Here is a 46323-nt window from a genome sequence, read left to right as displayed (position 1 = left end):
ATGTCAGCCATCGCAATCGCAACCACTGTCATCTTCTGGATCAATCAATGTATCCTGAGTCTAGCAAACGCGGTCCTGCGACAGAACCGGATGTGCGAGCCAAAATTGGCCTGATCAAGACGGAAACCTTATGCCGGAGTGAAAATCGCGGTTGCCGGATTGCATGTATAGGCTGCCACATGCTGACTTGCACTATCGGCGAGTTCCAGTACGGATTTCAGGATGGTTTCAACCTCAAAATCGGTGGCAAGAAAACTGAAGTTCAGGCGCACGAAGCCGGGCTTCTCGATCTCTCGGCCCGCAAGAATTGCCGCGCGCATTTGCTCTGAACCATCATGGTCTATATCCAGCACGCGGTGCACATAAGGACCGGCACAGGCACAGCCGCCGCGTGCCTGAATGCCAAAACAATCCGACAGCAGCCGCGTCACGAGTTGTTGATGAACATAGCCACCTTTGCCATCCCGTAACCGGAATGAAAAAATCGGAAGCCGGTCGCAGGTGAGATTTCCGAGCAATTCGATGTTGGGGTGCATACCCCAGGCCTGCATTGCCTTCTGGCAATTCTCATGGTTTCGGCGGGTGATGTAATCCTGGCCGATCTCGGCCTTGACCAGAAAGCAAAGTGCAGCGCGAATGTCGCCTATGACATTCGGAGTGCCGGCTTCTTCGCGGGCCTCGACATTGCGGGAATAGTCGTGGGCAGTGGGTGATACAAACCGCACCGTGCCGCCACCTGGCATCGTGGGCCTTTCGGACCGCACCACGTCATGGCGCAGGATCAGCACGCCCGATGCCTGGGGGCCGCCGACAAACTTGTGCGGAGACAGCACCACCGCATCAATCAATGCGTCCGGCTCCGGGCACAGATCAATTGGGAGGTATGGCGCGCCACCGGCATAGTCCCAGACCACTGTCGCGCCAGACGCCTTGAGAACGCGGCTGACTTCGGTCACATCGGTCATGATCCCCGAGACGTTGGAGGCGGCAGAGAATGCGCCGATGACGGGCCGCCCCTCAACGCTTGCCAGCGTCTTGCGCAGTGTCGGCATGCACGGTCCGCCGGTTTCGGCTTCCGGTACTTCGATCACCTCGGCCCCGCTTTCGCGCCAGGGCAGGATATTCGAGTGGTGCTCGTAGGGGCCGATCAGAACCACTGGTGATTTGCCCTGCGCGACCATATCGGTCAGCCCCAAAAGATGCACAAGCCGGTTGATGCCTGCGGTTGCGCCCGATCCGGTAAAGATCACTGCGTGATCCCTGGACGCATTGCATTCTGCCCGAATAATGTCCCGGGCTTGCCGGCGCAGGCGGGTCATCATGCCGCCGACATAAGACGCTTCAGTGTGGCTGTTGGCATAAAACGGCAGCAGCTCGGTGAGCACGAATTCTTCAATCTGGCGCAGCGCACGGCCTGAGGCGACGTAATCAGCATAGATCAACGGTTTCCTGCCCAACGGTCCGTCAATCATCGCATTGTGCCCGATCAGGCCTTCGGTCAGGCTTGCCACCATGTGGTCTGTTCGGATGCTGGACCGAAAACGGTTAAAAAGGCTCTCGTCAAGCGGCTTGTTCATCACGGCACTCTCGTTTGATTGTGTCGAGCAGTTTAGGCGTTTAAAGGTGAAAATATTCACTTGATTTTGCAGATTATATAAGAATATTGGGTCATATGATCGAACTTGATGCCTTAGATCGCAAAATTCTTGCCGTCCTCCAAAAGGACGGGGCGCTTTCGCAGCGTGACGTGGCCGCAGCCGTCGGGCTTTCGCAAAATGCGTGCTGGCGGCGGACCAAGCGCCTGACGGAACTTGGCGTGATCGAAGGGTTCCATGCCCGTCTGAATGCCGACCTGGTAGGTCTGAATTTGACCGTGTTCATGATGATCCGCACCCGTCAGCACAGCGAAGGCTGGATGCGGGAATTTCGCAAACACCTCGCCGGCATTCCGGAAATTGTCGACGTGCACAGGATCGGCGGCGATTGGGACTATCTGATCAAGGTCGTCACAACCTCGATGTCGGGATATGACCGGGTTTACAAAAAGCTGACCGCGAAGGTCGATCTGGAAACGGTGACGGGACTGTTCTCGATGGAAACGATCCTGAAAGATCAGCCACTGCATCTGCCTTGAAACTCATGGACAACTCAACCGGCGATCCCCCCGAGCTTTCTTGAGAGGCTGGTCTGGGCATCGAAGGTCGCGGCAATCCGTAGATTGCTGCTGAAAAGCTTCATTTGTCGGTTAGGGAGATGAATTGCGGGCGAGGACATAACCAAACTGAATGCCCCTAGTATGAATTGTCATTTGACGTAATAGGCTCGCTTCGTATCTTTGACCCATGCGGTGTCTTTGAGGTGCGTTCCTTTCAGGCCCGAAACCCTGAAAATGCCGAGGCTGTCCCATTTTCACGATTCACAGATCCATTGAACCGCAGACCAGCATCGCGCTGAACTGCATCGGCGCGGGCCCTGCGGTTTTCCTGCTGCATGGCATCGGTGGACACCGCGGCCAATGGGCAACCCAGGTGGAGGCGCTCTCGACGGAGTTTGCCACCTTTGCTTGGGACGCGCGCGGCTACGGGCAGAGCCACGGACCGCAAGTGACGTCGATGCGCGATTTCGCCGAAGACCTGTTGCGCGTGCTTGACAGCCTGGAGCTGGACCGGGTGATCGCTGTTGGCCATTCCATGGGCGGACGCATCCTGATGGAAGTCTGCGCGCTCAACCCTGATCGTCTGGGGGCGATTGTGCTTTCGGGTGCGCAGGCCAGTTTTCTGACGCATCTCGATGCCGCGCAGCGCCATGACTATGTTCTCAGCCGCCAATCGCTTTTCGTTGATGGCGAGGTTTCACCGGAAGCTGCTCGCCGTGTGGCGCGACAAGTCCTGCCTCAGGACGCGACAGACGCGATGATTGCCCGTCTCGTCTCCGACTTCGGTCATCTCGGACGTGACGGGTATCTTGCGGCGCTGTATGCCTCTGCGGGCTGGGACCGAAGCGACATCCTGAGCGGGTTGAAGATGCCGGTGGCCGTCATGGGCGGCGCCCTGGATACTGTTTGTCCGCCCGCAGAATGCAACAGGATTGCCGGGCTGGTGCGGCAGGGGCCCGCAACCATTCTCGATGGCATTGGTCATATGCCGCAGATCGAGGCGCCCGGGAGGGTGACTGAATATCTGTCCGGCTTCATCAAAAAACATGCGCATCTGGCGAGCCGGATCGATACACAGGCACTTGCCGGAGAGACCATATGACTGACACATCGCTTGCTTCCATGTCCGCAGTCGAAATGGTCCGCGGCTTCTCCACAAAGACACTGAGCCCGAAAGAGGCTCTTGGCGCGGTGCTGGACCGGCTCGACCAGGTTGAACCGATGATCAATGCATTCGTCCATGTGGACCGTGAAGGAGCGATGAGGGCTGCAGATGCCGCCGAGGCACGCTATCAAGCAGGGGCACCGCTGGGTCCGCTGGATGGTGTGCCGGTGTCGGTAAAGGACATGCTGCTGACCAAAGGCATGCCAACCCGCAAGGGGTCGCTGACCACCGATCCGGACGCGCCGCAGGATGTTGATGCGCCCGCAGTGGCCCGTGCCCGCGCCGCCGGAGCGGTGCTCTATGGCAAGTCCACGACAACCGAGTTTGGTGGCAGCCCCTATTCCAGCAGCCCGCTGACCGGAGATACGCATTCACCCTGGAACTTGAAATATGGCTGTGCAGGCTCCTCGATGGGGGCGGCAGCACATCTGGCTGCAGGCGTCGGGACGCTGGCCATCGGCAACGATGCTTCCGGGTCAATCCGGATGCCTGCCAGCTTTGGCGGCGTCTATGGCATCAAGCCGACCTTCGGCATGATCGCCAACTGGCCGCCCAGCTCGGCAGGTATTCTGGGCCACACCGGGCCAATGGGCTGGACGGTAGAGGATACCACGCTGTTGCTGCGTGTGCTGGCCGGGCCGGATGTGCGCGATCCCTATGGATTGCCCCGGCAGGATGCTGTTCTGGCAGCCGATCCGAAAGCTGGCGTGGCGGGGCTGCGCATCGCCTATAGCCCCGGTCTGGGGCTGGTGGATCCCGATGCGGATGTGCGGGCCGCCACGGATGCCGCAGCGAAGAGTTTTGCCGATATGGGAGCCGAGGTCGAACTGGTGGACCCGGATTTTTCCGGTCTGTTCGACGCCTACAACTGCCTGCGCATCTGCAACCGGGCAGCCAGCTACCGCGCCAGCGGGGCAGGGAATGCGCGCGAAAAGATGGACGAACTGGTGGCACGGGTGCTGGATCAGGCCAAGGCTTATGATGCGGATGATCTGATCGCCGCGATGCGTCACCGTGAAACGCTGGTCTCGCGGATGAAGGCCTTCCATGAAACCTACGATATTCTGCTGACGCCCACCGTGGCGGTTGCCCCTTTCCCGCTCGGGACCGGACCGCAGCCGCAGGATGATCACTGGTTCCAGATCGAAGGGCGCATCTGGTCGCCCTATACTTTTGCCTTCAACATGACCCATCAGCCTGCCGCCTCGATCCCTTGCGGTCTGACCGGATCCGACAGCAAAGAGGCTGCGGGCCTGCCCATCGGGCTGCAGATTGTTGCCGCACCCTTCCGCGACGATCTTGTGCTGCGGGCGTCGCAAGCCTTCGAGGCAAGCAGGCCGTGGCATCATCCGGTACTGGAACCTGCGTCATGAGGATTGCACTCGCCGGTCTTCAGCATGAGACCAATACATTCGCCCCGGGTCTGACCGAAGCTGAAGATTTCCTCGCGCCCGGCGGCTGGCCGAAGCAAAGCCGGGGCGACGAGATCAGGACGGTGCTGGCGGGGACTTCGGTTCCGATGGCGGGGGCCTTGCGGGTTCTAAATGAAACTGACGTCACGGCGACACCGTTGCTGTGGACCATGGCCCTGCCATCGGGCCGAGTGCGCCACGCAGCCTTCGAGGCCCTGGCAGACGAGATCGCCGGACGGCTGCAGGATCAGCTGCCGGTGGACGGCCTGTTTCTGGAGCTTCACGGCGCCATGGCGACGACGGAGGATGACGATGCCGAAGGCGCGCTTCTCGAAAAACTGCGGGCACTGGTGGGCCCGGACCTGCCGATCGTCGTGGCGCTTGATCTGCACACCAACCTGTCCGCGCGCATGGTCGCGGCGGCAGACCAGATGTTTGCCTATCTGACCTATCCTCATATCGACATGGCCGATACCGGCGCGCGGGCGATGCAACGGCTGCTGGAATTCGTACAAGGAGCGCCCCGTCCGGCCAAGGCGTTCCGACAGATGCCTTATCTGCTGCCGCTGGTCGCGCAGGGCACGGGCTCGTCGCCTGTCGATGGGCTATACCGCACCGCCGCGGCCCGGTCCGGTGTTGACACGATGATCACCCTTGGCTTTCCGCTTGCCGATGTACCCGACGCTGGCCCTGCCCTGGTGGTCTATGCCGAAAATCAGGATGTCGCCGATGCGGCTGCGGACGAAACACTGCAACAATGGACGCAAGCCGAACCGCATTTTCAAGCCCGCCTTTGCACGGCAGCTCAGGGAGTGGCTCAGGCGATGCAGAGCGGCAAGCCCCCGGTTGTCATCGCCGACGTTCAGGACAATCCGGGCGGCGGAGGCAGCAACGACACCACTGGTCTGCTGCGCGCATTGATCGAGGCGAAGGCCACAGGCGCGCTTATGGTGCATATTGCTGATGGCGCGGCGGCGAAGTCGGCGGTCGATGCCGGTGTCGGCGCTGTTCTGGATATCGACGTGGGTGGCCGAACCGACCCCGGAACCGGCGCCCCTGTCCCGGGGCCGTGGCGCGTTGCTGCCGTCGGTGACGGGCAGTTTACCGGTGTCGGCCCGATGTATGCAGGCGCCAGCATCGAGATGGGGCCAGTGGCGTTGCTCGAGCAACAGGGCGTGCGGGTCATCGTGGCGGAAAAGCGCATGCAGGCATCTGAACCTGCGCTGATCCATCATCTCGGCCTCGACCCCGCAGAACTGCCAATTCTGTGCGTCAAAAGCTCCGTCCACTTTCGCGGTGCCTACGAGAAAATGGCAAGCCAGATCATCCTCGTCGCGGCCCCCGGGCGTGTGACGATGGATCTTGCCTCACTGAAATACACCAGGTCCCGGCGCAGGCCGGCGAGTGCATGAACCGATCAACCAAAGCCAACCAAAAGGGGAATAAAATGAACCTGATCGACAAACGAAACCAGCTCATCACGGCAGCCGCCGCGCTTGTGCTTTCTGCGGGCAGTGCGCTGGCAGGCCCCGCCGACAGCAGCCTGACCATCGGTATCGGCGAAGAACCACCCGGCTTTGACGGCTATATCTCCACCGCGCGCGACGGTGTGATGATGACCCGGCACCTGTTCGACATGCTGGTCTATCGAAACCCGGAAACCTTCGAATACGAGCCGCTTCTGTCCACTTCGTGGACCCGGATCGACGACCTGACATGGGAATTCAAGCTGCGCGAGGGAGTCACCTTCCATGACGGCTCCGCCTTCGACGCAGAAGACGTGGTCTGGACCCTGACAACTTACGCGGACCCCGAAACCGGCGCTCGTAGCCAGGCTTCTGTCAACTGGATCGACAAGGTTGAGGCGGTCGATCCGATGACCGTGCGCATCGTGTCCAAGACACCTTTCCCGGCTGCGATGGAGTTCATCGCGGGCTCCCTGCCGATCTACCCTTCCGACTATGCCCAAGAGGTCGGCTTGCAGGCGTTTGGCCAGGCTCCCATTGGCACCGGCCCATACAAATACGCTTCGGGCGACAGCGGCCAGTTCACGCTGGAAGCCTATGACGGTTACTATGCCGATGGTGGCAAGGGCACGCCGGCCATCGAAACCCTGAACGTGCGGATCATCCCGGATACGGCAACGCGGATCGCCGAAGTCATCGGCGGCAACGTCGACTGGATCTGGAACGTGCCGGAAGACCAGGTGGCACAGCTTGACGGTCTGCCGAGTGTGACGGCCGAGCTGGGATCGACGATGCGGATCGCAATGGTTGGCATGGATGCGGCCAAGCGAGCCAATCCCGAAAGCCCGATGGCTGACCTGAAGGTTCGCCAGGCCATCAACCATGCCATCGACCGCAACGCCATCGTCTCCAACCTTGTCGGTGGTGACGGCGAAGTGATCAACGTGCCCTGCTATCCAATGCAGTTCGGCTGCGACACCTCGGCTGCTGTGACCTATGACTACGACCCGGAAAAAGCCAAGGCCCTGCTGGCCGAAGCGGGATATCCGGATGGGTTCAAGGTCAAGATGTCGAGCTACCGTGACCGTTCACGGGCAGAGGCCGTGCAGAGCTATCTTGCCGCTGTCGGCATTGAGGCCGATCTCGAGATGGTTCAGGCGCGCGCATCGTTTTCGGCCTGGCGCGAGGGTGACGTGGACATCTGGTATGGCGACTGGGGCTCGTTCTCGATCGCCGATGCTTCCGCGTCACTCGGTAACTTCTTCAACGGCAGCACAAATGATGGCGCGCGCGACCAGGCCGTGATGGATCTGGTTGCCAAGGCTGGAAGCTCCGTGGATGAGGACGACCGGAAAGCTGCCTATTCCGAAGCTATCAAGGCGATTACAGAGAAGGCATACTGGGTGCCGATGCACACCATCGTGATGGGCTATGCCTATACCACGGGGCTTGAGTTCACGCCCAATGTCGACGAACTGCCGCGGTTCTTCCTGGCCTCCTGGGCAGACTGACCGACATCTGATCTGCAGGCGGGCATGTCCCGCCTGCAGAGACGCCTTTTCTATGAAACGCCCCTGCGGCGCCAAGCATGACGGACCAGCTTGATGGCCAGACTGATACTAAGACGCAGCGCGTTGGCCCTCTTTGTGGTCTTTGCGATTTCCATTATCTGCTTTCTGCTGAGCCATGTCGCCGTGGATCCGGCCGCAGGCGTGGCGGGCGACAGCGCGACCGATGAGGATCTGGCGGCAATCCGCGTGCAATACGGTTTCGATCAGCCTTTGATCGTCCAGTATGGCGATTATCTGGCCGGAGTTGTACGCGGCGATCTGGGAAATTCCTATCTCTCGGGCGAACCGGTTTCCAAGCTTATCACCGAACGGATACCGGCAACCGCGCTGCTGGCCTGCTTGTCCATAGGCTTTGCCCTTGCGCTGGCGGTGCCGCTTGGCGTGCTGGCGGCCTTGCGCCCGAACTCATGGCTCGACCGGCTGGCGCTGACCCTGGCAGTGGTGGGGCAGGCGGTGCCGAACTTCTGGGCCGGTCTGCTCTTGATCCTGCTCTTCGGGGTCAAACTGGGCTGGCTGCCGATCTCGGGGTCCGCCACGCTGGCGCATTTCGTGCTGCCTGCGATCACACTGGGGTCTTTCGCGATGCCTGCACTCATGCGCCTGATCCGGGCGGGCATGATCGAGGTGCTGGAAGCCGACTATATCCGCACCGCCCGCGCCATGGGACTTTCCAAACGCAAGATCCTGTTTCGCTATGCCCTGCGCAATGCCATCCTGCCGGTGATCTCTCTGACCGCGGTTCAGTTCGGTTTCATGCTGGGCGGATCGATCATCGTGGAATCGGTCTTTGCGATCCAGGGGGTGGGTTATCTTGCATGGCAGTCGATGAGCCGCTCGGACATGCCGGTGATTCAGGCAATCGTGCTGTTCATTTCACTGGTCTATATCCTGCTCACATTGTTTGCCGACCTGCTCAATGCTGTGCTTGATCCTCGCATCCGGGAGCATGCCTGATGCTTGATCCCGTCACACAAATAAAGCCGCCGCGTATATCCCCGATCCTCAGACACGGTGGTTTTGCCATCGGTGGTGGTGTGCTTCTACTGCTGGTGCTGATCGCGATTTTTGCACCGCTGCTGGCTCCCCATGATCCCTTCGTGCAGTCATTGGGTGAGCGGATGAAACCGCCATTCTGGCATGACGGCATGGGTCCCGGCCACTGGCTTGGCACAGACCAGCTGGGCCGCGATTATCTCAGTCGTCTGATCTATGGCACGCAGATCTCTCTCGTCATCGGCTTTGGGGCGGTGCTTATCTCGGGCTTCATCGGCATCTCGCTCGGGATTGCGGCGGGATATTTCGGCGGGTGGGTGGATACCTGCATCAATGCAGTGATCACCACGCGTCTGTCGCTCCCGGTGGTTCTGGTGGCGCTGGCAATTGTCGCCGTGGTCGGCGGATCGCTGACAGTCGTGTTGCTGGTGATAGGCCTGCTGCTCTGGGATCAGTTTGCCGTGGTGGCACGCACGGCCACGCAGCAACTGCGCAATGCGGAGTATGTCTCCGCCGCGCGGGCCATGGGCACCACCCACATGCATGTCATGATCCGCGAGATCCTGCCCAATATTCGTGCTTCGCTGATCGTGGTGGCGACGGTCGAGATGGCCAACGCGGTGCTGATCGAGGCGGCGCTGTCCTTTCTCGGTCTCGGGGTACAGGCGCCGCTGCCGTCCTGGGGGCTGATGCTGTCGGAAGCCAAGAACTTCATGTTCTTCAACCCCTGGCTCATCACCTTGCCGGGGCTTTGCCTGTTTGCACTGGCGCTTTCCATTAACCTTCTGGGCGACGGCCTGCGCGACATTCAGGGGGAAAAGCGATGAGCGCCTTGCTGAAGCTGCGCAACCTGTCCGTTACCATTGCAGGCAACGAAATCGTGCACGGTATAGACCTCAATGTGGCGCGCGGTGAAACGCTGGCGCTGGTCGGAGAAAGTGGATCGGGAAAGTCGATGACGGCGATGGCGCTGATGGGCATCTCGCCTCCGGGTGCTGTTGTGAGGGCCGATGAAATCTCCTTTGACAGCGGCAAGAGCCCGGCGGCTCTGCGCGGCGACCGGCTGTCGATGGTGTTTCAGGAGCCGATGACCGCGCTGAACCCTGTTTTTACCATCGCGGATCAGTTGATGACGGTCTATCGGCAGCACACTGGCAGCGGGTCCGCAGAGGCCCGTGATCGGGCGCTTCACCTGCTTGACCGGGTCGGACTGCCCGACCCCGTCGCGCAGATGCGCAAGTTTCCCCATCAACTGTCGGGCGGTCAGCGCCAGCGCGTGCTGATTGCCATGGCTTTGATGTGCGGCCCGGACCTTCTGATCGCCGACGAGCCGACGACTGCGCTTGATGTCACGACACAGATCAAGCTGCTCGATCTGCTGGGTGATTTACAGGCTGAGCTTGGGCTGGGAATGCTCTTCATCACTCACGATCTTGGTGTGGTCGAACGTGTTTCCCACCGGGTTGCAGTCATGCAGGAGGGTCGCATTGTCGAAACCGGCAATACGCAACAGGTGTTGCGTACACCTGCGCATGCTTATACCCGCAAGCTGATCGACAGCCTGCCAAGGCCCAGGACCCCGCCGGCCCGCGCCGCTGCTGCAACCGTGTTGCAGGCGCGAGGCGTGGGACGCACCTACACCAGCAGCAGTTGGGGCAAAGCCCGGTCTTTTCGGGCGCTTGATGAGGTCTCGCTTGATCTCGAAGAGGGTGAAATCCTTGGCATTGTCGGCGAAAGCGGCTGCGGCAAGAGTACGCTTGCGCGTATCCTCATCGGGCTTGATCGCCCCGACACGGGCAGCGTGGAGATTGCCGGCGAGGCCGCGACTTCTCTGCCGCAGCGGAGCCTGGCCAAGTTGATCCAGCCGGTGTTCCAGGATCCTTTCGGATCGCTCAATCCGCGCTGGACCATCGGCAGCATCCTTGAACTGCCTTTGAAACTGCACACCGATCTGGACGCTTCGGCGCGGCGGGCGCGAGTGGCTAATCTGTTGCATTCCGTGGATCTACCTGCCGCCAGCGCCGAGGTCACACCGCGCGCCTTGTCCGGCGGGCAGCGGCAGCGGGTCGCGATTGCACGGGCGCTGGCGGTAGAGCCGCGGGTGATCGTCTGTGATGAACCGACCTCGGCGCTTGATGTGTCCGTTCAGGCGCAGATCCTGGCCTTGCTGCGCGACCTGCGCCGCGACCGGGGGCTTTCGCTGATCTTCATCAGCCATGATCTGGCGGTGATCGAAAATCTGTGCGACCGGGTGATGGTCATGCACCGGGGCGAGGTGGTTGAAGAGGGTGCGGCTGACAGTATCTTTGCCAACCCCCGCCACCCACACACACAAGCATTGAAAGACGCGATCCTGCGGGTTGAACCCTTGCAGCTAGACGGTCTGGCGACCGGGGAGAATTGACGATGGATATGGGGTTGAAGGGGCGCAAGGCGCTGTTGAGCGGCGCAAGCAAGGGAATGGGGCGCGCTTGCGCACTGGCCCTGTCGCGCGAAGGTGTCGATGTCACCTTGGTGGCGCGTGGTCTGGAAGCGTTGAACCAAACTGCGGATGCGATCCGCGCCGAAACCGGCGGTAAAGTGCAGACGGTCGCAGCCGACATCACGACCGACGCGGGGCGTGCCGCAGCACTCGAAGCCTGTCCGGAGCCGGATATTTTGCTGAACAATGCAGGAGGCAAGAAGCCGGGCGATTTCCGCGACTGGGACCGGGACGAATGGATCTCTGCGCTCGATCTGATGATGCTGGCGCCGATCCAGATGATGCGACTGACTTTCGACGGGATGGTCGAACGCGGTTTCGGCCGGATCGTCAACATCGCTGCGCGCGGAGTGAAGATCCCGCAGGTGGAGTTGGGCCTGTCCAACGGCGCACGCACCGGGTTGGTCGGGTTTTCCGCCGGACTTGCGCGGGAGGGCGTGGCCCGCAACGTGACGATCAATACCATCCTGCCGGGCATTATCGACAGCGAAGCGCAGCGCCAGCATGTCCAGTCGCTGGTCACCGAAGGTGGCCCGAGCTTTGACGAGATATGGAATGCGCGCGCAGCCAAGAGCCCGGCCAGACGCTATGGTCGCCCCGACGAGATTGGCGCACTCTTCGCGTTCCTGGCCTCCGACCATGCCGGGCTGATGACCGGGCAGTCGATCCTGATGGATGGCGGGGATTATCCCGGCACGCTCTGATCACGTCACCAATACCCACCGCCGGAGGTCTCCCCGATGATGACAGAACGACAGATCACGGCGTTTCGCCAGGTCATGCGACTCGGATCGGTCACCGCCGCGGCGAAGGCGCTGTCGGTCAGCCAGCCGGCGATCAGCCGTGTGATCTCGGAACTGGAAATGGACCTCGGCTTTTCCCTCTTTGAACGGCGTGCCGGCAAGCTTTTTCCGACCCCGGATGCTCATTGTCTGGCGAGCGAAGTGGAGCGGATGTTCTATGGTCTTGGCAGGCTGGATCAGTTTGCCCGCGAGATGCGCGGGCTGCAGCACTCCACCCTTGCCATCGCCTCTCTGCCGATGGTCAGCTTCCGGATCGTCCCGCGGGCGCTCTCGCAATTCCTGAAAACGCACAATGGCATCCGCGTGACCCACAATGTGCACAACTCACCCCGCATTGTCGATCTGGTCGCCGCCGGGCAGGCGGATCTGGGCGTGGCGCAACTGGCGCCGGGGCGCACCGACGTCCTGCGCCTGGCATCCTGGAGAACCTATTGCGTCGTCGTGCTGCCAGCGGAGCATCCTCTTGCGGAGCGCGAAGTCCTGGGGCCCAAGGACCTCAAGGACATCCCTCTTGTGGTGCTGTCGTCGCAGACCGTGACCGCCGGATATGTAACCGAACGTTTCGACCGGGCAGGGATCACGCCGAATGTGGCGGTGGAAAGCCAGCCATCCTACAGCGCCTGTGGTCTTGTGGCGGAAGGAGCCGGGCTTTCGATCATCGACCCTTTCACGCCCGCGATTTTTCCCGACACGGTGTTGCGGTCCGTTCGCTTTGAACCAGCCATCCCGTTTGATGTGCATCTACTGGCCCATGCCGACAAGGCGTTGTCGCGTTCGGCGCAGATGTTTGCGGATACTTTCCAGGAAGTGATGGATGGGATGGAGATTGCGACCCGCATCAATCCGCAAGTTTAAGTATACCGCATAGGGTCATTGCCGATTGGTATTGGGCAAGGTGCCCCCCGGCATTGTAGACAAGATGCGGAACAGGCCACCGAAACCGCTCGGGTCCGGGGGGCACTATGGAGGACTATCTGATGGCACATATTCAACCTCGCGGCTCGTTCGTCGCCCTCGTTACCCCGATGAACAATGACGGTTCGATCGACTTTGAAGGGTTCCGTACGCTTCTCAACTGGCATCATGAGAATGGCACCGAAGCCGTGCTGATCATGGGATCGACCGGCGAGGTCTCGATGCTGTCGCCGGAAGAACGCAAGGCGATCATCACCGAAACGGCGAAGATGAAACCGGGCAACATGCTGATGTATTATGGCATTACCGGCAACAATACGCAGACGACGATCGATTATGCCCGCTATGCCAAGGCCGAAGGCGCTGACGGAGCGATCCTTGCCGCTCCCGCCTATATCTGCGCGGACAATGACGCCATTACCGATTATGCGATGGAAGTGCTCGACAGCACCGATCTGGCCATGGGATTTTACAACAATCCACCGCGGGTGAAGACCGATCTGCACTGGAGTGATCTGCTGAAACTGGCCAAGCACCCGAACATGGTTGTGCTGAAGGAATCGACCACGCGCGTCGGTCAGGTGGCGCAGGTCTGTGCCGCCAAACCCGACATGGCAATCATGTGCTGCTGCTCGCCCAATCTCGGTCTGGTCGTGCCGACCATGGCGCTGGGAGGCCACGGCACCGCGAATATGACCGGCAACATCATCCCGCAGGAAATGGCGGTGATCTCCAAACCCTGGGAGACCGGTGAAGACGCTTTCAATCATCGCGCGGCCTGGCTGGACAACCTGCCAATGCTGCATTTCGCCTATTCCGCCATCAACCCGGTTGCGGTGAAGACCCTGATGCGGGTTCTCGGCATGCCGTCAGGCCCGCTGCGCAAACCGCTAAAGCCGCTGGATGGCGCCAGGCTGCAGGCCGGCGTCGAGGCATTTCGGCGTCTCGGATTGCCGGAGCGTTACGGCTTCGAGGTCAATTTCGCTGCCGCGGCCGAGTAACCTTGAGGTCCGGGAACAAGATAAGCCTCTGTCATTGGGGCGCCTTCCTGTGCAGCGACAAGGCCGGGTTTGTCACGGCGCAAAACCTGTTGATTGACGGCGGCGGATATCCGGGAACCTACTGACGGCGCCAAGACAGCAAGGCAATGACACACGACATGAAGATCATCGTCATAGGCGCGGGCGTTGTCGGTGTGACAACCGCCTGGTATCTGACCGAGCTGGGGCATGAAGTGACAGTTATCGAGCGGCTGTCGGCGCCGGCAGGCGAGGCGAGTTTCGGCAATGCCGGCGGCATATGCCCGAGTTTCGCCGGTCCCTGGGCCGCGCCGGGCATGCCGTTGAAGGCGCTGAGATGGCTCTTCGATGACTTTCCGCCGCTCAAGATACGGCCGCGTTTCGATCTTGCGCAATGGCGCTGGCTTGCCGCTTTTGTCGCAAATTGCAATGCACGGAGCTTTGCCGAAAACAAGGCGCGCATGCAGCGTGTCGCCCATTACAGCCGGCATTGCCTGACTGAGCTCAGCGCCCAGACAGGCATCGCATTCGATCTGTCGGATAAAGGCGTGTTGCAGGTGTTTCAGACCGAGGAAGAGGCCGAGGGCGGGCGTCGTTCGGCCAAGGTTCTCGCGGAGCTTGGTATTGCCCACCGCTTTGTCGAGGCGAGTGAACTCGCCGGAATCGAACCCGCACTGAAGGATTCCAATGCCAGCTTTGCAGCAGGTCTGCACTTGCCTGATGACGGTACCGGAGACAGCCATATCTTCACGCGTTCGCTCGCCGCCCTTTTGGTGAAAAAGGGGTGCCGTTTCGAGTTCGATACGATAGTCAGTGCGATTGAGACCGATGCAAACCGCATCATCGGCCTGCGCACCCATGCGGGGAAATTATCCGCTGATGCCTTCGTTGTTGCAGCCGGTGCATTTGCCCCCGCCTTGTTAAAGCCACTCGGCATTAATTTGCCAGTCTATCCGGTCAAGGGCTATTCCATCACTTGCCCAATCCACACGGATGCCGGAGCTCCGCTGTCCTCGGTCATGGATGAGCATTCCAAGGTCATGGTCACTCGTCTCGGCAACCGCCTGCGGGCAGCGGGCGTCGCCGAGATTGCCGGTTATGACCGCGCGCTCCGGCCGGAGGCGCGCCTCGGTCTCATCGATCGGGTCAGAAATCTGTTCCCGGCAGCCTGCGATTATGCCGCTGCCGAATTCTGGTGCGGCTTCCGGCCGATGACACCTGCCGGACCTGCAATCGTCGGGCCGACGGAATTTTCCAATCTGTATCTCAATGCCGGTCATGGCTCGAACGGTTGGACGCAGGCTTGTGGAACAGCACGTATCCTTGCTGATATGATATCGGGCCGCACCCCGGATATAGAGCCGTAAGGTCAGCCTGTCAGAATCAGAGGTCCCTCAAGATCAAGGAAACGATTTCATCGAGGGGGTGATGTCTGACATCAGCCATCCAAAACCCGCTGGAGGCGGAACGCTGTCACCCGCAGGGCCCGAGAGGTAGCGAGAACGGGGTCCAGTGAGCAGGGAAAGCTGCGGGGCATTCTTTGGTTGGCTCTGGATTCTCTGACAACGCCCGCTGCGGTTCAACTGTATCGCATGATCTTCCGTTCCGCTAAAACGACAAGCAGAAACAAGACAATGGCCATCGATGACGACAACACAATTGCCGCATATAATTGGCCCGAGCGATAGTTGAATGTTGCCTGGATAATAAGAGCGCCGATGCCTTTGTCGGAGCCGATCCACTCACCGACGATTGCGCCTATCACCGATGTCGTGGCTGCAATCCGCAGCGATGAGAACAGCATCGGAAGCGATCGCGGCAGTCTCAAGCGCCAGAATGTCTCCCATCGCGTCGCCGAGAGAATACGTAACAATTCCTGCTCGTTTTGGCTTGCAGAACCAAGTCCACGGATCATGTTGACCAAGGTAGGAAAGAAGCAGATTACCGCGGCAATTATGATCTTCGGCGTCATGCCCAAGCCAAAAATCAGCACGATTATCGGAGCCAAGGCGAGGATGGGGATCGTGTTGAAGAACAAGATGACGGGAAAATAGGCGGCCTGCACAATCCGCGCATACACAAATAGCACGGCGACCAAAACCGCCATGGAATTGCCGATGAGGAATCCGGCAACGCTTTCAACCGCGGTTGGCCAAAGATTGGAAAGCAGCAAAGGCCACTGTTTTTGAAAGACACCTGCGATGGCGGTCGGCGTCGGAACAATGTAGGCAGGAATTCCAGCCCACGGCACGAGAAACTGCCAGATCACCAGGATCGACAGACCGCCGAGAACTGACAAAGTCACAGAAGCGCTTTGGGACAATGGACGTTCGATCATGATGCCGCCTCGAGTGCTACGCGCATTTCCGCCATGGCAGAGATGATTTTCGGATCTTCCCGGCTGCAGCTGTTGTCTGCGTTTTTGGCGTCCCGAAGATCCGTGATGCTGAGGACGCGACCAGGATTGGAAGCCATCACCATGACGCGTTCACCAAGATAAACAGCCTCCATGATGGAGTGAGTAACAAACAGAATTGTGGTGCCGGTGCGCCGCCAGATGGACAGCAACTCACTGTTGAGGCGGTCACGGGTGATTTCATCCAGAGCGCCGAATGGTTCGTCCATCAACAACAGTTTAGGCTCTTCAATCAAAGCCCTTGCTATGGCAACCCGCTGTCGTTGACCGCCGGACAATTGGCTTGGGAAACGATCGCCCAAGCCTTCCAGCCCCAGCATGACGAGCAAGGCATCGGTTTTTTCGGTCGAGACCACCCGCTTGTTGGCGCCGCCGACAACGGCTGGCAACTCTATGTTCTGCCTTACGCTGCGCCATGGCAACAGAGTTGAATCCTGAAAGACAAAGCCGATCTGTCTCGTCATCCGTGCCTGTCGAGGGCTGGTGCCGAGAACCGCAATCGATCCGCTTAGTGGTTCAAGAAGATCAGCAACAACACGCAGAAGTGTGGATTTTCCACAACCTGACGGCCCCAGTATTGTCAGGAACTCCCCGGCCGTGACCGTTAGGTCAAGGCCGGAGACGACAGTAATATCGGTATCAGCATTTCGATAGCCGATGTCCAGCTTCTCGCAATCGATCGCAACACTCATATGAGCTATTTGACCGGTGCACCAAGCTTCGGACGGTCCGAAGCGGTCATTTCAAGAATTGCAGGGGTGTAGACATCTTCAAGCTCGGGCCGCCCGTCAGGGTATTGTTTGATCATGTCATAGAGCGCGATTTGCTCCTCAAGGGACGCAGGATCAAAGGTCCCCCAGCCATCTTTCGCCGTCGATTCGTCAAAACTCAAGCGAAGCACAAGATCAATTGTCTTGAGCTCCCATTCAAGGTCCATGTTCGGAAAGGCGGCAACAGCTTTCTTGACGGCTTCCTCGGGGTTTTCGTGTGTCCATCCCCAACCTTTGGCGGCTGCTCCAATGAACTTGGCCAAAATATCCGCATTTTTCTCAACCGCTTCGTCCGTGGCAAAATATACATTCGCATAGGATGCCAGTCCCAGGTCGCTCAACAGCAGATCAACCCGGTCATCGCCGACCACACTCAATGACTGCGTGTTCGTGATCCAGCCGCCAATTGCATCCACCTCGCCACGGATCAAGGGTGCCTTGTCGAAGCCGACATTGACAATATCCAACTCGTCGAGCGGAATGCCGTTCTTGGCGGCAATGGCGTCCATTACAAAACGTGCGGTCGGCTGAACCCCGATTTTCATGCCCCGCAGATCTTCGACAGATCGAAGCGGCTTGTCCGGCTTGGATGTCAAGGCATACGGCCCGGTTCGAAACCCGCATGCGATTATTTTCACCGGAACGCCGCTAGCGCGGGCATTGAAAAGCTGAGGTGTTTCGGAGAATTGACCAAGAGCCGCAGCCCCGGAAATAACCGGAGGGACCGTTGCGGAATTCGGACCACCCGGGCTGAACTCCACTTCCAGGCCGGCATCGGCAAAATAACCGTTTTCGGCGGCGATGATATCCCCAATCTGTCCGTTGGACATCAGCCAGTCATATTTCACAATGACCTTTGCTGCGGCGTGCGCATCCTCCGGCAGAATGAGCTGGATTCCGGTCCCGAACGCAGCAACTCCCACTGCGGAAGTCTTGAGGAAAGTTCTTCTATTGATCCGGTTTGTGCGGTTTCTCATTGAATTTGTACCCCTTTTTCCAATGGTTGATAGCATTTCCTGCTTCTGAGCGATTTGTTGTCACCGCTCTTGATCGGTCTTGTGATAATCATCGGGCCCGCCGGTGTTCCAGGCGTAAAGCTCCCACAGCGTGCCATCGGGATCGGTGAAATACGCACAATGCGCGTTCCACTCATAGCTGGCCGGTGCGCCGCAAAAATGGACCCCACGCTCACTTAGCTCTTTGTAAAGTTCATCGACGGAGGCCGGGCTTTCAAGCTCGACGGCGACGCATGCCTTGTGCGCATGCTTGGGAGAGCGAGTGTTGGAAACACCGGTATGGCGATTGATGTGATCTATTTCCCAAGCCGCCAGTGTAACTCCGTGAGCGTGGAAGTCGGCGAACCCTTCCGCTCGTCTGCGAAGTTCAAAATCAAGCTTTTCGGTATAAAACTCGACTGTGCGCTCCACGTTCTCGACCAATATGCAGATATCGGTGATCTTTTTGAGTTTATCCAGAATCATGGTCTCAATCCCGCGTCTTTGAGTTTTCTGATGACTTGCCAGGCATTGCGCCGGCGCGTTCTCCGGCTCCCCTTATATGCTCGCGCATACTGATCCTTGCTGCCTGGGCGTCGCCTCTCTCCAACGCCTCGTAAATTCGCCTGTGTTCGGCGACGTTGATTTCCACAAGTTCAGGAAGCGGGTTCGTAAAGCGTGCAATATAGATCGAGCGTCGTATCTGCTCGCAGATGAAGCACACGAAGGTATAAATGTAATCGTTTCCGGTCCCTCGGGCGATCTCGCGGTGGAATTCCAGATCCGCGTCGATGCTGCCCTTTTCCCAGCGTTCTTCACCAGCCATTCGCTCAAGCGACTGCTTCACCCGATGGAGAGTGTCGATGCTCCGCCGTTCTGCGGCCAGACCCGCTGCTTCGGTCTCCAGAATTCCACGCAGTTCGAACAGGCGCTCCATTGAGCCATCGGCCTTGAGAGCTTCGCTATCGAGCCGTATTGCGGATCGGCGCTCCGGCTCCATCACAAATGCGCCGATACCTTGCCGCGCCAGCACGATTCCGTCGGCCCGTAGTTGTGAAACCGCCTCCCGCACGACATTGCGGCTCACGCCCAACATATCGGCGAGGCTATGCTCTGACGGAAGCTGCTCTCCCGGCCGCAGGTTTCCGGCCGCGATTTCCCGGGTTATATAGGATGCGACCTTGCTCGGCAGGTGCTCCACAGCACCCAGCTTGGTTGATACTTGCCTCATTGGAGCAAACCTTCTTCATTGAGCATGCAGCCGGGGTTCATAAGGTTTCGCGGATCAAAAATCTTCTTGACCTTATGCATCAGTAATTTGTGGGTGGGGTCAGTTGACAAGGCAAACCTTTCGCGTTTGGTTCGACCGAGCCCGTGCTCTGCGCTGATTGACCCGCCAAACTCATCCACAATCCGATAGATATCTGCCTCGATCTTGCGGCCGGTCTCGCGCATCTCGTTCTCGCTGAGATCAAGCGAAGGCAGAGCATTGAAATGCACATTGCCATCTCCCGCGTGGCCATAGCTTTGAGATATCCACGCAGGAAAACGCGTCGCGAGCATGTCACGCAACGCCTCAACCAGGCCTGCAACCTGGGGAAGCCTGACCGATATGTCACTGCGGACATGAAAGCCCCGGCGGGCTTGTCCCTCGACAAGACCTTCGCGGATTTTCCAGAATGATCGTGCTTGCTCATGGCTATTTGCCAAGACCGCGTCGATGACGAGTCCGCGATCCATGGAGTCTGACAGAAACCGCTCAAGCAAATCACGAAGATTAACGTACCTGCTGGCAGACGTCTCCAGCAGGATGTGGACCGGGAGGTCCCTGTTGAGCGGACTGCGCAGAGCTGGATGGATTTGCATTGCCAGTGGCAAGCATTCCGCCCCGATCATTTCAAAACCGGTAAGCAAATCTCCGCATGCGCGACGCGCTGCTTCGTAAAAATCGCAGGCATCCCGATAGGACCCGACGCCGATATAAGCGGTCTCCACCTTTTCGGGCGCCGGATACAACTTGAGGCAGGCAGCCGTAACAATCCCGATCGTTCCTTCGGCCCCGATAAACAACTGTTTCAAATCAAAGCCCCGGTTATCCTTGCGCAGGCCGCCAAGCCCGTTCCACAAGCTGCCGTCAGGAAGCACGACTTCCAGCCCCAAAACCAGCTCCCGCATCATTCCGTAGCGCAATACGTTCACGCCGCCGGCGTTGGCGGCGACATTGCCACCTATCTGACAGCTCCCTTCCGAACCCAACGAGAGCGGGAATATCAGTTGTCTTGCCTCTGCCGCCTCCTTGACGGTTCGCAGCAGACACCCTGCATCAACATTCATCGAGAAGTTCTTCTCATCAATCTCGCGAACCTGGTTAAGCAGTTCCAGATTGATGACAACACAAGCCGTTTTGGCGTTTACGGATCCAGAGACCAAGCCTGTATTGCCGCCCTGCGGGATAACGGGAATTGCATTATTAAAACAGTAAGCCACTGTTTTCTGGACTTCAGCAATGCTTCGCGGCCTCACAATCGCGAGCGCAATCCCGTGATGATCCCTGGACCAGTCCGTCAGATATCGGCTGTCCGGCTCAAGTGGTGTTAACACGCTCACCGGACCGAGCGCGTCCTTCATCGAGCCAATGATTTCGGCCTGGTTTGCGATGCTTTGCGTTTGCGGTCTCGTGCTCACTTGTCATCCGATAATCAATTGCAGCCTGTTGGCGAAAGCAACGCTAACAAATGTTTAGTTGTCCTACAAGTGGACATGTTAAGATTGCGTCGCTGAAATTGCGACGCACGTATTTTCGGAGACGGGGTAACGGATATGAATTCCCGGCAGGTTTCGTGTGTTTCTCCTACCCTGGGGCGACGGGAGAGTGGATTGAACTCGACCAGTGAGAAGGCTCATGATCGGTTTTCGACATATGCGAAATCTGCGGAAATTCACTGCGGTCCATGTTTGCGTGCGCAGTCATTTTACCCAAGGGCATCACCAGTCCAGCCGGGAAGGTTGCAAACGCAAACCCGCCAGGGCGTTGAGTGAAGGGCGTCAGTCCGCAAGTTGAATCGTGCGGGTACCGGTCTTTGTTCGGCTGGCGTTGGGTTGTCCGGCAACGCTCCCCCGCTCATTTGCCCCGGTCGTAAATTGCCTTCGTCCCGGGTGGCGGAGTTGCGCCGAAGCTTCCCCGGCCGATCACGCTATCGCGTCCGCCGTGGCGATCGACGAGGGCGACCTGTGCCTGTTTCGCCCGCCTGTCGACCTCCTCGGGATCCAGACGCGCGCGGAGCCTGCGTTCGCCTTCTGCCAGCACCCCTGAAACCGATGGGTCAGACGCGCGATTGTGACGTTCCTCGGGGTCGGTGGGCAGGTGGAACAACTGCGCCGGGTATCCGACATAATGAACATACTTCCAGTCTCCAAAGCGGAGCATGTAGGCCCCGCTAGGAGAGCCGCCGCCGTGGAACTGCGACAAGACCTCTGACGGAGGCTCTGCCCGGTCTTGCGCCAGCGCAAGCAGGCTGGTTCCGGCTGGACCTGAACCGTTAACATTCAGGGCATCGCGCACTGTGGCGTCAAGATCGGTCAGGCTTACGGGTGCAGGGATCCGGCGCGCGGGAACATCGGGCCCGGCCAGGATCAGCGGTATGCCCGCAGACTCCTCATAGAGCGTCGACTTGCCCCATAGATCGCGCTTCCCCAGTGCCTCACCATGGTCGGACATGTAGATCACACGGGTGTTCTCCGAAAGGCCTGCTGCATCGAGCGCGTCCAGCACGCGGCCCACATTGGCGTCCATGAAGCTGGTCAGTGCGAAATAGGCTGCTACCGCCTTTCGTCGAGTTTCATCGTCAAACCCGTCATCCCAGTTCAGGCTCTTGCGCATGCCTGCGAACCAGGGATGCTCGCGCTCTTCCTGCGTGGCAACAGCCGGCAGGGGCATGTCGTCGGGATTATAGAGGGCGGCGAATTCTTCCGGTGCGGTCAATGGAAAATGCGGGGCGACAAAGGAGACGAACATGAGCCAGCGTCCATCGTCGGCCTTGTCTTTGGTCCGCAGGGCGAGCTCGGCGCAGGCGGTCTCGGCGATGGACCGGTCATAGTGGGTTGTGGAGGTCTCGCCGATGCCCACACCCGCGGCCAGAGAACGTCCTTTGGAAAGCTGGGGCAGTGGATTGCGAACGGAGCCCAGAATATCCCCGCGCGCCTCGACGACATGCATCGGCAACAGGCTTCGCTTGAAACCGGTGGCTACGTTCTCCGAGCGGTAATGCAGTTTTCCGATGGAGGTCGTGTTTACCCCTGCTGCAGTCGCGGCATGGGCCCAGCCTTCAGGGGTGCCCTCGTAAGGATGGGCATTGTCCCAGGCGCCTATCTCGTGGACGTCCCGTCCGGTTGCAATGGCGGCACGGGCGGGCACACAGAGTGGCGAGGGTGAATAGGCCGAAGTGAAACAAGTCCCGCGACTGGCCAGCCGGTCAATGTTGGGCGTTCGAACCAACGGATGCCCAAGAAAGCTCAGGGCATCGGGAGCGTGCTGGTCGGCCATAAGGATAAGCAGGTTCATTGTGTCGTTCATCGGTCGGAGCCTTTTTGAGCAGTGCGTCGGGTAAAGAAGCGCACGCCATCGTTTCCGACAGGGCCGGGGCACCGGGCAAGGCGCGGCGAGGCGTTGTTAAGGCGAAGCGGCACCGTAGGAAGGCCCGGATCGCCAGCCAGGAAGGGCGAGCCGCTTTTGCGCGTTTCCGCAACGGCTTCCGGGAGACTGCGAACCCGCGCAGCCGGGACGCCCGCGCAGTTAAGCCGTTCCTCCCATTCTTCGGCGCTGTGGGCTGCAAGTGCTTCTTCCAGCAACTCGCCAAGAACGGAGGCATGTTTGCGTCGCGCGTCATCGTCAGCAAAGCGCGGATCTTGCATCAACCCGGAGATGCCCAGAACCTCCAGCAGTGCTGTGAATTGATGCGCCTCGTTGGCGCCGATGGCCAGCGTCCCATTCGCGGTTTCGAAACATCCCGACGCAGGCATGCCGCTGCCGGCTGCATTGCCTTTCGCAGCCGGTTGGGATCCTGTAGCCAAATGGTCCGCGATGACGGATCCCATCATGGCCTGCGCGGTTTCCTGCATCGAGATTTGCAGATTTTGCCCGCCCTGCGTGCCTTGGGCACGCGCGTAGAGCGCCGATGTGATCGAGAAGGCCATCATCATGCCGCTTGCGTAATCCACGATTGGCGCCCCGCTTTTCAGGGGCCCCGTGTCCTTTGTGCCCGAGAGCGCCATTAGCCCGCTGGCGGCCTGGATGACGTTGTCATAGGCGGGCCAGTCAGCGCGCCGGTCCTCGGGCGCATAGCCGCTCAGGCTGCAATGTATCAGATCGGGGCGACGAGCCAGCAGGGTGGGCGTGCTAAGTCCCATTCGGTCCATCACGCCGGGACGGAAATTGTCCACTAGAACATCGGCATCGGCCAGCAGATCGAGGAATTCAGCTCGTCCCTCGGCCTGGTTCAGATCCAGAAAGAGGCAGGTTTTGTTGCCCCCCTGAGCCTGGAAACCGGTGCCCATCCCTGCTGCGCGGAGCGCGGCATCCGATCCACTCCTGTGGCGCAGTGAATCGCCTCCCAAAGGTTCTATGCGGATGACCTCTGCGCCCAAGGTGGCCAGAAGATAAGTGGCATAGGGCCCGGCGATCACATGGGTCAGGTCGAGCACATGAAGGCCTTCGAGAGGGCGTAGTGCCTGCATGATTTGGCTCCTGTGGTTTTTTCGCCGTCAATGGCACGGGCAATATTGCCGTGCAGTCAGAGGCATGATAGGTCATCAGGTAAGAGTAGTCCAGAATAGACTACTAAAACTGAAAGTCCGGGAGAGTAAGGCTTGATGCCCGGGGAGGTCTACCTGCATGACGATCAGCCTTTGGGATTCCGCGCTGTTTCGCGACATGGTGTCGACCGCTCAGATGCGTGCGGTGTTCTGTGATGAATCTCGAATTCGCGCTTGGCTGGAAGTACTGTCCGCCCAGGCCGAAATTCAGGGTATGGCCGGGATTATCCCGAGCGAGAGCGCTGCCGAGATCGTCGCGGCGGCCACTTGCCTGCAACTCGATCCCGAAGAAACAGTCAAGGAAATCGCCGAAGAGGCCGCCCGTGTTGGCCGGCCCGTTCTGCCGCTGGTCCGTCGCCTTTCTGCGGCGTGTCCGGGGCAGGCGGGTGAATGGGTCCATTTTCACGGCACGACGCAGGACATCCTCGATACCGGGGCGGCTCTGCAGCAGGCGCGAGCCATGGCGCTGGTGCAGGCCGAGCTGATTGGGGTGACGGCAGCACTTTGTGATTTGGCGGAGCTCCATGCCACCACGGCCATGGCGGGCCGGACCAACGGGCGCCATGCGCGGCCAGTTACCTTCGGCTTCAAGGTGGCCGGCTGGGCAGTGGAGCTTTGGCGGGCCTCCGAGCGTCTGTCGGAAATCTCCGAGCGGGCGCTCTGCGGCCAGTTCGGTGGCGCCGTGGGAAGCTTTGCACCGCCTGCGCCGGGCGGTCCCAGGGAGCGGAGCGCGCTGATGATGGCTTTGGGGCTTTCCGAGCCCGGCATCGCTTGGCAAGCGGCGCGTGACCGTCCTGCGGAACTGGTTTCGGGACTGGCGTTGCTCTGTGCCGCGCTGGGGCGTCTGGGTTCCGATATCGGGCGAATGTCTGCTGAAGAAATGGGTGAACTGGACATAGTCGATCCCGATGGGGCGTCCGGCCTCTCAAGCGCGATGCCGCACAAGCGCAATCCCCGGGATCTCGAAATCCTCGGCGCGGTTGCTACCATGTCAGCGGGGCTGCCCTCCATCATGCTGAACGCGATGAGTCGACAGGTGGATGAGCGTCATGGCGCGGGATGGATCCCGGAATGGGAGGTTGTGCCACAGGCATTCTTGCTTGCTTCAGGCGGGCTGGCCGCCGCGCAGCGGGTTCTGTCGCATCTTGTGGTGAATGCAGAGCGGATGCGGCAGAATTTGGAGCGCGGGCACCTTGGTGTCGAGGCGGATCGGCTCATGACCTCACTCGCTCCGGTGATCGGCGAGCGTGCGGCGCATGATCTGGTGCAGGCGGCCTGTGCCGATGAGGCGGTGCGCCGATCGCCGAAGTTGCTGCTGACCGCAGTCCAGGCTTGCGCGGCGGACAGGGGAATTGAGCTGGGCGATGTCCCAAATCCTGAAGCAGGGCCCCCGCAGACAGGACTCGCGGAGCAGGAGTGTCTGAATGTTCTGCGCTGCCTGCGGCAGACAATGATGAAAGCCGACCATGTCTGATCCGGTAATTCTTTCCGTCCATCCGCGTACAGTCGATGTTTCCCCGAAAACGAGCTGGAGTTTTGTGGAGATTGCCACTGACGACGGTCTGGTTGGCACCGGCGAAGCGACGGTAAACGGAAGTGCTGACGACTTGAAAAAGGCGGCGTGGGCGATGCAGGACATCCTCAAAGGTCGCCCGGCGTCACAGATCACGGTTGCTGCCGCTACGGCAGCGGGGTCGCTTGACGGGTTTACCGGGCGCGCCATGTCCTGTGCGTCCGAGCAGGCGCTTTGGGATATTGCGGCGCAACGCGCCGGTCGTCCGCTATACGATCTGCTGGGTGGTGCGGTGCGCCAGCGGATTCCGATGTATGCAAACATCAACCGCGCTCCACGCGAGCGCACCCCACAGGCGTTTGCCCAGGCAGCGCGCAAGGCAGTCGACGCAGGTTATCGATACATCAAGATGGCGCCGTTCGACGAGGTCGATGTCAGGCAGGATCCTGCGGGATGCGTGACCTCGATGCAGCCGGGACTCGATCGGCTCGCGGCGGTTCAGCAGATCATCGGTGGCGAAGCACAGCTTATGGTCGATGCGCACTGGCGCTTCGACGCGGCGTCGGCCATGCGGCTGATTGCAGCTGCCGCGGAGCTGGGGTTGGTCTGGGTGGAATGCCCGATCCCGGAAACCGCCGCGGCGATCGAGACGATTCGTCGCCTTCGGGCGGAGGCGAACCGTCGCGGCATGTGGCTGGCCGGCTGCGAACGCGAAACCTCGTTGGCGAATCTGTTGCCCTACCTTCAGGGCGGTTGCTACGACGTCGTCATGCCGGATGTGAAGTATGTCGGCGGCGTGACGGCCCTTCTGGCTTCCGTACGCCTTGCTGCCGCCTTCGGGGCCCGTGTCGCTCCGCACAATCCGACGGGGCCCGTCTGTCACATGGCCAGCCTGCATGTCAGCGCTGCCGCGCCACAGGACGGATTTCTGATGCTTGAACATCAACTGGGTGAAAGCCCGCTGTTCTTTGATGCGGTCACGGGGAGTGTGCCCGCTGCGACCGGCCTGTCACAGGGGACTTGCGATCTGCCGTCCGGGCCGGGTCTGGGCGTAGCACTACGGGAGGAGTTTTGTAGATGACAGCTTCTAAAACCAACGCTGATATGATAGTAGTACAATTATGACTACCAAAATTGAAAGCGAATCCGTTTCTGCAGGCAGGTGGCACCTCGGAAGGCGCGCGCGGGACATCCTGTCTGGCGCAGTGGTGACCTTGTTTGCAGTGGTGATCTATCTCCAGGCAGGCGGTCTGCCCAAAGGTGCTGCCAGCTTTCCCCGAGGTATCGCGATCGTTCTGGGGCTCAGCGGGTTGCTGCTTATTCTTCGCAGTTTGCGCATGGCGCGAACCGGCAAGGCCGAGGTCTCCGGTTATTCCTGGAAATTGTTCGCGATCGCGGTTCCGCTCTGGTGTGCAACCGTCTGGCTGATCCGTCCGCTCGATTTCTTTATCGTTGCGCCAGTCTTCATGGCGATCCTGTCCTGGGTCATGTCAGGCGTACCGCGCACGGCAGTCGGCGTGCTGCGTGCCGTAGCGTTCGGAATCGTAATGAGCGCGGGAATATGGGCGGTCTTCGTCCAGGTGCTCGGGGTGTCGCTGCCGTGACGTGAACGGTCTTATCAACAATCAACGAAGGGAGAGAGAATATGACTGGTATACTTCAGAAAATGACAAGGCGCGCATTCAGTGCCGGATTGGGAGCCGCCGCGTTGGGTGCGGTGAGCTTTGCCGCCCCTGCCACCGCGCAGGATTACTCGGACTATCCATCCAAGCCTATCACAGTGGTGGTTGGCTGGAACGCCGGGGGTGGATCCGACATTTTCGCCCGTGTCGTCGCGAAATATTCGGAGAAATATCTTGGCGAGCGTTTCGTCATCGTCAACAAGCCCGGTGGCGGCGGACAGGTTGCGCTCAACGAACTGGTGAGCCGGACCGAACCCGACGGCTATACGCTGGCCGTGGCCATCGCGCCCAACATGATCTACCAGCCGCAATTGCGTCCTGAAGGTCAGGAGGGCTACCAGTTTGACGATCTTGTCCAGATCGGTACGCCGGTGCGCGTTCCTTCTGGCTTCATGGTGCGAAACGACAGCCCATTCCAGACTTTTGACGATCTGGTCAAATACGCCAAGGAGCATCCGGGAGAAGTCCTGGTTGGAATGAATGGCGCCCGCTCGGGCGGCAACGGTCTGCTTCTGATGGTCGAGAAAGCTGCCGGTATTGATCTCACCGAGGTCAGCTACCAGGGCGGGTCCCAGCAGTTGAAGGCGGTTCTTGGGGCTGAGGTCCAGGTGCTCAACACCAATGCGATGCATCAGGTCTCCCATAAAGATCAGTTGCGCCCGTTGGGCTTTGCTGGCCAGAAGCGATATCCGCTCGCCGAGGACGCCCCCACGTTTCTTGAGCAGGGCTACGACATCATCGACTATGTCACCCGCGGTCTCGTTGCGCCTCCAGGCACGCCCGAGCCCATCGTCGAGCATCTGCGCGCAGGCATGATCGAGATGGCAAAGGATCCCGAATTCAAGGACGATCTTGCAAACAACGGACTGGCGCTGGACTTCATGACAGCCGAGGACGTCAAGGCCTATGTCGACAGCTTCATCAAGAACCAGTCATGGGTTTTCGACATCTTCAGGCAACAGGGCTGAGGGACGGCTTTGATGGGAGATTTTCTGCCGGAAGGACTTCCCGCGTTGATGGCCGGGCTTCTGACTTTTCAGAAGCTTGGCCTCATCGTACTCGGTGTCGCTGTCGGCTTGATCGGCGGCGCACTTCCGGGGATCAGCGCCTCGGTCGCGATCGCGCTGGTTCTGCCGTTGACGTTCACGCTTGATCCAACCTCGGCGCTGATCTTGCTGGGGGCCATCTATATGGCGGCGGAATACGGTGGTTCGGTCTCAGCCATCCTTATCAACACACCAGGCACTCCCGCGGCGATCTGTACGGCACTTGATGGCCATCCAATGGCAGTCGAGGGCCGCGCCCGGGAAGCGCTTTATGTGGCCGTGATAGCCTCCTCCATCGGCGGGCTTTTCGGGGTTGCCATCCTGCTGCTGTTCACGCCACCGCTTGCGGCCTTTTCTCTGGTATTCGGCGCACCCGAGATGTTCTGGCTGGCTGTGGCGGGGCTTGCCGTAGTCTGCAACCTGGCCGCCGACAATTTCCTCAAGGGCGTGATTGCTGCCGGCATCGGCCTCTGGATAGCAACCATCGGCCAGGATCCTGCGACGGGTTTTTATCGCTACACGTTTGGCAGCTACGATCTGGAGGGCGGGGTCGAACTGGTCCCTGCGCTGCTCGGCTTTTTCGCCGTTGCGCAGATGCTGACGCTTTTGGGTACAAAGGAAGGAACCATAGCAAAGGTCGTTTCGCAAGCTGGTGCATTGCGAAAGGCCATCGCACTTCCTTTCAATCAGCCGTTCCTTGTGCTCAGATCGAGCCTGATCGGCGTCATCGTTGGCATCCTGCCGGGGGCAGGGGCTTCAATCGCGAGCTTTGTCTCTTATGGGGAGGCGAAGCGCTTCTCCCGCAATTCCGAGAAATTTGGCAAAGGCGCGGCGGAGGGCATTTTCGCCTCCGAATCCGCCAACAACGCAATGGTGGGCGGATCGCTCGTGCCGCTTTTGGCGCTCGGCATCCCCGGCTCGGCAAGCGCGGCAATTCTCTTCGGCGCGCTGACGATGAACGGCCTCGTACCGGGGCCGCAACTCTTCGCAGAGCGGGGCGATATCGCCTATAGCTTCATCCTGAGTTTCATCCCCATCGTGCTGGTCATGTTGCTTATGGGCCTGTTCTCCTCGCGCATCTACGCCGCAGTGCTGCGGGTCAAGGTCAACATGATCGTTCCGGCAGTACTGGTCCTGGCGATCATTGGCTCCTATGCGGTCCGAAACAGCCTGTTTGATGTCTGGATCACGGGTATCTGCGGGTTGGGCGGGTTCTTCTTGATGCGCTTCGGCTTTTCGCTGCCACCGCTGATCTTGGGCATGGTGCTGGGACCTCTTGCGGAAGACAATTTTCGCCGCGCCCTGGTGCTTTCCAGCGTCAGCGATTCCACGATGGAATACTTCGTGACGCGACCGATCAGCCTCGTGCTGATGGTGGTAACATTGCTGATGGTCGTCTCGGCGTTCTGGCAGGAAATCCGGCGCCGCCGCAGCATCAGGGACAACGCGGTGACGATGGAGAGTTCTGATGGATGACTCGCTGTCAATCGCTCGACTGGAAGCTTTCGTCTTTCGCGCCCCGATTGCCGAACCCAGGAAAAATGCGTTCGGCGCCCAGACGGACCGCCCCGCCGTCTTGATCCGGCTTGTCGATACCGATGGTGTGGAGGGCTGGGGCGAAGTCTTCTGCAATTGGCCCTCCGTCGCCGCCGAACACCGGGCGCGTCTGACCCATTCACTCTTCCGGCCTCTCGTCGAACACCGGCGGTTTGCTGATCCTGCCGCAATGTTCCGCGAGTTGACGCAGCGCACCGCGCGCATGCGGCTGCAATCGGATGAGCGAGGTCCATTCGATCAGACCATCGCGGGTATCGACATTGCCGCGTGGGATCTTCTGGCACGCCGCAAGGCCCAGCCACTGTGGCGGGTCCTGGCTGCGGATGATGCAGCCAAGGGCGCACCGGCGGGGTTGGAAGTATATGCCAGCGGACTTGCCCCGGCCACTGCGGAGTTTCTGGCGGAAGCCGCAAGTGCCAAAGGGTTTAAAGCGGTGAAGCTCAAGGTGGGCTTTTCCCTCAAAGAGGACATTGACTGCCTCAATCGACTTCGCCGCCGGCATGGGGCCGACTTTGGTCTGATGGCCGATTCAAATCAGGCATGGAGCGTGGATGAGGCCGTCAAGTGGCTCGATGCGGCCGAGGGGGTGGGCCTCCAATTCATGGAAGAGCCCATTGCCGCTGATTCTCCCTTCACGGACTGGAGAGAGCTTAGCCGTCGCAGCGCCACCCCACTGGCCACAGGAGAGAACCTGCGGGGCGAGGAAATGTTTCAGGGCGTGATCGAACAAGGCGGCGTCCGCGTAATCCAGCCCGATGTCATAAAATGGGGTGGATTCAGCCTTCTGCGCGGAGTGATCTGCCGCGGCCGCGCTGCCGGTGCGCAGATAGCGCCGCACTACCTTGCAGGCGGTATCGGGCTGTTGGCCACCGCGCATCTGATGGCCGCCTGCGCGCCCGATGGACGGCTGGAGGTCGATGTGAGTGACAATCCCCTGCGCGACGGCATGACTGCCGCGCCGCCCGATTTGCGGGACGGCAGACTTTACTTGCCCGAGGGGCCGGGCCTGGGCGCAGTGCCGGAACTGGCGTCGCTGAAGGCATACAGAGTGGCGGCTTGACATGGTATGCTGACCTTTCTTGAGGCCTATGACGCCGTTCCTTTCGCCGGCATGCCAGGCTGGACCGTAGCTGCGGTGATAGGCATATATGTTTTTTCCTTTTTCGTTCGCGGCGCTGCGGGATTCGGTTCAGCGATGCCCGCGGTGCTGCTGTCCTCCTGGCTGATGCCTGCGCATCACGCGGTCATCCTGGCGCTGCTGGCGGGGCTCGTCTCTCAGGCGCAGTTTCTGGCACAAGGCGTCCGGGGCGCGGACTGGGTGGTGGCTCGCTCGGTGGTGTTTTCGCTGATGATCAGCATCACCGCAGGTGTGCTGCTTTTCGAACGGCTCGACGCTGACTGGTTGTTGCTCTTGCTGGGGCTGATCTGTATGGCGCTCGTCACTGTCGTCCGGCCACCAATGGTGGACAGGTTTGTTACCGTGTGGGGACCGGGCGCCGGGATTGTCGCCGGCGCGATATCAGGTTTTGTCGGCACCGTGGTGGGGGCAGGCGGGATGTATCTCCTGGTCGTATACCTCCGCCACGTGTGCACGCTGCCGGCCCGTTTGCGGGCAACCAATATCGTGGTCAGCGCCGTGTTTTTGGCATGGCGCGCATTTGTCGCGGCACTGGCAGGTCTCATCTCCCTGCAGTTTCTCTCAGAGGTCGTGTTACTGGTTCCCGCGATCGTGTTTGGGGGCTGGCTCGGAGGGCGCTGGTTCCGTAGTCTCGACCCGGTGAGGTTCGCACAGTTTCTGCAGGTGATTCTTTCGATCGCTTCCCTCGGACTTGTCGTCAGGGGCGGACTGCGCATACTTTCGAACGCCGGATAGGGTATTCGCTCGCAATCGGTCGAATGTCCAATACCTGAGGAATCTATGAATGGCGAGAAAAGGCAAACCTGTCGTTAGCAAGGCTGCGCGCCCCGAGGACGCGGCTTCGGGTGATCTCGTCTTCATGCTCGAACGGCTGAACTTCACCGACGTCGAAGCCAAGGCCTATGTGGCGCTTTCCTCCAATAGTCCGGCCACAGCCTATCAGATTGCCCAGATGACGGGCCTGCCCAGACCCAATGTCTACAACGCTGTGGGCGGGCTGGTTGCCAAAGGCGCGTTGCAGCAGATCTCGGACAGCCCGGTGCGCTACATCCCGCGCGACCCTGGTGAATTCTTCACCAATATTTCGCGATCAACGTTCGAACTTTGCGAGGATGTCGTTACCGAACTGCGTGACATCACGGTCGATGACGGAACCGATTACGTGGCGACGTATATCGGCCAGGTCGCCGTGGATGCAAAAGTTAGCAAGATGGTCTCGTCCGCCTATGCACGTATCTATATCAAGTCTTCGTCCCGCCTTTTGTTGCCCTATTGCGATGTGCTGCTGGAGGCCGCCGCGCGGGGCGTCGTCATTTATATCGTCGCCGCAGATCCAGGCATTTCAGAGCTGCCAGGGCACGACAATATCGTCATCATCCCGCATGAGGGAACGGGCGTGGCAACAGGAACGGCTGTGCACCACCTCCTGACTGTCTCCGCAGATTCGGACGGTATGCTGATCGCCGCATTCAATGGCGAACCGACCGCCTCCTATACCCGAAACGATGCGATCGTTTACACGATTCATACAATGATCCTGCACGAGATCTACCTGGCGGAAATTTACAAGGCTCTGGGTCCGGATCTCGAGCAACGTTTTGGTGCAAATCTTGCAGGGTTACGGCGCATCTACAGGCCCGAGAATTTGGAAAACCGCGTGCTGGAGAGATCTCGAAGACAGTGGAAGACAAAACCCTCTTGAGCGAGGTTCTGTTGCGAATTTCTCGCTACTCAGGGACCAATTTCGTCTCTCGGTGCTTTCGGGGACGGCAATGTTCAAACACCGCCAATTCGACCCAGACGGACAAGGTAATTCCAGCCCCGCCCGATAATCTTCAAGTAGGTGAAGTCCCTCTGCCGCATCTCGTTGATGGCGGTGGTTTTGTCCTTGAACTCATTGGCAGGCGTTTCGAATCCACCTGACGATAATCCATCAGTGGAAACAGGCTTTACTCAAGGGAACGTGCGGCGTGTCCGTGCGCGATAGGGGCAACCCGCCGTTCAACCGTGGTCCAGGCGGGCTGAAACATCACACCACTTTGACGGTGAGCGGGGCAAGTCCCGCAATATTGGCCACCATGACATCGCCCTTGACGATTGGCCCCACACCCGAGGGTGTGCCGGACATGATGACATCACCAGGCTGAAGTTCAAAATACTCAGAAAGGTAGGAAATCATCTCGGGAACCTTCCAGATCATCTGGTTGAGATCACCCTCCTGCCGAACTTTGCCATTGACCTGTAGCTCCACGCGTCCGTTGGAGGGGTGACCGACCTGGGCAACGGTTTGCAATGGTCCAATTGGTCCGGAGCGTTCGAAAGCCTTTCCTATTTCCCACGGGCGCCCCTTGTTCTTGGCGTCTGTCTGGAGGTCGCGCCGCGTCATGTCGAGGCAAGGCGCATAACCGTAGACGTGATCAAGCGCCTCAGCCACAGGAATATTTGTTCCGCCGGTCTTCAGTGCGACGGCCATTTCGATTTCGTAGTGCACGTCCGACGTTTTTGTCGGGTAGAGAAAATCTCCCGAACTGTCCAGATTGTCCGGGTTCTTCTGGAAAAAGAACGGTGGATCGCGGTCCGGATCGTCACCCATCTCGATGGAATGGGCGGCATAATTCCGGCCAATGCAATAGACGCGCCTGACGGGAAACTCCCCGCCACCCTGTACAGGAATTGTCGGAACTTTCGGTGCAGGTATCACGTAATCGGGCATTGAAGTCTCCCAGCTGAAATGCGTTGTCGCAATCGACATATTGCACAGATCGGAGAAAATCAATCTCAACCAATATGGATTATATGGTTGCGATTTTCGAACCAATTTGTAGTTTGGTGCCGATTGATTGGAGAAATGGTCAGCCAATGCGGAGGTCTGAATGCTCAACAGAGACGGTTTTGTTGCGGACCGCGAGGCAGCGGTCGCCGACTTGCGTGACTACATCACGTCAAGCGGTCTGAAGCCCGGCGAGAGACTGCCGGCCGAAAGAACGCTGACTGCTGAATTGGGCGTGACACGAAATACGTTGCGCAAGGCGCTCGCGGCTCTGGAGCGTGATGGCACGATTTGGCGGCATGTCGGCAAGGGTACGTTTGTCGCCGCAACCGCCGATGATCTTGACAAGATGACCCAATCGCCTGCCGAGCTTGGACAACAGCTTACGCCTTTTCGGATGATGCGGGCGCGGTTGGCGATTGAGCCTGCGATTGCGCGGGAAGCCGCAATTAATGCTTCCGGTGATGTGCTCGCGCGGCTAAGCGCCACAATACAGCGCATGCGCGGGGCGACGAGTTGGCAGCAGTACGAAGCCGAGGACGATGTGTTTCACCGTGAAGTCGCCGAAGCGAGTGACAATCTGTTGCTGCTTTCGGTGTTTGATCAACTCAACATGGTTCGGCGCGCCGTTGCCTGGGGGGCGGTCACGAGGGACTCGGCCCAGCCACCGGCGGATCACGGAAGTTTCGCCGAACACGAAGAGATCGTGCTGGCGATCACCAGCCGGGATCAGGCTGGCGCCCATGAGGCAATGCGCAAGCATTTGCGTTCGGTGGCCGAGCGGCTTTTTGGTGAAATATGAGCCGGAAAAGGGTTGGTCGGGCGACTTCGGCCTGAAATCAAATGTTCCGGGAGGGGCATGTGCCCCTGCACTTTGGCAGGAGAACCGATGAAACAGTTGTTGATGCTGCAGGCAACACCGCTTGAAATCGGCATGGCAGCCATCAGCGGGCTGGTCGGCGTGTTTTGGTGGCCGCGGGCGTGGTGGGATATTTCAGGCTGTCACTCGCGGTCTGGCAGCGGGTTGTCATCTTCGGCTCAGGCGTTGCATTGATGGATCAGGGAATTGAGTCAAATCTGTCAGGTGCGGCAGGCATCGCCATTGTCTGGGTCACCGGTTCAATCGCACTCAAGCGTGCGGCTCCGATAATTGGTTCTATGAGGAAAAATGACGATGGCATTTGAAGCCAGAAAATTCCGCCGCGTGGTCACCGGACATGATGCAAACGGTGTCGCCAAAGTGATACGCGACGATACCGCCTCATGTATCCTCCAGCGCCCGACACGGCCCGGCGTGACGCTGACCAATTTCGGGCAGCACAGCCAGTCGCCGGCACCGATGGAGAGCCATGATGATCCGGTCGAAGGCCCGCTGGTTCTGCATCCGCCAAAAAACGGTGCAGTTTTCCGGATGATGCAGTTTGATCCCGAAGATCCTGAGGTCATCGCCAACATTGACGGCAAGAAGGCATTCGCGGCGATGGGCGCCGGCGCAAATGTAGTCGAGAACGCCCGCCACCCCTATATGCACCGTACGGATTCGCTGGATTATTCCATCGTGCTGCAAGGCGAGATCTGGATGCTGATGGATGAGGAGGACGTACTGCTGAAGCAGGGCGATGTGATCATCCAGCAGGGAACCAATCACGCCTGGGCCAACCGCGGCACGGAACCCCGCATCATCATGTTTGTTCTCAATGATGCAGTGATGTAGCACGTCCATGTCTCCGCAGATCTCGTTTACTGATACCTGGGGGCTGGCAGCCATTGCGCTTGCCATGATCCTCGGCGGTATCTTGAAGGGCGCGACCGGTGCCGGAATTCCCATCATAGCCGTGCCGGTCATTGCTGCAGTCTACGATGTCAGAGTTGCGGTCGCCGTGATGGTCATCCCGAACCTGATTTCCAATCTTTGGCAGATTTTCAAGTTTCGCAAAAATCCGACAGACAAGGGGTTTTGCTGGCAATTGGCGGCTTTCGGAGCGACCGGTGCGGGTATTGGTACTGTTGCACTGGCGGAGCTGTCACCCAGCTTTTTGAGCCTTTGCATGGCCGGAATCATCATCGCCTATATTCTGCTGCGTGTTGTCAAACCAAGTGTTCAGCTTTCCATGGCCAGCGCCAAGAAATCGGTTGCGGTCGTCTCGTTGATGGGCGGCATATTGCAAGGGGCTGTCGGTGTGTCCGCACCTGCAATCGTCACGTTTCTCAACGCCATGAAACTTGCCCGTCCGGCCTTCATTTTTACCGTTTCTATCTTCTTTGCGTCGATGGCGGTGGTGCAAATTCCAACTCAGATCTACTACGGGCTTTTGACTCGTGACATCGCGACACTCGGGCTTCTTGCCTTCATCCCGCTGTTTGGTGCGCTGCCGGTTGGCGACTGGATTGGCAGGCGCATAAGCCCGAAAATATTCGACGCGCTGATCCTTACGTTTCTCGCGATCCTGGCGCTTCGCCTGATTTGCGTGGAAATATCGTGACCGTCAGCGCTCGACTGGAATACGCCGGTGGAAATCAGCGCGGTTCACCTGTCACGCGCTGACAGCTTCTGGGTATTGTGTCTTCAGGCCGGGCAAAAGCTATCGGTGTCCCGGGGCAGGATTTTCCAGAATTACGTCACCCATCCTGAAAGCAATGTCCGCTCTTCCCACATGGCTGCCTTCGTTCGTGAACATGCCTTTCCGATAGCATGGTTCAGACGCGGCGGTTTTGACATTCGTCAACGTCCATCCAACCGAAGTTCTGTAACAATTTAACCAGCGCGGCAGTGCACCAATTATTCAAAGCTGTCGGTAGAACGACTGGTGGGCCGGGGCGCGTGCGCCGGCCACAAATTGGCAATATTGTCATGCCAGTACGAGAACATCCCTGGAATTGTTGGAGGCTACCTAATGACAGCTGATTCCTCAAAGCCAGTCCGATCAGGTTCACAGGATGAGCGAATATCTGATGGAAAACCATGTGTCCTGGTGTGTATCGATCTGGCAAAGGAAACGCGGGAAATCATTCCGCCCGCCAAGGCTATTGCCAGGGCGTTGAATGCCGAGCTGGCGTTTGTCCATGTTATCAAGGCGCACGGTCGCGCCGAGGACGGATCACCCATCGATCCGGTCGAATGGGAGATCATGCGCCGTGAGGCCAAAGCCCATATGGAACGGTTTGCTCAAGAACACGCAGACGGTGACGAAACCCTGACCACACACTTGTTCGAGGGAAACTGCACCGACCAGATATGCGAGGTGATGGCAAGCAGGCCACAGGATATTGCTGTACTCGGACGGGGGCATGACGAAACCGGCGCGCATATTGGCGAAACGGCGCGTGAGATGTTGGAAAGCGGACATAATTCCCTTTTTCTGGTGCCGTTCGGTGTCGAGCCAAAGCGGAAATTTTCCAGAATCCTCGTACCGCTCGACTGTTCCAGGCGATCAGAACGCATCCTGCCGTTGGTTGAAAAGATCGCCCGGTCAGAAAGTGCCGAGGTGGTGTTGGTTCATGCCGTTCCGGAGCCGGTGCTCACCGACGCAGGGCCTAGCGAGCCCAGTGACAAGGAGCTGATTTCACAGCTCAACAAGCGCAATGAACGTGTCGCCAAGACGTATCTTGATCATCTGTCTGCACGCATTGGCGCGGGCGGAGTGCGTGTCAGGAGCCTCCTTCTCAGAGGAGGCGACATTCGCCGTCAATTGGCTGCTACAATCGAGGAGCAGGCGATAGACCTTCTGGTCCTGGCCTCACATGGACAGAGCGGTTTCGCCGATGTGGCATTCGGCGATGTCGCCAACTACCTGATCAGAACTTCGAACGTTCCGACCATGGTCATTCGGTTTGGCGGAAATACCACTGAGAAGCATGCCTTTTCGCAAGCCCGGTCGAAGGGCGCTCGCAGTCCCGGTACGCTCGCGCAATGAAACAGGAGGAACCACAGTCTCAGCCTGATTCTCTGGTTCTGGAGGCCCACGCTTTGGCCAGGTCCACTGGATATGGGCCGCCACCGCCGATGCCGCTTGATCTCCTGCAAAAGATCGATGCGCTTCCGGACTGGCTGGAAAACCTCAGACGCTTCTGCGCAGAGCCCAAGCCCGATCAGGCCCGTGCCGCTGACTGGTTGCTCGATAATGATTACCAGATTTCACGGGCCATCCGCGCAATAGGTAAGGATATGCCTGCGGCTTTTTACAACCGGCTGCATGTCATGGCAGATGGCGAATCTGCGCTTCCGCGCATCTTCAGGATTGCATATGCGATCCTCGCGGCCACGCGGTTTCAGCTCTCCGTTCCAGATGTTGTCGATTTTCTCGTCGCATACCAGAAAACCGTACCGCTGACGACGGCTGAACTCTGGGCACTGCCCTCGATGTTACGCATTGCCGGTCTGGAAATACTGGCGAATGGCTTCAAAGCGCTTGACGAGAGCCTCGAACCGCCATTCGAATCCAGTCGTTTCGTTGCAGAAAACCGGCCACCGGATCCAACTGGCAGCATATCCCAGGCGATCACCGCGATCATCGCGGTGCGCGGGATTGAATGGCGCGATGTTGTCGACAAGGCCAGCATGTCCGAGGCGCTGTTGCGCTCGGATCCGGCCAATGTTTACGCACGGATGGATTTCGAGACACGCGACAGGTACCGGCAGGCTGTCGAAATGCTCAGCACCGGCACGGGCATGGACGAAATCGCGATTATTGAAGCGGCCCTCGGGCTTGCACGAGCGGCATCCGATGATCCCCGCCGGTTTCATGTGGGATACTGGCTGATTGATGACGGTCGCCCTGAGCTTGAACGCAAGCTTGGCTTTCGCGTTTCCATTGATGAACGGTTCCGCCGTTTCGCCTTGCGACATGCTGGCAAGGCTTACGCGACCACTCTCGCGGTCTTTGTGGCGATGGCGTTGGTGTGGCCTGTGTTGCTAACGGGCAGCGGCCTGCTGGCGCAAACAGGGGGCGTGGTGTTGTCGTTGCTGCCAGCAACGCTTCTCAGCGTTACAGTCCTGCACTGGTTCATCACGCGCATCACGCAGCCTCGCCTTCTTCCAATGATGGATTTTAGCAAGAAAATCCCCGAGGACTGTCCGACCTGTGTCGTGGTGCCGGTTATCGTCAAACAGGCCGAAGAGATTGCTGACATCGTCGAACGGCTGGAAATCCGCTTCCTTTCCAACCGCGACCCGATGCTCCGCTTTGCCCTGCTTTCTGACTATGCTGACGCGCCAACCGAGCACCTTCCGCAAGATGAAGACATCAGGAACGTGCTGATAGACGCGATCCGGACGCTGAATGCACGGTACGCAGATGAGCAGGGTGATTCATTCTTCTTGCTGCATCGGTCTCGCCAGTACAATGCATCGGAAAACTGCTGGATGGGATGGGAAAGAAAGCGCGGCAAGCTGGAGCAGTTCAATGCATTCCTTCTCGATGGCAAGGCAGATGCGTTCGAATGCCTGGAAGGTGAGATCAGTCGGCTCCAGGATACGCGTTTTGTGATCACGCTCGATGCGGACACCACCTTGCCTCCGGGCTCCGCAGCCAAACTGATTGGCACGCTTGCGCATCCGCTGAACCAGGCCGTGTTTGATCCCCACACAGGCAAGGTCGTCTCCGGATACGCCATTGTCCAGCCAAGAATCGAGATCTTGCCGATCAAGGGCCCAGCTACACTGTTTTGCCGTCTCTATGCCGGCGATACGGCAATTGACATTTATTCCCGGGCCGTCTCGGACGTCTATCAGGATCTGTTTGGGACTGGGATTTTTGTCGGCAAAGGCATCTATGATGTTGCGGCTTTCAGGGAGAGCCTTGCCGGCCGTGTGCCAGAAAACGCTGTGCTCAGTCACGATCTTTTCGAAGGACTTTACGGACGTTCGGCGCTGGTAACCAATATTGTCCTCTATGAGGAATTTCCCGCGACCTATACCGAATATTCAGTCCGCCAGCACCGCTGGATCCGCGGCGACTGGCAGCTATTACCCTGGCTTGGGCGCAAGGTGCCAAGTGCGGACGGACAATCGGTTCCCAATGTTCTCTCCAGCCTCGACCGCTGGAAGATCATCGACAATCTTCGCCGCAGCCTGATTCCGCCGGCGCTGCTTCTTTTCTTCGTTGCCGGATGGTTGCTGCTGCCGGGCAGTGCCTGGGTGTGGACGGCGTTGGCAACACTGGCGCCAGGCGCCTACCTCATCGGCCAATTGCAATCGATCGTCATGGGTGATCCGCGGCGGGGATTTTTTGACGATCTCGCATTCCGCTTCGGAGAACGCTTCGGCCGCTGGTTTCTCGCAATTGTCTTCCTGGTCAGCGATACGCTGATTTCGCTCGATGCGATCGGGCGAACACTCTGGCGACTGGGTGTGAAACGGGGCCGCTTGCTGGAATGGCGGTCTGCCGCGCACGCCAGGTCCTTGCTCGGGAACGGCAGTTTGCGACTTAACACCTGGCGCATGATGTGGCCATCGACCGCTGTTGCCGCGTTACTTGCCTTGGATCTGGCAATTTACAAGACATCTGCTCTACTTCCGGCGGCGCCGATCCTGCTGCTTTGGATGCTCGCGCCGGAGATCGCGGTATGGATCGGCAAACCGCGCAAGTTCCGTCAGGAAACCTTGCACGACCGAGACCGGACCTTTCTCAGACACATCGCCCGTCGCACCTGGTTGTTTTTCGAGACCTTTGCAGGCCCGGAGGACAACTGGCTGCCGCCGGATAATTTTCAGGAAACGCCAAAGAGCGAAATAGCTCATCGGACCTCACCGACCAATATCGGGCTCTATCTCATCTCGGCAAATGCCGCGCTTGATTTAGGGTTCGTGGGGAAGTCCGATTTCGCTGTCCGTGTCCGCAACGCGATTGCAACGACCGAGAGGTTGGAATCCTATCGCGGTCACATCCTCAACTGGTTTGACACACGCAACTTGGCGCCGCTTGAACCGCGCTATGTCTCGACCGTCGACAGTGGCAATCTCGCTGTCAGCCTGATCGCGTTACGCAAGGGATGTTACGAAGCTGCAGAAGCGCCGGCGGTCAGCAAAGTGGTCTGGGATGGACTGAAATGCACTTTTGAATTGCTCTTCGAATCCGTCCGGGCGCTGCCGACGTCCAAACTGAGTGCAATCGACCGATGCGAAGCAGAAATTGAACGCGAGCTTGATCGTGCAAGCGGCCTGGAAACGAACTGGTACACCTCTCTCAGGCTTCTCGCGGATACCCACTGGCCTGCTCTCGAACGGTCGGTCGCTGCATGCATTTCTGCTTCCCCTGATGCAACTGACAGGCGTCTTGGAGAGGTCCATGCCTGGCTTGAGCGCACCCACCATCATATCCGGGCATTGACGCGCGAGGTTGAAACTCTTCTGCCTTGGAGTGCTGCAGCAGCGGAGGCACCGCAAGGAATGGAAATGGTTGGCACGGATCTGCTTGCCGTGCTGTCGCCGTTGATGCCGATGACAGAGCTTGCAGGACATAAACAGAGTGCCCTCTCGCTTATCGAGAAAGCTGGTGCGGACGAATCTTTGAGCAAACTCCACCGCGACTGGCTTGAGCGGGCAGGTGTCGCAATCGAGAGCGGTGTCGGGGCGCAACAGGCCCTTCGTGCCGACTTGCTGGACCTCGCCTCACGATGTGAGGCAATCGCCTACCGCATGGATTTCACGTTTCTCTATGATCCCGAAGCGCGATTGCTCCGGATTGGCTACAATGTCAGCACCGGCCATCTTGATGCCAATCATTATGATCTTCTGGCGACCGAAGCCCGCATTGCCAGCTACTTCGCCATCGCAAAGCACGACGTACCGATCGAACACTGGTTCGCGCTTGGTCGGCCCGTCACGCGTCTGAAGAACCGTCCGGCGGTGTTGTCCTGGAACGGCTCGATGTTTGAATACCTGATGCCGCCGATATTCTTGCCCGGGCAGCCGGATACCTTGCTGGGCGAAAGCGAGATAGCGGCAGTCGCATTCCAGCGCGGCTATTCGCGCGAGCGCGGCGTGCCGTGGGGAATATCGGAATCGGCATTCGCCACCACGGATTCGGCAGGCAACTACCAGTATCGTGCCTTTGGCGTTCCCGGGCTCGGGCTGCGCCGTGGCCTGACCGATGACCTGGTAATTGCCTCCTATGCCAGCGCCTTGGCATTGTGCTGCTGGCCCGGTGCCGCCGTGCAGAACATGCGGCATCTGCAAGAACTCGGCGCCGTCGGCCTCTACGGTTTCCATGACGCGATCGACTATACGCCAAGCCGGGTAGCTGAGGGGAGGAGCTTCAGCATTGTCGGCAATTACATGGCGCATCACCACGGCATGACCATGGCCGCGATCGGCAACGCACTTTATGGCGACATCTTTGTGCACCGGACGTTGTCGGGACGACGCATGCAAACGGTTGAACAGCTGTTGCTCGAACGTGTGCCCTGGGATGCTCCGGTTGAAAAGGGACGCCTCGATGAGGAGCGGTTTGCAGCCAAAAAGGAACACGTGGTGCATGCGCTTCCTTCCTGGGTGCCATCACGTCGGGCCATGGTGCCGCAGATGCAGATGCTCGGCAACGGGCGGATGGCGTCCTGGATAACGGCGTCCGGAGCTGGTGGCTTGATGCTGACCGACACCAGTCTGACCCGTTGGCGGCCTGATACCACCAGCTGCGGCTACGGCTACTGGATCTACATTCATGACACGCAGACCGGTGACCTCTGGTCTGCAGGGCGGTTGCCGACCGGTGTGAGAAGTCCGGATTCGACGGTCATATTCCATCAGCACATGATCGAATTCTTTCAGCGCACCCACGACATTGCCGTGCGCATGGAGGTGTCGGTATCGCCCGCCGACGATGCCGACATTCGCGAGATATCGGTCACCAACGAGAGCGGCAGGCCGCGCGTGATCGCGTTCACAAGCTATGCAGAAGTCGTTCTGGCCCCGCCGCTCGACGATGAACGTCATCCCGCTTTCAGCAAGCTCTTTGTTGCGAGCGAATATCTTGGACCGCAGCGCGGCCTGTTGTTCACACGGCGGCCGCGACGGCCGGAAATGAAGCCGCCGGTTCTGTTGCACACGCTGGTGAGCGATGGTCCGGATATCGCCATTACCGGACATGAAACCGACCGGGCGCGCTTCATTGGACGTCTGGGCAACCAGCGCAGTCCGGCAGGGCTGGAAGTCGGATTAAGCGGAACAGAGGGATCCACGCTCGATCCGGTGATGAGCCTGCAAACCGAGGTTACTCTCAAGCCGGGTGAAACCAGGCGCTTTGCATTTGTCACGATCGCCGGAACCGCGCGCGGTGAAGTCCTCGACATCGCCCAGCGCCATGCGATGGGGGCTCTCGAGCCGATCAAGCGCGATGCCGCGCGGGCGATGGCACGTGAGGTCGATCGTCTCGGCATCGCGCCGGAACGCTTGGCGGAGCTGCAGGTGCTTGCATCGCTGCTGCAGACGCCCCACCCGAATTTCCGAGAGACGCCTGCTGAAATCGACGGCAACGATGCGTGCCAGCCAGATCTTTGGCAGTTCGGTATTTCCGGCGACCATCCCATTTTGCTGTTGCGCATCACCGGCGAGACGCCCTCGCAACTGCTCGAACTGCTGGTCAAGGCGCAAACTCTATGGCTGCGAAGCGCCATGCGGTGCGATCTGGTGGTGCTGCGCAGCGAACCGGCGGGCTATGAAGCGCCGCTGCGCGAGCGGATCATGGCAATTTTACGCGAAACCGGGACTTACGCCAATCTGGGGGCGGCCGGTGGCATTCACCTGCTCAGCACGGCTGCCATGACATCCGCAACGCTTCAACGTCTGGCCGCCGCGGCAACGGTTATCCTCAACGATGATGATGTCGCGCTTGCAAGCAAGCTCGACATGGTTCTCGAGCGCCGCGCCGTGCCGCCGCAGTTCATGCCGGCCGACGCGATCCGCTATCCCGAAATTCCACAAATCGCCCGGCCGGATGAGCTGATCTTCGACAACGGAATCGGCGGTTTCGATCCGGAAAACAGCGACTACGTCATCCATCTCGGTGCAGGCGAGAAAACGCCAGCGCCATGGTGCAACGTGATCGCCAACGAGGGGTTCGGCACCATCGTCAGTGAAGCCGGACTCGGCTTCACCTGGGCTCTCAACAGCGGCGAAAATCGGGTAACACCATGGTCAAACGACCCTGTCAGCGACACGCCCGGAGAAGTCCTGTACCTGCGCGACGAACAGGATGGCGCGGTGTGGACGCCAACACCTGCGCCGCTGGGGAGTGACAGCGCTTGTCAGGTCCGCCACGGCGCGGGATGGACTGAGTGGAAACGCAACAGCCGCGGTCTCGAACAGACCGTTCGGACATTTGTACCGAATGATGATCCAGTGAAAATTGTCACCTTGAAACTGGTCAACCGCACCAGTGCTGTCCGGCGCATCACGGCGACATATTACGCAGAATGGTTGCTGGGTGCGATGGCGAGCCGCGCCAAACCTTTCACCACCTGCATCTATGACACGGAAAGCCAGGCCTTCCTGGCCGATAACGGATGGAACCCGGAATTCGCCGGCCGCGTGGCGTTCCTGACCGCCACCCTGCCAGCGCACAGCGTCACCGGCAGCCGCTATGATTTTCTTGGCAGTGAGGGGGATGTCGCTGACCCCGCGGGATTGCGGCACTGGGATCTGGGCGGACGTTTCGCGCCCGGCGGCGATGCCTGCGCGGCCTATCAGGTCCATCTCGATATCGAACCAGGGGCGACCAGCGAAGTCACCTTCGTGCTCGGGCAGGGCGCGAGCCACGCAAAGACGCTCGAGCTGGTCAAGAAGTGGCGCGTGCCCGCGCAAGCCACCCAGGCCTTTGCCGATGTTGAAGCGCTTTGGGACAAACGCCTCCACGCGGTGCAGGTCAAGACGCCTGATGCGGCGTTCGATCTGATGGTGAACCGCTGGCTGCTCTACCAGACAACCGCTTCGCGGCTGCTGGCGCGCGCCGGGTTCTATCAGGCGGGTGGTGCGTTTGGCTATCGCGACCAGCTTCAGGATGTGCTGTCGCTTCTGGTGAGCGAGCCGGAGCGGGCCCGCGCTCAGATCCTGCATGCGGCTGCGCATCAGTTCGAGGATGGAGATTCCCAGCATTGGTGGCATCCGCCTTTGGGGCGTGGCGTGCGCACGCGCTGCTCGGACGACTTCATCTGGCTCGCCTTTGTCACGGCCCGCTATATCGAGGTGACCGGTGACGATGCGATCCTGAGCGAAGCGGTGCCCTTCCTCAAGGCAGAACCGCTGAAGCCGGAAGAACAGGACCGCTACGCGCTTTTTGATGCCGGGGTGACGGCCACGCTGCTCGAGCACTGCAAGCGCGCGCTCGATAGGATGAGGAAAACCGGTTCGCATGGATTGCCGCTTATTGGCACCGGTGACTGGAACGACGGCATGGACCGGGTGGGCGACGAGGGGCGCGGCGAAAGCGTGTGGCTGGCATGGTTCCAGATCGCAACGATCAAGCGCTTCGCACCGCTTCTGGAAAAACATGGCGACAAGCGCCATGCGGCGGAGCTGGAAGCCTATGCCGACAGCCTTGCACAAGCAGTTGAGGCCAGTGCCTGGGACGGCAACTGGTATGTCCGGGCCTTTGATGATGACGGCATTCCCTGGGGCTCGCACCAGAACGATGAATGCCAGATCGACTCCATCGCGCAATCCTGGTCGGTCATCTCGGGTGCTGCGCCGGACGACCGGGCGAGGACCGCAATGGCCTCGGCCAGCTCACGGCTGGTGCATCAGGACACACGGCTGGTACAACTGCTTGATCCGCCTTTCCATGTCACCCCGCGCGACCCCGGTTACATTCGGGCCTATCCGCCTGGAATCCGCGAAAACGGTGGGCAATATACCCATTCGGCCGCATGGTTCGGGCATGCCCTGGCGGGGCTCGGCGATGGTGATGGAGCTTGGCAGGTGTTCGATATCATCAACCCTGTCCGCCGCACCCAGAGCAACAGCGGTGCACTCCATTATGAGCGCGAGCCCTATGTGCTGCCCGGCGATGTTTACGGCCCGGGACAAAATCTCGGGCTTGGCGGCTGGTCCTGGTACACAGGTGCGGCCGGCTGGACCTGGCAACTCGGCGTCGAAGCCATCCTTGGTTTGCGGGTCATGAATGGGCGCTTGGCGATTGATCCTTGCCTGCCGCGTGGGTGGGGAGGATTTACGGCGACACTCCGCACCGCAAAAGGCAGCATCGAAGTGACGGTGGAAGACCCCGACAGGCTGGGTCACGCAGACCTGGAGCTTTCCGTCGATGGCCGATCACGCAAGACGCTGGCCCCGATCCCGTTCCCGGGCGCTGGCAAAACACGGATGGTCACGGCAAGGATGCGTCAGAGAAAACTCGGCTGAGCCGGGAAGGATGGCAATAATCGTTGATGATGCAGACGCCCGCGACGATCCCAGTGTGTGGCAGAATGCGCGCTCGATGCATGGAAAACTGCGGCCTGTATCGCCTATAATTCCAGAGCCGCTGGCCTTTCCCGGCCTGGCAAACTTAATCTGATGTAGTGGATGGCGCCCTCCGACGGCATCGAGTGTGCCAAAACAGGTTTTGCTGAACCTTGAGAGGAGCCACCCACCATGGATAAGATTACGACAATTGGACTCGATATCGCAAAGAATGTCTTCCAGCTTCATGGAA

General features: G+C 59.5%; 36 protein-coding genes. 26 read left to right on the top strand and 10 right to left on the bottom strand.

The window, feature by feature from the left end; genetic code table 11:
* Positions 1-128: 128 nt before the first annotated feature.
* The gene (locus ABJN75_RS18845; protein WP_348441137.1) at positions 129-1577 is read right to left on the bottom strand and encodes an aminotransferase class V-fold PLP-dependent enzyme; all 1449 of its coding nucleotides are present in this window, start codon (positions 1575-1577) and stop codon (positions 129-131) included.
* Positions 1578-1672: 95 nt separating this feature from the next.
* Between ABJN75_RS18845 and ABJN75_RS18840 the strand changes: the two genes are divergently transcribed.
* From ABJN75_RS18840 to ABJN75_RS18785, 12 genes are all read left to right on the top strand, one after another.
* Positions 1673-2134, top strand: a complete 462-nt coding sequence (locus ABJN75_RS18840; protein WP_348441135.1) for an Lrp/AsnC family transcriptional regulator — start codon at positions 1673-1675, stop codon at positions 2132-2134.
* 271 nt (positions 2135-2405) lie between these two features.
* Positions 2406-3257: an alpha/beta hydrolase gene (locus tag ABJN75_RS18835; protein WP_348441138.1), complete on the top strand. Its 852-nt coding sequence runs from the start codon at positions 2406-2408 to the stop codon at positions 3255-3257.
* Positions 3254-4693, top strand: coding sequence for an amidase family protein (locus ABJN75_RS18830; protein WP_348441134.1), 1440 nt, complete (start codon positions 3254-3256; stop codon positions 4691-4693). The genes ABJN75_RS18835 and ABJN75_RS18830 overlap by 4 nt, the downstream gene beginning before the upstream one ends.
* Positions 4690-6144: a M81 family metallopeptidase gene (locus ABJN75_RS18825; RefSeq protein WP_348441133.1), complete on the top strand. Its 1455-nt coding sequence runs from the start codon at positions 4690-4692 to the stop codon at positions 6142-6144. Before ABJN75_RS18830 ends, ABJN75_RS18825 begins: the two co-directional genes overlap by 4 nt.
* A gap of 35 nt (positions 6145-6179) precedes the next feature.
* A complete protein-coding gene (locus ABJN75_RS18820; RefSeq protein WP_348441132.1) occupies positions 6180-7709 on the top strand; it encodes an ABC transporter substrate-binding protein in 1530 nt (509 codons plus the stop codon).
* Between the two features lie 93 nt (positions 7710-7802).
* Complete coding sequence (locus tag ABJN75_RS18815) at positions 7803-8723, top strand: ABC transporter permease (RefSeq protein ID WP_348441131.1); 921 nt, start codon at positions 7803-7805, stop codon at positions 8721-8723.
* Entirely contained in the window at positions 8723-9589 is an 867-nt protein-coding gene (locus ABJN75_RS18810) for an ABC transporter permease (protein ID WP_348441130.1), read from the top strand. The genes ABJN75_RS18815 and ABJN75_RS18810 overlap by 1 nt, the downstream gene beginning before the upstream one ends.
* The gene (locus ABJN75_RS18805; RefSeq protein ID WP_348441129.1) at positions 9586-11166 is read left to right on the top strand and encodes an ABC transporter ATP-binding protein; all 1581 of its coding nucleotides are present in this window, start codon (positions 9586-9588) and stop codon (positions 11164-11166) included. Before ABJN75_RS18810 ends, ABJN75_RS18805 begins: the two co-directional genes overlap by 4 nt.
* A 2-nt stretch (positions 11167-11168) precedes the next feature.
* The gene (locus ABJN75_RS18800; RefSeq protein WP_348441128.1) at positions 11169-11948 is read left to right on the top strand and encodes an SDR family oxidoreductase; all 780 of its coding nucleotides are present in this window, start codon (positions 11169-11171) and stop codon (positions 11946-11948) included.
* 36 nt (positions 11949-11984) lie between these two features.
* Complete coding sequence (locus ABJN75_RS18795) at positions 11985-12902, top strand: LysR substrate-binding domain-containing protein (RefSeq protein ID WP_348441127.1); 918 nt, start codon at positions 11985-11987, stop codon at positions 12900-12902.
* A gap of 122 nt (positions 12903-13024) precedes the next feature.
* Positions 13025-13963 carry a dihydrodipicolinate synthase family protein gene (locus tag ABJN75_RS18790; protein ID WP_348441126.1) on the top strand — a complete coding sequence of 313 codons (939 nt, stop codon included), beginning with the start codon at positions 13025-13027 and terminating at the stop codon, positions 13961-13963.
* Between the two features lie 146 nt (positions 13964-14109).
* Positions 14110-15348, top strand: coding sequence for a D-amino acid dehydrogenase (locus tag ABJN75_RS18785; protein ID WP_348441125.1), 1239 nt, complete (start codon positions 14110-14112; stop codon positions 15346-15348).
* A gap of 212 nt (positions 15349-15560) precedes the next feature.
* On the opposite strand, the gene ABJN75_RS18780 is transcribed toward ABJN75_RS18785, so the two are convergent.
* The 8 genes from ABJN75_RS18780 to ABJN75_RS18745 form a co-directional block, all read right to left on the bottom strand.
* Positions 15561-16319 (bottom strand): ABC transporter permease, encoded by a 759-nt coding sequence (locus tag ABJN75_RS18780; RefSeq protein WP_348441124.1) that lies wholly within the window; start codon positions 16317-16319, stop codon positions 15561-15563.
* Entirely contained in the window at positions 16316-17089 is a 774-nt protein-coding gene (locus tag ABJN75_RS18775) for an ABC transporter ATP-binding protein (RefSeq protein ID WP_348441123.1), read from the bottom strand. Before ABJN75_RS18775 ends, ABJN75_RS18780 begins: the two co-directional genes overlap by 4 nt.
* A 5-nt stretch (positions 17090-17094) precedes the next feature.
* A complete protein-coding gene (locus ABJN75_RS18770; protein ID WP_348441122.1) occupies positions 17095-18144 on the bottom strand; it encodes an ABC transporter substrate-binding protein in 1050 nt (349 codons plus the stop codon).
* 60 nt (positions 18145-18204) lie between these two features.
* Complete coding sequence (locus tag ABJN75_RS18765; protein ID WP_348441121.1) at positions 18205-18648, bottom strand: VOC family protein; 444 nt, start codon at positions 18646-18648, stop codon at positions 18205-18207.
* Positions 18649-18652: 4 nt separating this feature from the next.
* Positions 18653-19393: a FadR/GntR family transcriptional regulator gene (locus tag ABJN75_RS18760; RefSeq protein WP_348441120.1), complete on the bottom strand. Its 741-nt coding sequence runs from the start codon at positions 19391-19393 to the stop codon at positions 18653-18655.
* Entirely contained in the window at positions 19390-20847 is a 1458-nt protein-coding gene (locus ABJN75_RS18755) for an FAD-binding oxidoreductase (RefSeq protein ID WP_348441119.1), read from the bottom strand. The genes ABJN75_RS18760 and ABJN75_RS18755 overlap by 4 nt, the downstream gene beginning before the upstream one ends.
* Positions 20848-21283: 436 nt before the next feature.
* Entirely contained in the window at positions 21284-22723 is a 1440-nt protein-coding gene (locus tag ABJN75_RS18750; protein ID WP_348441118.1) for a sulfatase-like hydrolase/transferase, read from the bottom strand.
* 8 nt (positions 22724-22731) lie between these two features.
* Positions 22732-23895 (bottom strand): CoA transferase, encoded by a 1164-nt coding sequence (locus ABJN75_RS18745; protein WP_348441117.1) that lies wholly within the window; start codon positions 23893-23895, stop codon positions 22732-22734.
* Positions 23896-24052: 157 nt separating this feature from the next.
* Here ABJN75_RS18745 and ABJN75_RS18740 point away from each other — a divergent pair, with 157 nt between their 5' ends.
* Genes ABJN75_RS18740 through ABJN75_RS18705 form a run of 8 tightly spaced genes read left to right on the top strand, consistent with a single transcriptional unit; the run spans position 24053 to position 32611 of the window.
* On the top strand, positions 24053-25447 hold the full coding sequence (locus ABJN75_RS18740; RefSeq protein ID WP_348441116.1) for a lyase family protein: 1395 nt from the start codon (positions 24053-24055) through the stop codon (positions 25445-25447).
* Positions 25440-26567 (top strand): mandelate racemase/muconate lactonizing enzyme family protein, encoded by a 1128-nt coding sequence (locus ABJN75_RS18735; RefSeq protein WP_348441115.1) that lies wholly within the window; start codon positions 25440-25442, stop codon positions 26565-26567. Before ABJN75_RS18740 ends, ABJN75_RS18735 begins: the two co-directional genes overlap by 8 nt.
* Before the next feature lie 40 nt (positions 26568-26607).
* Positions 26608-27090: a tripartite tricarboxylate transporter TctB family protein gene (locus ABJN75_RS18730; RefSeq protein ID WP_348441114.1), complete on the top strand. Its 483-nt coding sequence runs from the start codon at positions 26608-26610 to the stop codon at positions 27088-27090.
* A gap of 41 nt (positions 27091-27131) precedes the next feature.
* Positions 27132-28136 (top strand): tripartite tricarboxylate transporter substrate binding protein, encoded by a 1005-nt coding sequence (locus ABJN75_RS18725; protein WP_348441113.1) that lies wholly within the window; start codon positions 27132-27134, stop codon positions 28134-28136.
* A 12-nt stretch (positions 28137-28148) separates the two neighbouring features.
* On the top strand, positions 28149-29690 hold the full coding sequence (locus ABJN75_RS18720) for a tripartite tricarboxylate transporter permease (protein WP_348441112.1): 1542 nt from the start codon (positions 28149-28151) through the stop codon (positions 29688-29690).
* Entirely contained in the window at positions 29683-30831 is a 1149-nt protein-coding gene (locus tag ABJN75_RS18715) for a mandelate racemase/muconate lactonizing enzyme family protein (protein WP_348441111.1), read from the top strand. The genes ABJN75_RS18720 and ABJN75_RS18715 overlap by 8 nt, the downstream gene beginning before the upstream one ends.
* A 6-nt stretch (positions 30832-30837) precedes the next feature.
* Positions 30838-31644, top strand: a complete 807-nt coding sequence (locus ABJN75_RS18710) for a sulfite exporter TauE/SafE family protein (protein WP_348441110.1) — start codon at positions 30838-30840, stop codon at positions 31642-31644.
* 49 nt (positions 31645-31693) lie between these two features.
* A complete protein-coding gene (locus tag ABJN75_RS18705; RefSeq protein WP_348441109.1) occupies positions 31694-32611 on the top strand; it encodes a helix-turn-helix domain-containing protein in 918 nt (305 codons plus the stop codon).
* 327 nt (positions 32612-32938) lie between these two features.
* Here the strand turns inward: ABJN75_RS18705 and ABJN75_RS18700 are convergent, their stop codons facing one another.
* Positions 32939-33622: a fumarylacetoacetate hydrolase family protein gene (locus tag ABJN75_RS18700; protein WP_348441108.1), complete on the bottom strand. Its 684-nt coding sequence runs from the start codon at positions 33620-33622 to the stop codon at positions 32939-32941.
* A gap of 160 nt (positions 33623-33782) precedes the next feature.
* Here ABJN75_RS18700 and ABJN75_RS18695 point away from each other — a divergent pair, with 160 nt between their 5' ends.
* The 6 genes from ABJN75_RS18695 (at position 33783) to ABJN75_RS18670 (ending at position 46031) form a co-directional block, all read left to right on the top strand.
* Complete coding sequence (locus ABJN75_RS18695) at positions 33783-34481, top strand: FadR/GntR family transcriptional regulator (RefSeq protein ID WP_348441107.1); 699 nt, start codon at positions 33783-33785, stop codon at positions 34479-34481.
* Between the two features lie 87 nt (positions 34482-34568).
* Entirely contained in the window at positions 34569-34733 is a 165-nt protein-coding gene (locus ABJN75_RS18690; protein WP_348441106.1) for a hypothetical protein, read from the top strand.
* Positions 34734-34847: 114 nt separating this feature from the next.
* The gene (locus tag ABJN75_RS18685) at positions 34848-35393 is read left to right on the top strand and encodes a cupin domain-containing protein (protein WP_348441105.1); all 546 of its coding nucleotides are present in this window, start codon (positions 34848-34850) and stop codon (positions 35391-35393) included.
* 7 nt (positions 35394-35400) lie between these two features.
* Entirely contained in the window at positions 35401-36162 is a 762-nt protein-coding gene (locus tag ABJN75_RS18680; RefSeq protein WP_348441104.1) for a sulfite exporter TauE/SafE family protein, read from the top strand.
* A 489-nt stretch (positions 36163-36651) separates the two neighbouring features.
* A complete protein-coding gene (locus ABJN75_RS18675) occupies positions 36652-37593 on the top strand; it encodes a universal stress protein (RefSeq protein ID WP_348441103.1) in 942 nt (313 codons plus the stop codon).
* Between the two features lie 89 nt (positions 37594-37682).
* On the top strand, positions 37683-46031 hold the full coding sequence (locus ABJN75_RS18670; RefSeq protein ID WP_348441102.1) for a glucoamylase family protein: 8349 nt from the start codon (positions 37683-37685) through the stop codon (positions 46029-46031).
* The last annotated feature ends 292 nt before the right edge of the window (positions 46032-46323 follow it).

The sequence above is a fragment of the Hoeflea sp. genome (assembly GCF_039975035.1).
In the GTDB taxonomy this organism is placed as follows: Bacteria; Pseudomonadota; Alphaproteobacteria; order Rhizobiales; family Rhizobiaceae; genus Hoeflea.
The sequence above is the reverse complement of the archived record's forward strand: the minus strand, read 5'-3'. Positions and strand labels throughout refer to the sequence as shown.

Coding starts and splice junctions, on each gene's coding strand:
- ABJN75_RS18845 (WP_348441137.1), bottom strand. CDS start 1,577: ATGAACAAGCCGCTTGACGAGAGCCTTTTTAACCGTTTTCGGTCCAGC.
- ABJN75_RS18840 (WP_348441135.1), top strand. CDS start 1,673: ATGATCGAACTTGATGCCTTAGATCGCAAAATTCTTGCCGTCCTCCAA.
- ABJN75_RS18830 (WP_348441134.1), top strand. CDS start 3,254: ATGACTGACACATCGCTTGCTTCCATGTCCGCAGTCGAAATGGTCCGC.
- ABJN75_RS18825 (WP_348441133.1), top strand. CDS start 4,690: ATGAGGATTGCACTCGCCGGTCTTCAGCATGAGACCAATACATTCGCC.
- ABJN75_RS18820 (WP_348441132.1), top strand. CDS start 6,180: ATGAACCTGATCGACAAACGAAACCAGCTCATCACGGCAGCCGCCGCG.
- ABJN75_RS18815 (WP_348441131.1), top strand. CDS start 7,803: ATGGCCAGACTGATACTAAGACGCAGCGCGTTGGCCCTCTTTGTGGTC.
- ABJN75_RS18810 (WP_348441130.1), top strand. CDS start 8,723: ATGCTTGATCCCGTCACACAAATAAAGCCGCCGCGTATATCCCCGATC.
- ABJN75_RS18805 (WP_348441129.1), top strand. CDS start 9,586: ATGAGCGCCTTGCTGAAGCTGCGCAACCTGTCCGTTACCATTGCAGGC.
- ABJN75_RS18800 (WP_348441128.1), top strand. CDS start 11,169: ATGGATATGGGGTTGAAGGGGCGCAAGGCGCTGTTGAGCGGCGCAAGC.
- ABJN75_RS18795 (WP_348441127.1), top strand. CDS start 11,985: ATGATGACAGAACGACAGATCACGGCGTTTCGCCAGGTCATGCGACTC.
- ABJN75_RS18790 (WP_348441126.1), top strand. CDS start 13,025: ATGGCACATATTCAACCTCGCGGCTCGTTCGTCGCCCTCGTTACCCCG.
- ABJN75_RS18785 (WP_348441125.1), top strand. CDS start 14,110: ATGACACACGACATGAAGATCATCGTCATAGGCGCGGGCGTTGTCGGT.
- ABJN75_RS18780 (WP_348441124.1), bottom strand. CDS start 16,319: ATGATCGAACGTCCATTGTCCCAAAGCGCTTCTGTGACTTTGTCAGTT.
- ABJN75_RS18775 (WP_348441123.1), bottom strand. CDS start 17,089: ATGAGTGTTGCGATCGATTGCGAGAAGCTGGACATCGGCTATCGAAAT.
- ABJN75_RS18770 (WP_348441122.1), bottom strand. CDS start 18,144: ATGAGAAACCGCACAAACCGGATCAATAGAAGAACTTTCCTCAAGACT.
- ABJN75_RS18765 (WP_348441121.1), bottom strand. CDS start 18,648: ATGATTCTGGATAAACTCAAAAAGATCACCGATATCTGCATATTGGTC.
- ABJN75_RS18760 (WP_348441120.1), bottom strand. CDS start 19,393: ATGAGGCAAGTATCAACCAAGCTGGGTGCTGTGGAGCACCTGCCGAGC.
- ABJN75_RS18750 (WP_348441118.1), bottom strand. CDS start 22,723: ATGAACCTGCTTATCCTTATGGCCGACCAGCACGCTCCCGATGCCCTG.
- ABJN75_RS18745 (WP_348441117.1), bottom strand. CDS start 23,895: ATGCAGGCACTACGCCCTCTCGAAGGCCTTCATGTGCTCGACCTGACC.
- ABJN75_RS18740 (WP_348441116.1), top strand. CDS start 24,053: ATGACGATCAGCCTTTGGGATTCCGCGCTGTTTCGCGACATGGTGTCG.
- ABJN75_RS18735 (WP_348441115.1), top strand. CDS start 25,440: ATGTCTGATCCGGTAATTCTTTCCGTCCATCCGCGTACAGTCGATGTT.
- ABJN75_RS18730 (WP_348441114.1), top strand. CDS start 26,608: ATGACTACCAAAATTGAAAGCGAATCCGTTTCTGCAGGCAGGTGGCAC.
- ABJN75_RS18725 (WP_348441113.1), top strand. CDS start 27,132: ATGACTGGTATACTTCAGAAAATGACAAGGCGCGCATTCAGTGCCGGA.
- ABJN75_RS18720 (WP_348441112.1), top strand. CDS start 28,149: ATGGGAGATTTTCTGCCGGAAGGACTTCCCGCGTTGATGGCCGGGCTT.
- ABJN75_RS18715 (WP_348441111.1), top strand. CDS start 29,683: ATGGATGACTCGCTGTCAATCGCTCGACTGGAAGCTTTCGTCTTTCGC.
- ABJN75_RS18710 (WP_348441110.1), top strand. CDS start 30,838: ATGCTGACCTTTCTTGAGGCCTATGACGCCGTTCCTTTCGCCGGCATG.
- ABJN75_RS18705 (WP_348441109.1), top strand. CDS start 31,694: ATGGCGAGAAAAGGCAAACCTGTCGTTAGCAAGGCTGCGCGCCCCGAG.
- ABJN75_RS18700 (WP_348441108.1), bottom strand. CDS start 33,622: ATGCCCGATTACGTGATACCTGCACCGAAAGTTCCGACAATTCCTGTA.
- ABJN75_RS18695 (WP_348441107.1), top strand. CDS start 33,783: ATGCTCAACAGAGACGGTTTTGTTGCGGACCGCGAGGCAGCGGTCGCC.
- ABJN75_RS18690 (WP_348441106.1), top strand. CDS start 34,569: ATGAAACAGTTGTTGATGCTGCAGGCAACACCGCTTGAAATCGGCATG.
- ABJN75_RS18685 (WP_348441105.1), top strand. CDS start 34,848: ATGACGATGGCATTTGAAGCCAGAAAATTCCGCCGCGTGGTCACCGGA.
- ABJN75_RS18680 (WP_348441104.1), top strand. CDS start 35,401: ATGTCTCCGCAGATCTCGTTTACTGATACCTGGGGGCTGGCAGCCATT.
- ABJN75_RS18670 (WP_348441102.1), top strand. CDS start 37,683: ATGCCGCTTGATCTCCTGCAAAAGATCGATGCGCTTCCGGACTGGCTG.